52 protein-coding genes and 1 tRNA gene (2 of these 53 cut by a window edge) are annotated in these 57,062 nt (G+C 71.6%); 27 read left to right on the top strand and 26 right to left on the bottom strand.

Going from position 1 to position 57,062, the window contains the following annotated elements:
- The 3 genes in view from GUI43_RS11195 to GUI43_RS11185 are tightly spaced (each overlapping or abutting the next) and all read left to right on the top strand, a layout consistent with a single transcriptional unit that may run on beyond the window.
- On the top strand, positions 1 to 126 hold the final stretch of the coding sequence (locus tag GUI43_RS11195) for a MauE/DoxX family redox-associated membrane protein (RefSeq protein ID WP_112698748.1). The gene continues 399 nt to the left of window position 1, outside the view; only the last 126 of its 525 coding nucleotides appear in the window; the start codon falls outside the window, past its left edge; its stop codon occupies positions 124 to 126.
- Positions 119 to 835, top strand: a complete 717-nt coding sequence (locus GUI43_RS11190; protein ID WP_112698747.1) for a DsbA family protein — start codon at positions 119 to 121, stop codon at positions 833 to 835. The genes GUI43_RS11195 and GUI43_RS11190 overlap by 8 nt, the downstream gene beginning before the upstream one ends.
- A complete protein-coding gene (locus GUI43_RS11185) occupies positions 832 to 1,944 on the top strand; it encodes a hypothetical protein (protein ID WP_112582189.1) in 1,113 nt (370 codons plus the stop codon). Before GUI43_RS11190 ends, GUI43_RS11185 begins: the two co-directional genes overlap by 4 nt.
- On the opposite strand, the gene GUI43_RS11180 is transcribed toward GUI43_RS11185, so the two are convergent.
- The 4 genes from GUI43_RS11180 to GUI43_RS11165 are packed head-to-tail and all read right to left on the bottom strand — an operon-like array spanning position 1,928 to position 4,606.
- Complete coding sequence (locus tag GUI43_RS11180; RefSeq protein ID WP_112582190.1) at positions 1,928 to 2,686, bottom strand: energy-coupling factor ABC transporter ATP-binding protein; 759 nt, start codon at positions 2,684 to 2,686, stop codon at positions 1,928 to 1,930. The two genes, GUI43_RS11185 and GUI43_RS11180, sit on opposite strands and share 17 nt — an antisense overlap.
- Positions 2,683 to 3,453, bottom strand: coding sequence for a cobalt ECF transporter T component CbiQ (gene cbiQ, locus GUI43_RS11175; protein ID WP_112601774.1), 771 nt, complete (start codon positions 3,451 to 3,453; stop codon positions 2,683 to 2,685). Before cbiQ ends, GUI43_RS11180 begins: the two co-directional genes overlap by 4 nt.
- A 14-nt stretch (positions 3,454 to 3,467) precedes the next feature.
- On the bottom strand, positions 3,468 to 3,893 hold the full coding sequence (locus tag GUI43_RS11170; protein WP_112601775.1) for a PDGLE domain-containing protein: 426 nt from the start codon (positions 3,891 to 3,893) through the stop codon (positions 3,468 to 3,470).
- Positions 3,890 to 4,606: an energy-coupling factor ABC transporter permease gene (locus GUI43_RS11165; protein WP_112582195.1), complete on the bottom strand. Its 717-nt coding sequence runs from the start codon at positions 4,604 to 4,606 to the stop codon at positions 3,890 to 3,892. Before GUI43_RS11165 ends, GUI43_RS11170 begins: the two co-directional genes overlap by 4 nt.
- 200 nt (positions 4,607 to 4,806) lie before the next feature.
- On the opposite strand from GUI43_RS11165, the gene bcp reads away from it, so the two are divergent.
- The 4 genes from bcp to GUI43_RS11145 all read left to right on the top strand — a co-directional run bounded on the left by bcp (position 4,807) and on the right by GUI43_RS11145 (position 6,924).
- The gene (gene bcp, locus GUI43_RS11160) at positions 4,807 to 5,283 is read left to right on the top strand and encodes a thioredoxin-dependent thiol peroxidase (RefSeq protein WP_091393498.1); all 477 of its coding nucleotides are present in this window, start codon (positions 4,807 to 4,809) and stop codon (positions 5,281 to 5,283) included.
- A gap of 30 nt (positions 5,284 to 5,313) precedes the next feature.
- Positions 5,314 to 6,237 carry an HNH endonuclease signature motif containing protein gene (locus tag GUI43_RS33835; protein ID WP_211326677.1) on the top strand — a complete coding sequence of 308 codons (924 nt, stop codon included), beginning with the start codon at positions 5,314 to 5,316 and terminating at the stop codon, positions 6,235 to 6,237.
- Positions 6,223 to 6,305, top strand: a tRNA-Leu gene (locus tag GUI43_RS11150). Before GUI43_RS33835 ends, GUI43_RS11150 begins: the two co-directional genes overlap by 15 nt.
- A gap of 91 nt (positions 6,306 to 6,396) precedes the next feature.
- Positions 6,397 to 6,924: a GNAT family N-acetyltransferase gene (locus GUI43_RS11145; RefSeq protein WP_181549213.1), complete on the top strand. Its 528-nt coding sequence runs from the start codon at positions 6,397 to 6,399 to the stop codon at positions 6,922 to 6,924.
- 4 nt (positions 6,925 to 6,928) lie between these two features.
- On the opposite strand, the gene GUI43_RS11140 is transcribed toward GUI43_RS11145, so the two are convergent.
- The 3 genes from GUI43_RS11140 to GUI43_RS11130 form a co-directional block, all read right to left on the bottom strand.
- Positions 6,929 to 7,918: an expansin EXLX1 family cellulose-binding protein gene (locus GUI43_RS11140; RefSeq protein ID WP_244220477.1), complete on the bottom strand. Its 990-nt coding sequence runs from the start codon at positions 7,916 to 7,918 to the stop codon at positions 6,929 to 6,931.
- 111 nt (positions 7,919 to 8,029) lie between these two features.
- Complete coding sequence (locus GUI43_RS11135; protein ID WP_112698745.1) at positions 8,030 to 8,848, bottom strand: MOSC domain-containing protein; 819 nt, start codon at positions 8,846 to 8,848, stop codon at positions 8,030 to 8,032.
- A 4-nt stretch (positions 8,849 to 8,852) separates the two neighbouring features.
- Positions 8,853 to 9,686, bottom strand: coding sequence for an O-methyltransferase (locus tag GUI43_RS11130; RefSeq protein WP_112582203.1), 834 nt, complete (start codon positions 9,684 to 9,686; stop codon positions 8,853 to 8,855).
- A gap of 238 nt (positions 9,687 to 9,924) precedes the next feature.
- On the opposite strand from GUI43_RS11130, the gene GUI43_RS11125 reads away from it, so the two are divergent.
- From GUI43_RS11125 to GUI43_RS11100, 6 genes are all read left to right on the top strand, one after another.
- Positions 9,925 to 10,998 carry an LCP family protein gene (locus GUI43_RS11125; RefSeq protein ID WP_112582204.1) on the top strand — a complete coding sequence of 358 codons (1,074 nt, stop codon included), beginning with the start codon at positions 9,925 to 9,927 and terminating at the stop codon, positions 10,996 to 10,998.
- 87 nt (positions 10,999 to 11,085) lie between these two features.
- Positions 11,086 to 12,720: a sugar transferase gene (locus GUI43_RS11120; protein WP_249037716.1), complete on the top strand. Its 1,635-nt coding sequence runs from the start codon at positions 11,086 to 11,088 to the stop codon at positions 12,718 to 12,720.
- Between the two features lie 90 nt (positions 12,721 to 12,810).
- A complete protein-coding gene (locus GUI43_RS11115; RefSeq protein ID WP_170158710.1) occupies positions 12,811 to 13,776 on the top strand; it encodes a glycosyltransferase family 2 protein in 966 nt (321 codons plus the stop codon).
- Positions 13,776 to 14,843 (top strand): glycosyltransferase, encoded by a 1,068-nt coding sequence (locus tag GUI43_RS11110; RefSeq protein WP_112582209.1) that lies wholly within the window; start codon positions 13,776 to 13,778, stop codon positions 14,841 to 14,843. The genes GUI43_RS11115 and GUI43_RS11110 overlap by 1 nt, the downstream gene beginning before the upstream one ends.
- Before the next feature lie 26 nt (positions 14,844 to 14,869).
- Positions 14,870 to 16,201 carry a lipopolysaccharide biosynthesis protein gene (locus tag GUI43_RS11105; RefSeq protein WP_167457663.1) on the top strand — a complete coding sequence of 444 codons (1,332 nt, stop codon included), beginning with the start codon at positions 14,870 to 14,872 and terminating at the stop codon, positions 16,199 to 16,201.
- Between the two features lies 1 nt (position 16,202).
- Positions 16,203 to 17,546, top strand: a complete 1,344-nt coding sequence (locus tag GUI43_RS11100; RefSeq protein ID WP_170158709.1) for an O-antigen ligase family protein — start codon at positions 16,203 to 16,205, stop codon at positions 17,544 to 17,546.
- A 68-nt stretch (positions 17,547 to 17,614) separates the two neighbouring features.
- On the opposite strand, the gene GUI43_RS11095 is transcribed toward GUI43_RS11100, so the two are convergent.
- Positions 17,615 to 19,792: a sialate O-acetylesterase gene (locus GUI43_RS11095; protein ID WP_146765892.1), complete on the bottom strand. Its 2,178-nt coding sequence runs from the start codon at positions 19,790 to 19,792 to the stop codon at positions 17,615 to 17,617.
- A gap of 141 nt (positions 19,793 to 19,933) precedes the next feature.
- Between GUI43_RS11095 and GUI43_RS11090 the strand changes: the two genes are divergently transcribed.
- Positions 19,934 to 20,962, top strand: a complete 1,029-nt coding sequence (locus GUI43_RS11090; RefSeq protein WP_170158708.1) for an acyltransferase family protein — start codon at positions 19,934 to 19,936, stop codon at positions 20,960 to 20,962.
- Here GUI43_RS11090 and GUI43_RS11085 read toward each other — a convergent pair.
- Positions 20,959 to 22,950 carry a trypsin-like peptidase domain-containing protein gene (locus GUI43_RS11085; protein ID WP_112698740.1) on the bottom strand — a complete coding sequence of 664 codons (1,992 nt, stop codon included), beginning with the start codon at positions 22,948 to 22,950 and terminating at the stop codon, positions 20,959 to 20,961. The genes GUI43_RS11090 and GUI43_RS11085 overlap by 4 nt on opposite strands.
- Before the next feature lie 90 nt (positions 22,951 to 23,040).
- Positions 23,041 to 24,645 (bottom strand): DUF6541 family protein, encoded by a 1,605-nt coding sequence (locus tag GUI43_RS11080; RefSeq protein ID WP_112698739.1) that lies wholly within the window; start codon positions 24,643 to 24,645, stop codon positions 23,041 to 23,043.
- A gap of 130 nt (positions 24,646 to 24,775) precedes the next feature.
- Here GUI43_RS11080 and GUI43_RS11075 point away from each other — a divergent pair, with 130 nt between their 5' ends.
- The 6 genes from GUI43_RS11075 (at position 24,776) to hutH (ending at position 32,785) form a co-directional block, all read left to right on the top strand.
- Complete coding sequence (locus tag GUI43_RS11075) at positions 24,776 to 25,627, top strand: MurR/RpiR family transcriptional regulator (RefSeq protein WP_112582219.1); 852 nt, start codon at positions 24,776 to 24,778, stop codon at positions 25,625 to 25,627.
- A gap of 17 nt (positions 25,628 to 25,644) precedes the next feature.
- Entirely contained in the window at positions 25,645 to 27,303 is a 1,659-nt protein-coding gene (gene hutU, locus GUI43_RS11070; RefSeq protein WP_112698738.1) for a urocanate hydratase, read from the top strand.
- Entirely contained in the window at positions 27,300 to 28,502 is a 1,203-nt protein-coding gene (locus GUI43_RS11065) for an allantoate amidohydrolase (RefSeq protein ID WP_112698737.1), read from the top strand. The genes hutU and GUI43_RS11065 overlap by 4 nt, the downstream gene beginning before the upstream one ends.
- 202 nt (positions 28,503 to 28,704) lie before the next feature.
- On the top strand, positions 28,705 to 30,066 hold the full coding sequence (locus tag GUI43_RS11060) for a formimidoylglutamate deiminase (protein ID WP_112698736.1): 1,362 nt from the start codon (positions 28,705 to 28,707) through the stop codon (positions 30,064 to 30,066).
- Positions 30,063 to 31,250, top strand: a complete 1,188-nt coding sequence (gene hutI / locus GUI43_RS11055; RefSeq protein WP_112698735.1) for an imidazolonepropionase — start codon at positions 30,063 to 30,065, stop codon at positions 31,248 to 31,250. The genes GUI43_RS11060 and hutI overlap by 4 nt, the downstream gene beginning before the upstream one ends.
- A complete protein-coding gene (gene hutH, locus GUI43_RS11050; protein ID WP_112582227.1) occupies positions 31,247 to 32,785 on the top strand; it encodes a histidine ammonia-lyase in 1,539 nt (512 codons plus the stop codon). The genes hutI and hutH overlap by 4 nt, the downstream gene beginning before the upstream one ends.
- A gap of 62 nt (positions 32,786 to 32,847) precedes the next feature.
- Here hutH and rdgB read toward each other — a convergent pair whose 3' ends face one another.
- The 9 genes from rdgB to GUI43_RS11005 all read right to left on the bottom strand — a co-directional run bounded on the left by rdgB (position 32,848) and on the right by GUI43_RS11005 (position 39,769).
- A complete protein-coding gene (gene rdgB / locus GUI43_RS11045) occupies positions 32,848 to 33,465 on the bottom strand; it encodes an RdgB/HAM1 family non-canonical purine NTP pyrophosphatase (RefSeq protein WP_091393561.1) in 618 nt (205 codons plus the stop codon).
- Between the two features lie 49 nt (positions 33,466 to 33,514).
- Entirely contained in the window at positions 33,515 to 34,240 is a 726-nt protein-coding gene (gene rph / locus GUI43_RS11040) for a ribonuclease PH (RefSeq protein WP_091393564.1), read from the bottom strand.
- A gap of 120 nt (positions 34,241 to 34,360) precedes the next feature.
- Entirely contained in the window at positions 34,361 to 35,104 is a 744-nt protein-coding gene (locus GUI43_RS11035; protein WP_030331266.1) for an MBL fold metallo-hydrolase, read from the bottom strand.
- Between the two features lie 223 nt (positions 35,105 to 35,327).
- Complete coding sequence (locus GUI43_RS11030; RefSeq protein ID WP_112582229.1) at positions 35,328 to 36,293, bottom strand: PLP-dependent cysteine synthase family protein; 966 nt, start codon at positions 36,291 to 36,293, stop codon at positions 35,328 to 35,330.
- Positions 36,294 to 36,304: 11 nt separating this feature from the next.
- Complete coding sequence (locus GUI43_RS11025; protein WP_112698734.1) at positions 36,305 to 36,676, bottom strand: MoaD/ThiS family protein; 372 nt, start codon at positions 36,674 to 36,676, stop codon at positions 36,305 to 36,307.
- 65 nt (positions 36,677 to 36,741) lie between these two features.
- A complete protein-coding gene (locus tag GUI43_RS11020) occupies positions 36,742 to 37,230 on the bottom strand; it encodes a M67 family metallopeptidase (RefSeq protein ID WP_030487200.1) in 489 nt (162 codons plus the stop codon).
- A 52-nt stretch (positions 37,231 to 37,282) separates the two neighbouring features.
- Positions 37,283 to 37,783: a DUF2017 domain-containing protein gene (locus GUI43_RS11015; RefSeq protein WP_091393575.1), complete on the bottom strand. Its 501-nt coding sequence runs from the start codon at positions 37,781 to 37,783 to the stop codon at positions 37,283 to 37,285.
- Positions 37,780 to 38,070, bottom strand: a complete 291-nt coding sequence (gene clpS / locus GUI43_RS11010; RefSeq protein ID WP_088946433.1) for an ATP-dependent Clp protease adapter ClpS — start codon at positions 38,068 to 38,070, stop codon at positions 37,780 to 37,782. The genes GUI43_RS11015 and clpS overlap by 4 nt, the downstream gene beginning before the upstream one ends.
- A 148-nt stretch (positions 38,071 to 38,218) precedes the next feature.
- A complete protein-coding gene (locus tag GUI43_RS11005; RefSeq protein WP_112582232.1) occupies positions 38,219 to 39,769 on the bottom strand; it encodes a P-loop NTPase family protein in 1,551 nt (516 codons plus the stop codon).
- Positions 39,770 to 39,964: 195 nt separating this feature from the next.
- Here GUI43_RS11005 and GUI43_RS11000 point away from each other — a divergent pair, with 195 nt between their 5' ends.
- From GUI43_RS11000 to GUI43_RS10985, 4 genes are read left to right on the top strand one after another with little or no spacing between them, the layout of a single operon-like run.
- A complete protein-coding gene (locus GUI43_RS11000; RefSeq protein ID WP_112698733.1) occupies positions 39,965 to 42,643 on the top strand; it encodes a LuxR C-terminal-related transcriptional regulator in 2,679 nt (892 codons plus the stop codon).
- 16 nt (positions 42,644 to 42,659) lie between these two features.
- A complete protein-coding gene (locus GUI43_RS10995; protein ID WP_112582235.1) occupies positions 42,660 to 43,946 on the top strand; it encodes a nicotinate phosphoribosyltransferase in 1,287 nt (428 codons plus the stop codon).
- Positions 43,947 to 43,996: 50 nt separating this feature from the next.
- Positions 43,997 to 44,578, top strand: coding sequence for an isochorismatase family protein (locus GUI43_RS10990; protein WP_112601792.1), 582 nt, complete (start codon positions 43,997 to 43,999; stop codon positions 44,576 to 44,578).
- 40 nt (positions 44,579 to 44,618) lie between these two features.
- Entirely contained in the window at positions 44,619 to 45,866 is a 1,248-nt protein-coding gene (locus GUI43_RS10985) for an MFS transporter (protein WP_112698732.1), read from the top strand.
- 380 nt (positions 45,867 to 46,246) lie between these two features.
- On the opposite strand, the gene ctaD is transcribed toward GUI43_RS10985, so the two are convergent.
- Entirely contained in the window at positions 46,247 to 48,007 is a 1,761-nt protein-coding gene (ctaD, locus tag GUI43_RS10980) for an aa3-type cytochrome oxidase subunit I (protein ID WP_091393593.1), read from the bottom strand.
- Between the two features lie 130 nt (positions 48,008 to 48,137).
- Complete coding sequence (locus tag GUI43_RS10975; protein ID WP_112582240.1) at positions 48,138 to 49,244, bottom strand: FAD-dependent monooxygenase; 1,107 nt, start codon at positions 49,242 to 49,244, stop codon at positions 48,138 to 48,140.
- Between the two features lie 299 nt (positions 49,245 to 49,543).
- Here GUI43_RS10975 and GUI43_RS10970 point away from each other — a divergent pair, with 299 nt between their 5' ends.
- Positions 49,544 to 50,668 (top strand): glycoside hydrolase family 12 protein, encoded by a 1,125-nt coding sequence (locus GUI43_RS10970; protein ID WP_112582241.1) that lies wholly within the window; start codon positions 49,544 to 49,546, stop codon positions 50,666 to 50,668.
- Between the two features lie 162 nt (positions 50,669 to 50,830).
- Here the strand turns inward: GUI43_RS10970 and GUI43_RS10965 are convergent, their stop codons facing one another.
- From GUI43_RS10965 to GUI43_RS10960, 3 genes are all read right to left on the bottom strand, one after another.
- Positions 50,831 to 51,796 carry a golvesin C-terminal-like domain-containing protein gene (locus GUI43_RS10965; RefSeq protein ID WP_112582243.1) on the bottom strand — a complete coding sequence of 322 codons (966 nt, stop codon included), beginning with the start codon at positions 51,794 to 51,796 and terminating at the stop codon, positions 50,831 to 50,833.
- Complete coding sequence (locus GUI43_RS33830) at positions 51,796 to 51,948, bottom strand: hypothetical protein (protein ID WP_170158707.1); 153 nt, start codon at positions 51,946 to 51,948, stop codon at positions 51,796 to 51,798. The genes GUI43_RS10965 and GUI43_RS33830 overlap by 1 nt, the downstream gene beginning before the upstream one ends.
- 126 nt (positions 51,949 to 52,074) lie before the next feature.
- Positions 52,075 to 52,863: an aldo/keto reductase gene (locus GUI43_RS10960; RefSeq protein WP_112601796.1), complete on the bottom strand. Its 789-nt coding sequence runs from the start codon at positions 52,861 to 52,863 to the stop codon at positions 52,075 to 52,077.
- 94 nt (positions 52,864 to 52,957) lie between these two features.
- Between GUI43_RS10960 and GUI43_RS10955 the strand changes: the two genes are divergently transcribed.
- Positions 52,958 to 54,007, top strand: a complete 1,050-nt coding sequence (locus GUI43_RS10955) for a DNA polymerase ligase N-terminal domain-containing protein (protein ID WP_112698731.1) — start codon at positions 52,958 to 52,960, stop codon at positions 54,005 to 54,007.
- A 14-nt stretch (positions 54,008 to 54,021) separates the two neighbouring features.
- Positions 54,022 to 55,212 carry a threonine synthase gene (locus GUI43_RS10950; RefSeq protein ID WP_112698730.1) on the top strand — a complete coding sequence of 397 codons (1,191 nt, stop codon included), beginning with the start codon at positions 54,022 to 54,024 and terminating at the stop codon, positions 55,210 to 55,212.
- 51 nt (positions 55,213 to 55,263) lie between these two features.
- On the opposite strand, the gene GUI43_RS10945 is transcribed toward GUI43_RS10950, so the two are convergent.
- A complete protein-coding gene (locus tag GUI43_RS10945) occupies positions 55,264 to 56,631 on the bottom strand; it encodes a pectate lyase (RefSeq protein WP_112698729.1) in 1,368 nt (455 codons plus the stop codon).
- A 257-nt stretch (positions 56,632 to 56,888) separates the two neighbouring features.
- Positions 56,889 to 57,062: the 3' portion of a glycoside hydrolase family 15 protein gene (locus GUI43_RS10940; protein ID WP_112698728.1), read on the bottom strand. It continues 1,626 nt past the right edge of the window; only the last 174 of its 1,800 coding nucleotides appear in the window; its start codon lies off the right edge, out of view; its stop codon occupies positions 56,889 to 56,891.

Below are 57,062 nucleotides of genomic sequence, written 5' to 3'. Positions count from 1 at the left end.
CCGGAGATCCTCCGGGACCTGGGATTCTTGGTTCTGGCCGTATTTCTGCTGATCTGGCCACGTACGCCGGTATCGGTGGACGGGTGGGTGTCCGGCGAACCCGTTGTGGAGGACGAGGATGAGTAGTCGCAAGGGGCAGCGGGACGCCGCCCGGGTGGTCCGCGAGCAGTTGGCCCGCGAGCGGCGCCGCCGCCGCACGATCTGGGTCTCCGCCGCCGCGGTCGTCGTCCTGATCATCGCCGGCGTCATCGGGTGGGCCGTCTGGTCCAACCAGCGCTCCGACAGCTTCACCACCCCACCCGGCGCCAACGCGGAGGGCACCGGCATCGTCACCGGCGGCGGCCCGGTCACCGTCGACGTCTACGAGGACTTCCTCTGCCCGGCCTGCAAGCAGTTCGAGCAGGCCAGCGGGTCCACGCTCGAACAGTTGGCGGCCGAGAACAAGGCGAAGGTGGTCTACCACCCGGTCGCGTACCTCAACCGTTTCTCCACCACCGACTACTCCACCCGCTCCTCGGCCGCCTCCGGCTGCGCTGCGGCGGGCGGCAAGTACCACGAGTACGCCAAGGCGCTCTTCGCCCAGCAGCCGCCGGAGGGCAGTGCCGGGCTCACCGACGACAAGCTCATCGACATCGGCACCAGCGTGGGCCTCGACCGGGGCTCCTTCGGCAGCTGCGTCAAGGACGGCACGTACAAGAGTTGGACCGAACACGTCACCGAAGACGCCAGCCAGAGCAACGTCACCGGCACGCCGACCGTCAAGGTCAACGGTCAACCCGTCGAGAACCCCACCCCGGACGCTCTCACCGCGGCCGTGGCGGCGGCCGGCAAGTGATCCGTACCCTGCTGGGCCGCGCCAGCCTGATCGCCGCCGCAGCCGGCCTGGTGACAGTGATCAGCGCGGCCCCCGCCGCCGCGCACGGCGCGGACGCACCGGACGGCACCGACTACCGCACCCGGACCACAGGGGTCGCACCGGCGCGGCCAGGGCTTGAGGTACGCGTGATCGAGGCGGGCGCCCGACTGGAGCTGACCAACCGCACCGGTCGCGCCATCGAGGTCATCGGCTACTCCGGCGAGCCGTACCTGCGCGTCGGCCCGGACGGGGTCTTCGAGAACAGCCACTCCCCCGCCACGTACCTGAACCGCACCATCGCCGGGGACACCGCACTCCCGCCCGAGGCGGACCCGGCCGCCGCACCCTCCTGGCAACGGATCGACGACGGCACCACCGCGCGCTGGCACGACCAGCGCGCGCTGTGGCAGGAGTCGGCACCACCGGCTGCGGTACGCGCAGCACCGGATCGCGAGCAACGGGTCCGGGACTGGACGATTCCGCTGCGCGACGGCACCGACCCGGTGGTGATCGGCGGCACGCTGGACTGGGTGCCGCCGCCGGACGCGTACACCTGGTGGGCCGCGACCATCGTGCTGCTGCTCGCGGTGGGCGGGCTCGGCCTGTTCGCCGCCACCGCGCCGGCCGGCGGTCGCGCGCTGTCCGCGCTCGGCGTGTTGCTGATCGTCGGCGGCGTGCTGGCCGTCGGATACCCGGTGGGACGGGAGTTGGACGCGGGCGCCCAGGGCGTGGGCGGGGTGCTGGTCGGACTGCTCTCCGGGCAGATCTGGTCCCTGTTCACCGGCCTCGGCGCGATCGCCGCCGGTTGGTACGCGCTGAGCCGCCGCCCGGCCGCCGACTTCGTGGTCGCGCTGGCCGGGGCCTGCCTGGCGCTCTTCGCCGGAGCGTCGAACGCCGCCGTGTTCGCCCGTGCGATAGCTCCGGTGCCCTGGTCGCCCGCGGCCGCCCGGGTGATGGTGGCGCTCTTCCTGATCACCGGCGCCGGCGCGACAGCCGCCGGCATCCTGCGCCTGCACGCCACCTCCCGCACCACCGCCGCGGCACCGCGGGTCGAGGCCGCCGAGAGTGGGTCTACGGCTGCGGGGTGAACCCGTAGGGAAGCTCCAGGCGGTGTCTTGCCAGCAGGGGAGCGTCGTTGAGCAGCGTGTTGGTGGGGGCGTCGGCGACGATCCGGCCGTTGTCCAGGATTACCGAGCGCTCGCACAGCTCCGCCGCGTACGGCAGGTCGTGCGTGACCATCAGCAGGGTCACCGGCAGGCCGCGCAGGATCTCGGCGAGCTCCCGTCGGGCCGCCGGGTCCAGGTTCGACGACGGCTCGTCGAGCACCAGGATCTCCGGGTGCATGGCGAGCACGGTGGCCACCGCCACCCGGCGGCGCTGCCCGAACGACAGGTGCTGCGGGGCCCGGTCCCGGTGCTCACTCATCCCCACAGCGGCGAGCGCCTCGTCCACCCGGGCGGCCAACTCGGCCCCCCGCAGACCAAGGTTCGCCGGCCCGAACGCCACATCCTCCGCCACCGTGGGCAGGAACAACTGGTCGTCCGGGTCCTGGAAGACGATGCCCACCCGGCGGCGTACCTCGGCCAGGACGGCCCGATCCGGGGTGACCGTCAGCCCGCCGACGCTCACGCTGCCCTCGGTCGGGGTCAGGATGCCGTTGAGGTGCAGCACCAGCGTGGTCTTGCCGGCGCCGTTGGGCCCGAGCAGCGCCACCCGGTCGCCCCGCGGCACGTTCAGGTCGACCCCCTGAAGGGCGACGTGCCCGTCCGGGTACGCGTAACGAACGCCCCGAACGTCCAGCGAGACAGCGGTCTGCACGACACCGATCATGACAGCACGACGGCGGTGGCGGCGATGGAGGCCGCCAACACCGGCACGGTCGCCGCGACCAGCCACTGACCGGCGCTCGCCGCACCCTCGCCCTGCCACACGGCGGGCATCCGCCCGGTGTAGCCCCGGGACAGCATCGCCAGATAGACCCGCTCGCCACGCTCGAAGGCGCGCAGGAACAACGCCCCGATCCCGGCGGCGAAGCCGCGCAGCTGCCACAGGAAGCGCGGGTCGTCGCCCCGGGAGATCCGGGCCACCCGCATCCGCCGCGCCTCGCCGACCAGCACGTCGAGGTAGCGCAGCATGAACGTGGCGATCTGGGTGAGCACCTGCGGGCAGTGCAGCCGGTCCAGCCCCACGATCAGGTCCCGGGTGGTGGTGGTCGCGGCGAGCAGCAGCGAGGCGAGCACCCCCAGGGTGCCCTTGGCCAGGATGTTCCACGCGCCGTGCAGCCCGTCCTCGGACAGCCGCAGGCCCAGCACCTCGACCCGGTCGCCGCTGCCGAGGAACGGCAGGGCGACCGCGAACAGCACGAACGGCAGCTCGATCAACGCCCGGCTGAGCAACCACCGTGGGCCCACCCGGGCCAGCGCCGCCACCGCCGCCACCAGCACGGCGTACGCGCCGAAGGCCCAGAACGCCTCGCGTGGAGTGGCCACCACGGCGAGGGTGAAGACCACCATCGCCACGATCTTGACCTCGGGCGGGAGCCTGTGCACCGGCGAGTCCGACTCGCGGTACAGCACGTGCCCGTGACCGGCCCCCATCCGCGTACCCCCGCTCAGCTGGCCGCGTCGGCGCGTCGCCGGACGTCGCCGGACGTCGCCGAGTCGCCCTCGGTGGGCGTCGCCGCGTCACCGTCGGTCGGCGTGGCGCCTCGACGGCGCAGCAGCCAGAACCCGCCGGCCCCGATCGCGAAGGTGACCAGCACCCCGAGCACCCCGGAGAGGCCGGTGGAGACGAAGCTGTTGCGCACACCCCGTACGCCGTAGTCGGCGAGCGGGCTGTCGGCCAACTCGTGGTCACGGGCCTGCTGGGCCGGGCAGCTCCCCCCGACGATGTTGTCGTCGGCGTCGACGGTGCAGCCCTTGAGCAGGGACGAGTCCAGCCCATCCGGGTGGGAGGAGGCGTAGTTGCTCACCACGCCGGCGAGCAGCAGGGCGACCAGCAGGCCGCCGGCCAGGAAGGCCCAGGAGCGGTTCTTCATCGGACACCTCCGGCGACCGGGACGGCGGGGGCGGCGGGCGCGCGCAGGGATCGCAGCGCGTACACCAGGTCGGGGCGCACCTTCGCGACGGTCAGCACGGTGGTCGCGGTGATCAGACCCTCACCGATGCCGATCAGCAGGTGGACGCCGGCCATCGTGCCGGCCAGGCCACCCAGGTTGTTGCCCAGGTCGGTGGTGCCACCCAGCCAGTACTCCAGGACGAAGCCCTGCGACGCCACCACCACGCTGAGCGTCGCGGCGACGAACGCGGTAACGGCCAGACCGGCCCGCGTGCGGGGCAGCACCCGCAGCAGCAGCGCGATCAGCGCGTACGCCGCGGCGGTGCCGAGCAACGCCATGTTGGTGATGTTGAGGCCGAGCATCGCCACGCCGCCGTCGCCGAAGATCAGTGCCTGTACGACCAGCACCACGGCCACGCAGAGCGCGCCGACCCACGGGCCGACCAGCATGGCGGCGAGCGCGCCACCGAGCAGGTGACCACTGACACCGGCCGTGAAGATCGGGAAGTTGAGCATCTGGACGGCGAAGATGAACGCCGCCACCAGGCCTGCCATCGGGGCCAGCCGGTCGTCCAGGTCGCGCCGGCCGCGCAGAACGCAGGCGGTGAGCGCGGCAAGAGCGAGCGCAGCGAAGATCGCCGCCACGGGACCGTCGATGATCCCGTTCGAGATGTGCATCGCCAGTGTCTCCACGCGACCTCCCACGCGTCAGCGGGCCCGACCGGGCCGGCGTGGGTCAGCCTATTTCCCAACCATCGTTGTTGCCAGACTCTGGCAACAACGCATGGGCTTGATCACTCCAGGTCAGGCCCCGCCGACCCGCGTCGTACCCCCACACGCCGAGGCGTCGCGCCGGCGGCGGCGCTCGCCGGCACGGCGGTAGGGTCGGGGCCATGACCTCGCCCGACCGCCTCTCCCCCGGTGACCCCGCGCCCGAGTTCACCCTCGCCACCGACACCGGCGACCAGCTCTCCCTCGCCGACCTGCGAGGTCGCAAGGTCGTCCTGTACGCCTACCCGGCCGCGATGACCCCCGGCTGCACCAAGCAGGCCTGCGACTTCCGCGACTCGCTCGCCTCACTCCAGGCCGCCGGCTACGAGGTCGTCGGCATCTCCCCCGACAAGCCGGAGAAGCTGGCGAAGTTCCGCGAGCGCGACGCCATCACCTTCCCGCTGGTGTCGGACCCGGACAAGTCGGTGCTGACCGCCTACGGCGCGTACGGCGAGAAGCAGCTCTACGGCAAGACCGTCACCGGCGTGATCCGCTCGACGTTCGTGATCGACGCCGACGGCAAGGTCGAGCGGGCGCTCTACAACGTCAAGGCCACCGGACACGTCGCCAAGCTCCGCCGCGACCTCGGCCTGGACTGACCTGTCGTACCGGATCGCTACGGTCCGTCAGTGGTTCGATACAAATACACGCCCGAAGCGCTGGCCGCCGCTGCCGCCGTCGCCCGCAACATCACCGAGGTGATGCGGCTGCTCGGCGTACGCGTCAGCGGTGGCTCACACGCGCACATCAGCCGGCAACTCAAGCGGTTCGGCATCGACACGTCGCACTTCACGAGGCAGGCCCACAACAAGGGGCGGCGCGGCGAACGGCGCACCACATCCGCCCAGCTTCTGGTTGTGCTGCCCGACGGGTCCCGCCGGACGCCCGGCGTGCGGTTGAAGTGGGCGCTGGGCACACTCGGCGTGCCGGAGGAGTGCGAGGGCTGTGGGATAGGGCCGCTGTGGCGAGGCGTGTCGCTCATCCTGCACGTCGACCACATCAACGGGGACTTCCTCGACAACCGGCCTCCGAACCTGCGGCTCCTCTGCCCGAACTGCCACAGCCAGACCGCTACCTACGCCGGACGAGGAAAACGGGCTTCCGACCTCCCCATTCTCACGACGCCGACCGATGGGGATGGACGCTGCGGCGGGACGACCGGCTCCGATCGCCGACGGGCCACCCGGACGGAACTCGTCGACCTGTTCGGTCGGGTCGACGCACAGCAGGTGACGGCCCTGGAGGCGGCACGGCAGTTGGGCTGGACTCCGGCGTTCCTGCACAAGGCTCGACGAAGGCTCGAGCAGGACGGCGTGTTGAAGCCGCGTCCGAGCCGCAGTTGGCGTTCGATGGCTTATCGCGACGCGGTGATAGAACAGGCACTGGCGCACCCGGATGTCGGACCGAAGCGGCTGTCCAGCGTTCTCCGCAATCTGCCTGGTGGGGGATGCAGAGTTGGTCACGGCACGATCTCGAGCATCCTCAAGGAGGCCGGGCTCAACACCGCCGAAGCCAGACACTCTAAACTCAGGGAGTTGGCGGGAGTGGCGTAATGGCAGCCGCGCAGGTCTTAGGAACCTGTATCCGGAAGGATGTGGGGGTTCGAATCCCCTCTCCCGCACAGGACAACGAAAAACACGTGCTGAACGGCGGTTGTCGGGCGCGTCACTGTCGCGGGTCGCGGCCCTGGTCGTTGGGTCAGGATGGCGGGCGTGAGTCTGCGCTTCGTCCTTGACCCTGACCTGACCCCGCAGCTACGTGCCGAGATCGTCGACCTCTGGGTGGACGTCAGCAACGCCGGCGGGGCGGTCGGTTTCGTGCCACCGGTCACCGCCACCGACGTGCACGTCACCGCCGATCCGACCTTCGCCGGCATCGCGGACGGACCGGACCGGCTGCTGGTCGGCTACTCCGGGGACCGGCTGACGGCGATGCTGATCTTCAGTGACAACCGTTTTCCGCTCACGGCGCACTGGTGTGTGCTGAAGCGGGTGATGGTCCACCCGGACACCCAGGGCGCCGGCTACGGCTCGGCGCTGATGATGGAGGCCGCCCGGCTGGGCAGGGAGTTGGGCCACGAGGCGCTGCACATCACGGTGCGCGACGGGCTGGGGTTGGACAAGTTCTACGGCCGCCTCGGCTACCGGGAGGTCGGCCGGCTGCCGGGCGCGTTGCGGGTGGCACCCGATGACGACCGGGACGAGATTCTGATGTGGCTCGATCTGACGGTGGCCGACTGACCGGTCAGCCCTCGCACCACCGGGCGTTGGCCCGGGCCGAGCTGGTGGTCGGCGCGTCGGTGGCCGGAGCGCTCGTCCTCGCCACCTCGACCGAGCGACGAGTCGGCGTCGGCGTGACGGCGGGTCGGCTGCTCGGCGGTCGGGTCGACGCGGGCGTGCGGCGTGTGGCCGCCCCGGCACCGGGTGCGTACATCCGGACCGTGCTGTTCTGCACCTGGCCCGGTGCCATCCGGATGCCGCCGACGGTGGCCCGGTTGCCGTACACGTCGGTGACCCGGACGTTGAACGGGCCCGGCCCGGCGCCGGAGGCGATCAGCCAGTAGTTGTAGTCCTGCCGGGCGGCCGACTGCCAGGGGTCACTGTCACGCTGCCGGACCTCGACGGACCGCAGCGGGTTGCCGTGGTTGCCGACGCGGACGGCGAACCACCACTGCGACGCGCCCTCCTTGATCCGGAAGGTGAGTGGTCCGGGCAGCGGCGGGTTGACCACCGCGCGGTAGGTGACCGGAACGAGGCCCTGGACCGGGTCGGCGATCCGGGCGAACGCCTCGCGGGACAGGTCGAGGTGGCCGGGCTCGCACTCCGGGCACTGGTCCATGATGAGCACCCGGACGGTGCCCTTGGGGCCGACGACGTCGAGGAATCCGCCGCAGGCGGCACCGGCGGAGTACTCGGCCGGACCGAGCGCGACGTAGAGCCGGTTGGCCGGGGCGGCCGGGTTCGAGCAGTTGCCGCCGGCGCCCTTGGAGTCGTAGAAGGTGGCCTTGCCGGTGTGCGTGGCGTTGCCGGTGGGTGGCGCGGCGGCCAGCGTCCGGCCGGCGGCGCAGGCCGGGGTGGAGCCGGAGCGCAGGGTGAGGGTGAGCCCGAGCGTCGCCGCGAGGACGGTGACGCCGGTGGCGACCAGCCAGGGCTTCGCGCCGGACGACGGCGCGGGCCGGTCCTCTGGAGGATGGTCCAGGTCGATGTTGATGTCGACAGCGCTTCCGTCCGTCACGACGGCGATGCTGCCGGACCCGGTCGGGTACCGACAAGCGGGCTAAGCCAAAGCTAAGACAGCATCGACGGACGGTGACTGTGGCGTGCCGATTGCTGGTCGGCGGCCCGGTCAGGGCGCGACGACGATCGGGGCGTCCACCGCCAGGGGTCCGCCGTCGAGCGGCACCAGGTTCAGTCCGAAGAGGAGTTTCTGCTTGATGTTGCGGTGCCGCCCGAGGGTGCGCAGCGGCTCCTTGGTGCGTACCCCGGTCTCCTGGTCGGTGGTGGTCACCACGCAGCGGTCGCACGGCCCGGCGGCCTGGAACATCCGGTCGCCGATGCGCAGCCGCCGACCGACCCAGTCGTCCTCGGCCCAGGCCGGCGCACCGTCGACGACCAGGTTGGGTCGGAACCGGGTCATCGGCACCGGTTCCTCGCCCGCCTCGGCCAGCCAGTCGTTGAGGGCGTCGAGGGAGGCGGCGTTCGCCAGCAGCACCGGGTAGGCGTCGGCAAAACTGACCTGGTCACCGGTGTCGTGTTCGCGGGTCCCGGCGGCCAGGTGGCGGGTCGGCTGGGCCAGCCAGACCAGTCGGACCGGTCGACCGAGCAGGGCGCCGAGCCAGTCGTCGGCTGCTTGGCCGGCCGGCAGCGCGGGGACCGGGAAGGTGCGGCTGCGGAACGTACGGACCGCTACCGGTTCGCCGCCCGCCGGCTCGGGCACGTCGAGGTCGGGTTGCCCGTCGGCCCGCAGCGACAGACCCCCGGGGCGCACGGAGGCGCGCAGGTCGACAAGCCGGGTCGTCTCCCGCTGGGTGACGCCGACCCCGTCGGCGTCCACGACCATCCAGCGCCGGTCGCCGGCCAGGCCCCACTGGTGCACGAACGCGCCGTCGTGGTCGAGCCGGTGACAACCCTTGATGGGGTACGTGTGAATCGAGGTCAGCCGCACCCGGCTACCATGCCACGCCGATCCCGTCGCCCGGGTACCAGTGGTTGGCCGGGCTCTCCCGGTAGGCGAGGAACCGCCGGCCGGTGCGTTCGGCGTGTTCGGCGAGCACGTTGGTGCTGGTGACGTTGTCGGTGAGCAGGATCGCGCCGGGGGCGAGCTTGGGCTCCACGGCGTCGAACTCACGCTTCTCGTGGGCGCGGCTGTGGTCGCTGTCGTGCAGGAACAGGTCGACCGGGCGGTCCAGCGCGCCGATCGAGGCGATCGAGTCGCCGATCACCAGGTCGACGACCTCCGACCACGGCGCGACCCGGGCGAGGTAGCCCGCCTCGGGGTTGATGTCCAGGGAGGTGACCCGGCCCGGGTGCCCCTCCTGGGCGTTTCGCAGCAGGGCGGACGCCAGGACGACGCTTCCGAGTCCCTTGTCGACACCGGTCTCGACGACGTGGGTGGGGCGGGTGGCACGGACGATGGCGTACCAGCCGATCCGCCGGGCGTAGCGGATCTCCTTGTCGGCGAGGCCGCGCCGGTCGGAGGCGGCGATCGCTGCCAGGAGGTGCTGGCGCAGTCCGTCGTCCGCCTCGATCTCGCCGAGGTACGCCCGTACCTGTTTGACCGGGATGTCGCAGACCACGCTGACGAACCAGGCGAGGTGGTTGCGGCTCAACGAGGTGAGGTCGTACGTGTAGTTGTGGTGCTCGCGGGAGGTCAGCAGCCAGCGCGCCGAGCGGCGCAGCACCTTCGCGTCGTGCCGCGCGACAGTGCGAAGCCTCTTGGGAAAGGCGGCAATCGGGGCGAGTGGGGTACGCGCGACGGCCCGTCGGAGCTTGATTCGATCCACGGGTGCCGTTGTAGCAGGGTTCGGGCGGCAGCGGGAGGGTCATCGCGAAAGCCGATGGCTACGGTGTTCCCGCCCACCGTCGGGGCAGCAGAATAGGGCCTGGGAAGCGCTCCCGGGCCGGCGTTACCGGCAGTCCGTCCGGACGCAGGGCCGGGTTCGCCGCACCGGTCGGCAGGCACACGATGCCCGAAAGGACGAGGGTGCACGACAGGCACCCGCAATCAGTAGCATCGCCGGCATGTCTGGTGCTCAGCGGTACACCGATGCCGACACCGAATTCTTCGATCCACACGCAGCCGATCCGCACGAGGATGTCCCGGCCGGAGGCAAGCGGCGACGTCGTGGCCCTCGCTGGCGTCGTGTCCTTGTCATCTGCCTGGTAGTCGCGGCGATCCTGGGCGGCGGCGGCATGATCGGTGGCGCCCTCTATCTCCGCTCTGTCGAGAAGGACATCGACCGGGTGGATGCATTCGCCGACGTTCCCGAGGAGGGGCGTCCGCAGGCGGTGGCCAACGGCGCTATGAACATCCTGATCCTGGGAAGCGATTCCCGCGACCCGGAGAGCACGGGCGGCTCGCGCACGGACACCATCATCGTCGCGCACATCCCGAAGGACCGGTCCAGCGCGCAACTCGTCTCGATCCCTCGGGACACCTGGGTGAACGTGCCGAAGGCGAAGAACGGGGGGCACGGCGGCCGCGACGCGAAGATCAACGCAGCGTACGCCTGGGGTGGCATTCCGCTGATGGTGCAAACAGTCGAATCGTTCACCACGGTGCGAATCGACCACGTCATGATCGTCGACTTCGCCGGCTTCAAGGAAATCATCGACGCCCTGGACGGCGTCGACATCAACGCGGAGAAGTCGTTCACGTCGATCCACCCGCCGTTCCGCAAGTTCGAGCAAGGAGTGCAGCGGATGGACGGTGAGACGGCCCTGGACTACTCCCGCCAGCGCAAACAGTTCGCCGACGGCGACTTCGCCCGCATCCGTCACCAGCAGCAGGTCATCAAGGCCATCCTCGACAAGGCCGTGTCCGGCGGCATCGTCACCAATCCCGGGCGGCTCAACTCCTTCGTCAAGGCGACCTCGAGCGCCGTGGCGGTGGACGAGAAGATGTCCCTCGTCAGCATGGCGACAGACCTGCGGAGCCTCCGCGGCCGTAATCTCACCTTCGTCACCAGCCCGACGAAGGGCACCGGTCGAGTGGGCAGCGAGAGCGTCGTCTTCGCGAACACCGAGAAGGCAAAGACCTTCTACGATGCCGTGCGCCGGGACTCCGTCGACGAGATTCTCGCCAGCGCCAAGTAACACCTGGGCCGGTGGCTGTTGCCGGCCGCCGCCTTGTCCTGAGTTACGGACCGGCCAGGTCAGCCGGTCCTCACGGGGAGGTCCACAATGTCCAATCAGCCCGCCATGTGGCATCGGCCGGTACCGGCCGATGACCGCGACGGCAACGCCACCGATGCCCAGGGCGACGGTGAGGGGGACGACGAGGGGAGCCGCGGCGGGAGTCGCCCTCCCGCCTACCAGTTCCCCGGTTACCAGCCCGCCGGCTACCAGCCTTCTGGCTACCAGACCCCGGCCGTCCCGTCGCCCGCCGACCGGCGCTCGGCCCCGCCAGCACCGGCACCTGCGCCTGCGCCTGAGAAGCACGAGTCTCGCGCCGGCCTGGACACGACAGCTGTCCTGCCCTACGCCGGTTCGCGCGCCTCGACAAGGACCCGGTGGCTGCGGGCCTGGATGATGACCGCGCCGGTCGACGTCCTGGCACTGCTGACGCCGTTGCTTGTCACTCAGCAGTACTGGCGCGGCACCCTGGCCATGACGGTCCTGACCGTGATCGTCTTCGCCAGCGGCGGCCTCTACCGGGCACGACGGCACGTGAGCTTCCTCGACGAGGTGCCGAGCCTCTGCGGGCGTCTGTTGGCCGCGGCGTCCGCGGTCGCCATCGTCGCGGCGATGCGCCACGAATCCGCCGAGTACGTCTTCGGTTTCACCCGCGGTGTCGCCGCGTCGGCAGGGCTGGTCATCCTCGGGCGGGCTGTCACCCGCGAATTCGCCATCGTCGCTCGCAAGCGCCGGTGGGTCGAGCACAACACCATCATCGTCGGCAGTGGCCCCACCGCCGTGGAACTCGCCCGGCTCCTGCGCCGCTACCCCCAGTACGGCCTGCGCTTCGTGGGTTGTGTCGACACCCCGGACGGCCCGTCGGCGCTGCCGCTGATCGGATCCCTCGACGACCTCGACAGCCTCGTACGGCTGCGCGAGTGCGACGTGGTGATCGTCGCGGACGCGAACTGCTCCGAGACCTCTCTCATGGAGATCCTGGCCCGGCCACGGACGGCAGAGTGCGACCTGTGGGCAGCCACCCCCCTCTGGGGGTCCCGTTCGCACGGCGACCACATCGGCGCGGTCCCGGTCGTCAGCATCGGCGACATCACCCTCTCCGGCCCGCAGTCCGCACTCAAGCGCGCGTCGGACATCGCCTTCGCCTCGGTGGCGCTGCTCCTGCTGAGCCCGGTGCTCCTCATCTGCGCGGTCGCCACGCTCATCGACGGCGGCCCCGGCATCTTCTTCTACCAGGAGCGCATCGGTCGGCACGGCCGACCTTTCAACATCATCAAGTTCCGGTCCATGCGCCCCGTCGACGAGCACGAGTCGCAGACCAACTGGTCCATCGCCAACGACCGGCGGGTCGGGCCGATCGGTCGGATCATGCGAAGGACCTCCCTCGACGAGCTCCCGCAGCTCTGGAACATCCTCCGTGGCGACATGAGCGTGGTCGGTCCCCGGCCCGAGCGGCCCTACTTCGTCGAGAAGTTCTCGGCCGAATACCCCCAGTACGCGATGCGCCACCGCGTCCCGGTCGGGCTCACCGGCTTGGCGCAGGTCAGCGGGTTGCGCGGCGACACCCCGATCTCCGACCGGGCCCGCTTCGACAACTTCTACATCGAGAACTGGTCCCTCTGGCTCGACGTCAAGGTGGTGCTCCGTACGGTGACCGAGGTGTTCCGCGCCGGCGGCCGCTGATCCGCCAACGCACCGGCACACCGCCGGGTACGGCCGTGGCCGTACCCGGCGGCGGCGTGCCGGTCGTACCCCCAACGCATGGAGAACGCAATGCCGAACGTATCCGTCGTGATCCCCACCACGGGCCGCCCCAGCATCGCCGACGCGGTGCTCTCCGCCCGATCCCAGCAGGGCACATCCGTACACATCGTGGTCGTCTGTGACACCCCGGAGGTGCCGCAGACGGTGCGGAACCTGGGGCAGCACATCGACCGGGTGGTCTGCACCGGCGGCGGCCGACGCGGGTCGTACGCCCGCAACCTCGGAGTCACCCACGCCATCCCGGGCAGCCACGTCGCGTTCCTCGACGACGACGACACCTGGCTGCCGACCAAGCTGGCGGCACAGGTGCCCGCGCTCGAGCGGGTCGCGGCGGCCGGGTTCCGCCCCGTCGTGTCATCCCGGATCCTGCAACGCAAGGACGGCGCCGAGCCGCTGCCGACACCGGCCCCCGCCGAGGTGATCCCCGACGGCATGCTGCCGGAGGACTACCTGTTCCGCCGCCGTCACCTCGGCATCGGCCGGCAGTCACTGCCCACGTCGACGCTCCTGACCACGTACGAGTTGGCGACCGAGTGCCGCTGGGACGAGACGCTCCCCCGACACCAGGACTGGGACTGGCTGGTCCGGGTCGCCCGGCTGCCCCGGGTGAAGATCGTCCAGGTGGAGGAGGCGACGGCGATCTACACGGTGGGCAGCCCCGGGTCGATCTCGGCCGGCGCCGACTGGCGTACCTCGTGGCACTGGGCCCAGCGTTGGGAGGGAGTGTGGGCGCCGGGGACCTTCTCGGACTTCATCGCGGCCCAGACCCTCCGCTACGCTCTCCAGGCCCGAGACCGGGAGGGCGTGCGGGAGATGGTGCGGGCGATCCGCCGCAACTCGCCTCCGTCGGCCCGGAACGCGGTGCTGGCGGCGCTTGGGCTGGTGCCCCGATCGACCCTGGAACGGGTCGCCATGCGCAAGTCGAAGGCCACCAGCAGCCCCACTCGACCGCTTGAGACCGAACGGCCACACTGATGCGTCTGCACTTCGTACTGCCGCAGCTCGAGCCGTACTACGGCATGGAGCGCGCCGCAGTCCTGGTGATGCGTGGGCTCGCCCGTCACGGCGTGGAGGTGTCCGCGACCGTTCTGTCCCGGGGAGTTCCGCACGGGCTCGACGATCTCAACGTCGACACCCTGGACCTCGGGTCGCGGCTCACCCGGCTGGTGGAAGCTGTACCCCCGCTGCGCCGCCGGCTGCGGAGCCTCCCCCCGGACGTGGAGGTCGTCGCCAGCGGGTTGTGGGGCAGCGTGCCCGTCGGGGCGGCTCTGGCTGGCTCATCTCGGACCTTCATCGCCTGGGAGCACTCGCTGCTGCCCGAGCGAATGCGGGCCGACCGTCGGGTGCGGATGCTCGCCCGCGCGTCCGGGTTCGGTGCCCTCCGGCCACGGCTCGTCGTGGCGGTGTCCGACGGCGTCGCCCGGACGGTGCGCAATCTGCACTCGGGGTCGCGCGTCGTCACGATCCCCAACCCGGTGCCGACCGCGCCGTTCGTCCCGCCCCGGCCGGTCGCCGACCCGGCACGGGTCCGGCTGGTCACCACGGGCGCGCTCCGCCCGCTGAAGAACCACCTGTGCGCGATCGACGCGCTCGCGGAACTGCCCACCGCCTACCACCTGACGCTTGCCGGAGACGGCGAGGAGCGGACACTGCTGGAGACCCGGGCGCGCGAGCGCGGCCTGGCGGATCGGGTGACCTTCCTCGGCCGGATCCCCGACGTCCGCGGGCTCCTGGCCGACGCCGACCTGCTCGTCCACCCGTCGCTGGCGGAGACCTTCGGTTTCAGCCTCGTGGAGGCCGCCGAAGTGGGACTCCCCGTCGCCGCGATGCCCGTGTCGGCCGTCGACGAGATGGTGCCGGACCTGGTGCCCGGCGTGCTGACGACGGCCCCGACCTCGACCGCCCTCGCCGAGGCGATCAGGCACCTGACGGGTTTCGGCCGGCCCGGGCCCGTCGAGTTCGAGAAGGCCTGGCACGCCCGCTCTGTCGCCTTCGATCCGGCCCGGATCAGCCGACAGTGGGTGGAGGCGGTACGACGATGACCCTCGCCCAAGGAGCAGTCGACCTCGTGGGCGAGCCGGACCGCAGCGCTTCACCACGTCATCGGGCGCCCCGCCGAGGTGACGCCTTTCTGCGCAAGTCCGGCAGATTCTTCGTGGGAACCCTGCTGCGGACCCTCGCCCAGGGAGCACTCTTCGTGCTGCTGGCGCGGGAGATGCCCATCGACACGTACGGCCTCTTCGTCGGCATCACGGCCTTGGTGGCGGTCATCTCGCCGTTCGCGTCGGCCGGAGCACCGAGCCTGATCTTCCAGAGCCATGCCGACGCGCCCGCCGAGTGGGCCCGGCACCTGGCCCGAGGGCTGCTGCTGTCGGTGGTTTTCGGTGCTGGTGCGACAGTGCTGGTCGCTGCGGCGGGCGCGCTGATCTGGGGTGCCCAGGCGAGCCTGATCGACCTCTTCTGTCTGGCCTTCGCCGATCTGGTGGCCTGGCGCCTCATCGAGGCGGTGGCCGCCTCCGTCCAGGCCCGGGGCCGGATCCTGCTCGCCTCCGTCATTCCCGCATTGCTGCAGGTCTCCCGGTTGGTCGGGGTCATCGTGCTGGCCGCGGCAGCCGGCCCGGTCACCCTGCACGCCTGGGCCGTGACCTCGGTGCTGCTGTCGACGGTGGTGTGCGTGGCAGTGGTTCTGGGTGGCCTACGCGGGTCAGGTCGGACTCCGCTGGAAGTCCGGGGATCGTTGGCGCAGGCGCGGACCGGCATGCTGTTCGCAGTGGGTCTGTCCGCTCAGACCGTGTACAACGATCTCGACAAGGTGATGCTCTCCAAGCTGGGGACCACGGAGAGCGCGGCCATCTACGCCGCGGCGTACCGCGTCGTCGACTTCGCGTACACGCCCGCCCGGTCGATGGCGGCGGTCGCGTATCCCAACTTCTTCGAGGCCGGGCGTAACGGCCCTCGAGCCGCACTGCGGCTCACACGCAAGCTGCTGCCGCGCTACCTGGCGTTCAGCGTGCCGGCATCCCTTCTTCTCGTCGCGTTCGCCTGGATGATGCCAGTGGTCTTCGGCCCCGAATACGAGGCCGCCACCCTTGCCCTGCAGGGCCTGAGCGCACTGCTGGTACTGAAGGCGATCCACTACCTCGCCGCCGATACCCTGTCCGGTGCCCGGATGCAGGGACGCCGGACGGTTGCCCAGATTGCGGTCGGCGTGGTAAACGCCGGCCTGAACGTCTGGCTGATTCCGGCGTACGGGTGGCAGGGTGCGGTCGTGTCGAGTCTGGTGTGCGACGCTCTGCTCGCCGTCCTGCTGTGGGGGTGCCTCGTCGCTGCCCTGCGACGCGACCCGCCCCACGAAGCCGATGCTGAGGCGGCATCGGCAGCTGACCGAGAAAGGGTCTGACGTGACCACCATCTTCGGTGTCCTACTGACCGTCGGTGGCATCGCGGTAGCCCTGTGGTTGGTCCGGATCCGGCGGAACGTCGCCGCTGCCTTCGGCGACCGTGCGAGCGCTGCCGCTCTGGTCGGATTCGCCGTGCTCACCAACGCGGCGCCCGCGCTCGTCGGCAGCCACAGCTCGGTGCTCATCGGCGTGCTGCTGGTCGCTCTACTGGCCTGGCTGGTGTTCTCCGGCCGGGCGGTGCTGCGCGGACCTTCCGACGTGTGGCTGCGGATCTCGATCGCGATGGCCGGGGCGCTGCTGGTCTGGTCCGTCGGCGTCGACGCCCTCACCGGGAACGGGTTCTACGGTTCGCGGTTGCCGGCGTACGGGGCCGCCGCGCTCCTGCTGCTCGCCATCTGGTTGATGGCTGCCCGCACCGCGGTGAGCGTCCGGGCGATGGCCTACACCGGGCTGGCGGTCCTGGCGCTTTTGACCATCCCGACCGCCGTGTACGAGCAGTCGTGGCGGATTTGTACCGGCGGGAAGCTGGAAAAGTGCTCGATGGCCGGGGCACTGTTCAAGAGCTTCTACAACTCCGAGAACTACGTGGCGATGCTCGCCTCCTTCACGCTGGTTGCCGCGTTCTGCGCGATGCGCCGCCTCAAGCTGGTGGTGACGACGTCGTTCTGCCTGCTGGTGATCGTCGCCACCGGCTCCCGCACCAGCTACCTGGCCGTCGGGGCGGTCTGCGCCTGGGTGCTGGCGGCACTTCTCGTACAGCGTCTGCGACCGAGCCTGCGGATCCCCTTCGCGATCTGCGTCGCGCTCGTCATCGGCGCACTGACGGCTGCCACGTACCTGACCTGGAGCGCGTCGAAGACCACGCTGAGCAACCGGGGCAACATCTGGGTCGCCGCCCGCGACTACCTCAGCGGTCGGGAGGCCGTCGGCGTCGGCGTCTCGAAGTGGTTCCACCTCCAGGACATCGGAGCGGCACCCACCCACTTCTTCCACTCCGGGTACGTCCTGGTCGTCTTCTCCGGCGGGCTTGTCGCACTGACCCTGTTCGGCCTCTGGATGGCCACCCTGATGCACCGGAGCGTCGAGGACGGGCAGGCGTTCACCGCCAAGGCGCCGCTCGTGCTTCTCATCGTCTACTCGTTCACCGAGGTCGTCTGGAACCCGCTGTCGGTGGACGGGCTGACCTGGATCGTCGTCCTGCTGAGCCTCACCGCGTCGGTGTCCGCGCCACCCGCGCGCACTCCGGCACCGGGACCGGTGGACCTGGTGGACCGACCGGCGCCCCTAGCCGGGCTCCGGCGACTCATCGGCCGGCAGGACAGCCGGGCCGCCGCTTTCAACTGAATCCGCGAAGCGCAAAGCCAGGCCCTGCGGCCCCCGGCGCCCGACCGGGCCGTTGCTGGGCCGGACCACTATCCGCCGGCTATCGGAAGCCCCTGGAAGGCCAGCAGACCGGCCCCGGTGGCGTTCACACACCAGGGCCCGGCATCGCCCCGGTAACTCAGCCTGGCTGCGCCATCGGCCGGGCCGGACAGGCTCAGCACGAGCCGCCCTCCCTCGCGGTATTCGACGCCGGTGACGGTGGCGGTGCTGCCGTCGATGGTGAAGTCGGTGCCCGCGCCGGCCTGCACGGTCAGCGGGTCCGGGTTGCGTAGCAGGACGATCACCTCGGTACGCCGGGCATCGGTGAAGGCTGCCGACCGGGGGTTCGGGGCCGCCACGCCCTCGCTGGGGCCGCGGTGGATGTCCCGGGCCGCCACGGCGAACGCCTGGTCGCCCAACTCGCGGTAGCCCTGTTCCCAGGCGAAGTGGCAACCCTCCCGGCCCGACAGGGCCGTTGTCGACAGCACGGTCACCTTCAGGGTGTCGGCCATCCGTCGCTGGGCCTCACGCAGCGGGCCGCCGGAGGTGTTTCCGCACGGTGAGCTGCCGACCTGGACGACGTAGTACCGGGTGCCACCGTCGACCCGGAAGCCCACCTCCCGACGCCAGTCGGTCAACAGCGCGGTGAACCCGGCGACGTGCCCGGCGGCGTCGTTGTTGTCGGCCTCGCCCTGGTACCAGAACACCGCCCGGACCTCGCCGATGACGTTGGCGGCGGTGAGTCTCTGCCGCAGGCGGCCGTAGTTGGTGCGCAGGTCGCCGGGACTGCGGTCGTTGCGTTGGAAGAACGACACGACCTTGCTGCTCTCCGCGCCGTTGATCACGGCTACCGGCACCTGGTAGGTGTCCATGAGTCGGTGGGCCGCGCGAATCCCCCACTGGCCGACCGAGCCGGGCTGCCGGACCGTACCCGAGACGGCGTAGTTCCAGGTACGGTCCGCGCCGGAGAGGACCCGGTCCCCGGTCGTCGAGCCGAAACTGCGGACGTACGGGGACTCCTCGCCGATCGACGAGCCCTGGTGACTGGCCGCCACTGCGTTGGACTGGCCCTGGATGACGTACACGTCGCCGGACACCACGCCCTCCCACAGGGCGGCCCGCCGGGCGACGCCGTCGCCGAGCACGTGCAACTCGAATCGGTACTCCCGAAGTGCTGCGGTGATCCGCTGCCGGAACGCGAACTCACCGCCGGCCCCGACGGGCACCGTCTCGTCCCAGCCGTCAGCCCCGCTGACGACCTTGAGGCGTACGGCGCGGACCCGCGGGTCGGTCGCCTTGCCGGCCACCGGCACGACCGCGCCGCCGGCCGCGTCCCGGGGGTACAGCTGCCGATCCCGAGGGTGCTGGCTGACGGTGAGCACCGACGCGCGGGCGTAGACAGTCAGGCGACGTTGGGTGTACGTGCCGGCGTTACCGGCGGCCGTCCAGTCGGGCTGACCGGTGACGGCGGTCCCGATGCCCACCGACAGCGGCTGGTCGTCCGAGGTGAAGCCGTTGACAGCGAGAACCGTCTGCGGGGCCGCCGGCGCCGGGCGGGTGGCCGCGACCGCGTGCACCTGGAAGGAGCCATACCCGATCGGGGAGTACACGTCGTCGTCGGCGTCGTATCGGTCGGTAGCGGCACCGGGGATCTGGCCGGAGCTGGCTGGACCGTACTTGTTCGGCCACATCTCCAGATAGCCCGTGAGGCCGGTGCCGGTGGCCAGGCCCGGCGCGTTGGTGGCGACCTCCAGATCGGCGATCCGCTGCCGGACGATCTGACCGGCCCGGGTCGGCAGGCCGAGGCGCCGAGCATCGGCGGTGAACGGCGACATGGCGGTCCACACCCACTGCGTACCGGTCGGACCGGTCAACTCCAGGCAGTAGCCGATCCGGTCGAACCCGCCGGCAACCGCGCCGGCCCGGTCGAACGAGAGAGCCATGGGCCGCTTGGGGTCGTTCCGCTCGGGCAGGTCGAGGGCGCTGACCGGGGTGAAGCCGGCCATACCGTGCGCGTTCGCGGCGCAGGCGGTGCCGTCTATGGGCGCGGCTGGGGGCGGGGCGTCCGCGTCGGCTGCCGACCAGGCCGCGTCCGGCGCACCGGACTTCGACGGCGACCAGCCGAACACGGGGACGGCCGCCAGGAGCAGGACGACCACCCCGAAGCCGATCCAGGCCGGCCGGGGCACCGACTGGAGGCGGGCCCACGGAGGGTGGGGACGAGACACCCGGGAACCTCCACAGTGTGGGCAGCGTGTCGTGCCCAGATTAGGCGATGCGCCGTACCCGTCGACGCCGGCACGACCTCCGGCCGAACCGGTGCCGATCCGGGGCGTAGGTCGGTCCCGCTGTCTGAAATGATGCCCGCCATGGCCGCAACGAGCACGACACCGGTGGCGGGTAACCGCTCCGCCGGTGTCGACCTCCTCCGGATCGTCGGAATCGCCGCGGTGGTCGTGGGCCACGTCTGGAGCGACACAGTGACCCGGGCGTCCATCTACACCTGGCATGTTCCCGTGTTCTTCGTCCTGACCGGCTACTTCTGGTCGCCCGGCCGACCGCTCGGTGGGGAGCTGCGCAAGCGGTGGACGAGCCTGGGCGTGCCCTACGTGGTGTGGTTCCTCATTCTGGTCGCGGCACTGCTCGCCGCGGACGCCGCGACGGGCCAGGTCGCGCCGGGGACTTTCGGTGACGCGCTCTACGGCGGCACGGCTGCGGTACGACCGTTCTCGGCCTTCTGGTTCGTCTCGGTGCTCTTCATCGCGGCGGTCGCGTTCCGGTGGTTGGAGCGGTTCCCCGCCGCGGTCGCCTGGGCGGTCGCGGTGGTCGGCCTGGTCACCGCGTACCTCGCGCCCGGCGTCGTCACCGCCGGCCCACTCGGGCTCTTCCTGGTCCCGGCGTGCCTGGTCTTCGTGCTGGCCGGGCGGCTGCTGCGCCGGATGCGGCCACGCCTCCCGGCCCGTGCCGGTGCGGCGTCACTCTCGATCGGCGTCGGGTTCGTGCTCCTCGGCCTCAACCGGGACCTGGACCTCAAGGCCGGCGACTTCGGCTCCCCGGTGCTGGGGGTGCTGACCGCGATCCTGATCAGCGTCGGCCTCATCCGGCTCGCCGAGGAGCTCGACCTGCGCATCGGCGTACGGGCGTCACGGGTGATCGGTCGACTGGCTGGCTGCGGCATCGCCGTCGTGCTCAGTCACGCGGGCATTCTGTGGGTCCTTCAAACGCCGAGGGCCGGCCGGGTGGTCGACCTGGTCGCCGCTCTCGTGGTCCCGTGGGTGTTCGCGTGGATCGTCATCAGCACCCCGCTGGGCCCGTGGTTGACCGGCACCCGGATCGGCGGTTCCGCGCGGGCCGCCAGCGGCGTGGCGCCTCGGTCGGGTGCCGTCCAGACGCACTAGAAACGGCTGTTGCGCCGCCGCGCCAGGAGCATCGTCACCGCCACCACGATGGCCACAGCGAGCGCGCCTCCGGCCGCGGCGATCACCGGCACGGCCCAGCTCGACCCGCCTGAATCGTCGCCGGAACCCCGGCTGTCGACGGCCGCCTGTCGATACGACTGGGCCAGCAGGTTGGTCGGGGAGTTCCGCGCGGCCTCGTCGAACCGGGCGATGGCTGTCGACTCGTCACCGGCGAAGTACGCGTCGAGGCCGCTGCGGTACTGGTTGTCGGCCTTGCCGAGCGCGTTGGTGACGCCGCCGGCCTGAAGGAGGGCGGTCATGGTGGAGACCGGCACGACGAGGCGGTTCGCCTTGTCGGGCCGCAGCACGTCGTTGTCGAGCATCCCGACGACCCGGCCGCTCGGGTCGATGGCGATCCCGCCCCGCGAATAGAGCCCGAGATCCTCGTTGATCCGGTACGGGTTCAGTGGTGTCGAGGTGTCGACCCCGGTCACGGTCACCGACTTGGACAGCACCGTGTAGGTGGCGGCGCGGAAACTGGTGTCGGTGGTGCCGTAGCCGAGGACGAGCAGTGACGTCTCCGTGCTGATGCTGGCCGACGTGTTCAACTCCGCCGTCGGCAGGTTCTTCTGCTCCAGCTTGACCAGGGCGACGTTCCCCGCCTCGATCGGGAGGGCCCGGACGACGGTGCCGGGAATCGCCGGGCTGTCCGTCACCTCGCCCTTGGCGATGTTGAGTTGCCCGTAGAGCCGGGACTCCGGCTGATCGGCGGCATTCGCGCCGGTGAGGATCGAGGTGTTCAGCCGGCTGCGGGTGTAGGTGCTGGTGTCCTTGGCTTGCAGACTGCCCTCGGCGACGAGCCGGTTGGCCACGGCGTTCAGGGCGCTACCGACCAGGACGTCCGGGGTGGGCTGCACGCATTGGCTGTTGGTGAGGACGTGCCCCTCGTGTTGGACGACCACACCGCTACAGCGCCGGCTGAAGGTCACCGGCGCCTTGTTCAGCAGGGCGCCATCGGCCTTGTTGCGGACGTACCCGGTGAACATGACCTCCACGAAGACCATGGACGGCCCGGCGACGGCCAGTGCCCGCTCCTCGGGGCTGCGCAGGGCGGCCTGCGCCCAGGGCTTGAGGCCGGGGGCGAGCGGGGTCGCGGCGGGGAAGCCGCTGGAGGTGGCGGTCGGCGGGGTCTCCGGCTCGCCGGGCTCATCCGAGCCGAGGGCGTAGATGCCGGCGCCGCCACCGACCACGGCCACCAGGGCCAGCGCGGCCACACCGGCCCAGAGGCCGGTACGCCGCTTGGGCGGCGCCGAGGGCTTGATCCGTCGTACGGGGGCGGCGTACGGGTCGAAGGGGGGCACGTCGGCCGGTGGGCCTGACACGGTGGCCGGAGTCGGGGCGACGTCGTGGCCGGCCGGCCCGGCGGGCGAGGCGGGTGCGCTCGACGCCGGCGCGGCCGAGACGGGATGGGCTGGCGGCTGGTTCGGGATCGCGGCCGACTGCACCGCCCAGGGGGCATGCGGCATGTCGACGACCGGCTGCGGCGCGCCCGACACGGGTTGCGGCACGCCGGAGACGGGCTGCGGCACGCCGGAGACGGGCTGCGGCACGCCGGACACGGGCTGCGGCACACCGGACACCGGCTGGGGAGGGGCGGAGACGGGTCGGGGTGCGGCGGGCACCGGTTGGTACTCCACGCCGAGCGCGCGGAACAGCTTCTCCGGGGCGGGTCCGGCCTCGGCGGCGTACGCCACCCAGGGCGCGGCTGCCGAGAAGTCGGCGTACGTGATCGGGGGCCCGTCGGGCGACTGGGCAAGCGCGTTCGCGACCTCGGCGAACGCCTCCCGCCAACCGGGGGCGGCGGCAACCGTCGCGTCCAGCACGGCCACGCTCACGAACCGGCCCTGCTCGTCGATGGCGGCCCAGGCCTTGCCCACTGGTGAACCGCCCAGCAAGTGGGTGAACCTGTAGGGGCCTTCCGGCTGCATGCCAACTCCTCCGCTCGACCGCCAGGCGCATGGTACCGACCGGTGCCACAGTCAGTCGCCCGGCGGTCACCCGTCAGCTCGTCGCCGCCGTCACCTCTTGCTGATCACGACCACTGGCTCCGGTCCGGACGTGACGCGTTGCACGCGATAGTCGGCGAGCGCGGCCTGCCACACCGGCTCACTCGGGTGGGTGTACGCGCGGACCAGCCAGACCCGGGTGCCGGGCGGCTGTTTCGCGGCCCGGGCCAGAATCTCGTCGAGGGCGTCCTTGATGGACGGCGCATCGGCGGCTTTCGGGAGGATCACATCGGTGCGGGTGGGCATGGTGACGGTCCAACCGACGGTGCCGGTGACCGGCGCGACCAGCATCAGCGGATCCTGGTCGGAGTAGAGCGTGAACCCGAACCAGGCTGGCCCGCTGACCACGACGAGGTCGTGTGGCCCCTTGTGCGCCGCGACGTACCGGGTCGACGATCCGATGTCGGTGATGGCCTGGTGTGCCCGCCAGACCCCGGGTTCGTCGCCGTCCAGGCGGTACCAGCGGTGGTTGACGGCGGCGAAGCTGGCGAGCAGGACGGCGCAGGTCACGGCGGCCACCACGCCCTGTGGTGGCCGGGGTAGCCCGCGGCGGACCAGGACGACGGTCAGGTCGGCCAGACCGACGATGCCGATGCCGACCACCAGGCCCGCCACCACGATCAGGAAGTGGGACGTGCGCGGGTCGAGCAGGGGGTAGATCCCCGCGACGCCCAGCCCGATGGCCGCCACCGGCAGCAGGAGGACGGCGATTGCCGGGGCGGCGTGTCCGCGTCGGAACAGCGTGAGGACGCCGAGCACGAGGAGGACGGCGAGGATCGACACGGGTGCGCCGAGCATCGGCGACAGCGCCTTGATCTGCCGCACGAGGTGTGCGGGCAGTTCGGAGACGCTCGGCAGGAAGGTGTCCCAGTAGTCCCGCATGGCATCGCTGTTGCCCCGGGCGGACACTCCGAAGTAGACGGCAGCGACGAGCGCGCCGGCGACCAAGCCGGCGACGGTCGCCTCGACCGTCCTCGCCCACTCCCGGCGCACGGCGACGGAGAGCAGCAGCCCGCCGAGGACGCAGACCGCGACGATGGCGGTGGTGTGACTCAGCAGCATGCCCAGGCCCACCGCGGCCACCACCACCGCGAGTCGCCGCCGAGACCAGGAGCGTTCCGTCCAGGTGGCCAGGGCGAGCAGGCAGACCGCCACGGCGGCGTCCGCTGTGTACTGCTTCAGGTCGTGGCGGGTCTGTTGGACCGGCAGGAGCAGGACGGTGAGCCCGGTGACGACGCCGACGAGGATGCCCCGAGCGCGCTCGGACGCCAACGAGCGGCCCAGAAGGTAGGCCGCGACAACGGTCAGCAGTTGGAAACCCAGGGGTACGACCCGGAGGTGGTCGATGTCCGGGACCAGTCGGAGCAGGAAACTCCACCCGATCGGGCTCGACGAGGTCGTCACCGGCAGGTCGGCGAGGGGGAAGCGGACCGAGAGCGCTACCCACGCCTCGTCACCCCAGTACTGGGCTGTCAGCCATGACCGGATGTCGTTGACGACGAAGAAGGCCCCGATCAGGGCAATGATCGGGGCCGCCTCACCGACCGTCGCCCGGACGCGCCGGGCGGGCGCCGGCGGGGTGGCGCGAACGGGCGGGGCGTCCTCAACTACGACCACGACGCTCCTTCTCGCTGGCGCGATGCTGCTCGCGCTGGACGCCCGCATGTTACGAGTCGCGACGGCTGAACGGGGGGCGGGGTGACCCGAGGCGGTTGTCTATGAAAGTTTCTATGCATAGAGTCAGCTCATGAATGAAGGAGCTGTCGCGGCACCCGCTGACCGGGTGCTCGACCTGTTCCAAGGGGTGCGACTCACCCCCACCCAGCGCCGAATCGCGCACTGTCTGGTGCAGCACGCCCCCGGCGTGGCGTACCTGTCCGCCGCCGAGGTCGCCGAGCTGGCCGGCGTGAGTCAGCCGTCGGTCACCCGGTTCGCCGTCGCGCTCGGCCACGACGGCTATCCGGCACTGCGCCGCCGGCTGCGGGACCTCACCGGCTCGACTCCGGGCGGATCGACGGACGCCGGCAACGAACTCCAGCAGGCGGTACGCGCGGAGATGGGCAACCTGGACCGACTGGCCGGTCAGCTCGCCGACCGGGACCGGATCGCCGAGACCGGGCGGTTGCTCGCCGAAAGTCGCCCACTGCCGGTGCTCGGCCTGCGCGCCGCCGCGCCGCTGGCCGCGTACTTCGCCTACTTCGCGGCGAAGGTGCACCCGGACGTACGGGTCCTCGACGACGGCGGCAGCCTGCTCACCGACCGCCTGGAGCAGGCTGCCGAGGCCGGGGCGTCCGCCGTCCTGGCCTTCGTGCTGCCCCGCTACCCCCGGGAAACCCTGGACGCGCTGCGCGACGCCCGCCACGCCGGGTTGACAGTGGTGGCGATCACCGACTCCCCGGTCAGCCCGGCCACCGAGCACGCCGACGTGGTGCTCGCCGCAGCGGTCGGCGCGCAGCTCGTCTTCGACCTGCACACCGCCCCGATGACCCTGGCCATGGTGCTGTTGCAGGCGATCTGCGACGCCACACCGGCCGACACCCAGCGCCGACTGGAGGCGTTCGAAGCCTCCGCGGCCCGCCGACAGTTGTTCCTCGGTTGACCGGAGGAGAACCAGAGATGACCCAGCCCATTCGTGCCGCACGGGGCAGCCAGCTCACCACCCGCGGGTGGCAGCAGGAGGGCGCCCTGCGGATGTTGATGAACAACCTCGACCCCGAGGTGGCCGAACGCCCCGACGACCTGGTGGTCTACGGCGGCACCGGCAAGGCGGCGCGGGACTGGCCGTCGTACCACGCGTTGGTCCGCACGCTGACCGACCTGCGCGAGGACGAGACGATGCTGGTGCAGTCGGGCCGCCCGGTCGGTGTCATGCGCACCCACGAGTGGGCGCCCCGGGTGCTGCTGGCCAACTCGAACCTGGTCGGCGACTGGGCGACCTGGCCGGAGTTCCGCCGCCTCGAACAGCTCGGCCTGACCATGTACGGGCAGATGACGGCCGGTTCGTGGATCTACATCGGCACCCAGGGCATCCTGCAGGGCACCTACGAGACGTTCGCGGCGGTGGCCGCCAAGAGGTTCGACAGCACCCTCGCCGGCACGCTGACGCTTACCGCTGGCTGCGGCGGAATGGGCGGCGCGCAGCCACTCGCGGTCACCATGAACGGCGGCGTCTGCCTGATCGTGGACGTGGACCGCACCCGGCTCGACCGTCGGGTGCACGACCGCTACCTGGATGAGGTCGCCGACTCCCTGGACGACGCGATCGCTCGGGTCCGCGCCGCGAAGCGGGAGCGCCGGGCCCTGAGCGTGGGCGTGGTCGGTAACGCCGCCGAGGTCTTCCCGGAGCTGCTGAACCGGGGCGTCGAGATCGACATCGTGACCGACCAGACCAGCGCGCACGACCCACTGGCGTACCTGCCGGTGGGGGTGGAGCTGGCCGAGGCCCGGGACTACGCCGCCGCGAAGCCGGCCGAGTTCACCGACCGGGCCCGCGCGTCGATGGCGAAGCACGTCGAGGCGATGGTCGGCTTCCTCGACGCCGGCGCCGAGGTGTTCGACTACGGCAACTCGATCCGGGGTGAGGCGCAGCTCGGCGGCTACCAGCGCGCCTTCGACTTCCCGGGCTTCGTGCCCGCGTACATCCGGCCGTTGTTCTGTGAGGGCAGGGGCCCGTTCCGGTGGGCGGCGCTCTCCGGCGACCCGGCCGACATCGCCGCCACCGACCGGGCCATCCTCGACCTGTTCCCGGAGAACGAGTCGCTGGCCCGCTGGATCAAGCTGGCCGGTGAGCGGGTCGCCTTCCAGGGCCTGCCGGCCCGGATCTGCTGGCTCGGTCAGGGCGAACGGGACAGGGCTGGCGTGCGGTTCAACGACATGGTCGCCTCCGGCGAACTCTCCGCCCCGGTGGTGATCGGCCGGGACCACCTGGACACCGGCAGCGTGGCGAGCCCGTACCGGGAGACCGAGGGGATGGCCGACGGCTCCGACGCCATCGCCGACTGGCCGCTGCTCAACGCCCTGGTCAACACGGCCAGCGGGGCGTCCTGGGTGTCCATTCACCACGGCGGCGGGGTGGGCATCGGCCGGTCGATCCACGCCGGGCAGGTGTGCGTGGCCGACGGCACCGCCCTCGCCGGTCAGAAAATCGAGCGGGTGCTCACCAACGACCCGGCTATGGGCGTCATCCGGCACGTCGACGCCGGCTACGAGAGCGCCCGCGAGGTCGCCGACCGCACCGGGGTCCGGGTCCCGATGACCGAGGGCGAACCCGCGTGACCGACGACCTTTCCGCCCGGTTCCGGGCCCTGTGGGACGAGATCGCGCCGGTCGGGCGGAACGCCGACAGCGGCGGCTATCTGCGGTACGCGTTGACCGAGCCGGAGCGGGAGCTGCGCGCCTGGTTCCGGGCGCAGGCCGAACGCCGTGCCATGCCGGTCACCGGGGACGGCAACGGCAACCTCTTCGCCCACTGGGGTGACCCGGAGGCGTCCGACGCGGTGCTCACCGGCAGCCACTTCGACTCGGTGCCGCACGGCGGGGCGTACGACGGGCCGCTCGGCATCGTGAGCGCGTTCCTCGCCGTGGACGAGCTGCGCGCCGCGGGCGTCACCCCCGGCCGGCCGCTGGTCCTGGGTGCCTTCGTCGAGGAGGAGGGGGCGCGCTTCGGCGTACCGTGTCTGGGGTCGCGGCTGCTCACCGGGGCGCTGTCGGCCGAACGCGCTGCCGGCCTGCGCGACGCTGCCGGGGTGAGCTTCGCCGAGGCGCTCGGTGACCGGCCGGCGGGCGCCCGGCCGGAGTTGCTGGGCCGGTTCGGCGCCTTCGTGGAGTTGCACGTCGAACAGGGCCGCGCGCTCGTCGACACGGACGCGCCGGTCGCGGTGGCCAGCGCGATCTGGCCGCACGGCCGGTGGCGCTTCGACGTCGTCGGCGAGGGCAACCACGCGGGCACCACCCGGATGGCCGACCGCCGCGACCCGATGCTGACCTACGCGTTCACGGTGCTGGCGGCCAACAAGGAGGCCCGGCTGCGCGGCGCGCACGCCACAGTGGGCCGGGTCGCCGTCGAACCCAACGCCACAAACGCGATCCCCTCCAAGGTGACCGGCTGGCTGGACGCCCGTGCGGCCGACCCGGAGACGCTGACCGGGCTGGTCGACGCGGTCCGCGGCAAGCTCGCCGAGCGGGCCCGCCGCGACGGTACGACGGTGACGGTCACCGAGGAGTCGGCCACCTCGGTGGTCGCCTTCGACGGCGGGCTGGCCAACCGCCTGGCCACACTGCTCGACGCGCCGGTGCTGCCCACCGGCGCGGGGCACGACGCGGGAGTGCTCGCCGCGTACCTGCCCACCGCGATGCTCTTCGTGCGCAACCCGACCGGCGTCTCGCACTCCCCCGCCGAGGCCGCCACCGACGACGACTGCGCGGCCGGGGTCCGGGCGCTGGCCCGGGTGCTGGAGGAGCTGACATGCCGGTGAACGACGTGGCGAGCCGCCCCTCGGACGGCACGGAGCTGCGGCGCCGGTGGGTGCGGAGTCTCCGGCGTGGCGAGGTGCCGCATCTCCTGTTGTCGTCCTTTGGAGCTGATGTCGTAGACGAATCAGCCGAAGCGCCCCAACTGTCGGCGTCACCCCGGCCGCTGATGTCGCAGACGATTCAGCTCCAAAGGAGGCGAGGAGTATGACCACCGCCCGCTGGCTCGCTGAATACGCCTGGCTGCCCGAGCACGCCGAGCCCACGCCCGACGTGCTCATCGAGGTCGAGGACGGCAGGATCGCCGCACTCACACCGCTGGCGGAGACCGGCGGCCCGGCCGCCGGCGTCGAGGTGTTGGGCGACGCCACCCGGGTGCCCGGCCTCACAGTGCCCGGCCTCGCGAACGCGCACTCGCACGCCTTCCACCGGGCGCTGCGCGGGCGCACCCACGGTGGGCGGGGTGACTTCTGGACCTGGCGGGACCAGATGTACGCCGTCGCGGACCGGCTGGACCCGGACACCTACCTCGCTCTGGCCCGGGCCGTCTACGCCGAGATGGCGCTCGCCGGGATCACCTGCGTGGGCGAGTTCCACTACCTGCACCACCGACCGGACGGCGGCGCCTACGACGACCCGAACGCGATGGGCGATGCGCTGGTCGAGGCCGCCGCGCACGCCGGGATCCGGCTCACAGTGCTGGACGCCTGCTACCTGACCTCCGGCGTGGACGGTCGGCCCCTCGCCGGGCCGCAACGCCGCTTCGGCGACGGCGACGCGGGCCGCTGGGCCGAGCGGGCCGCCGCGTTCCAGCCGTCGGACCCGCACGCCCGGGTCGGCGCGGCCGTGCACTCGGTACGGGCCGTCCCGGCCGATCAGTTGCGCACTGTCGCCGACTGGGCCCGGGAGCGGCAGGCGCCGCTGCACGTGCACCTCTCCGAGCAGCCCGCCGAGAACGACGAGTGCCGGGCCGTGCACGGGCGTACGCCCACCGCGCTGCTCGCCGAGCACGGCGTACTCGGGCCGCACACCACCGCCGTCCATGCCACGCACCCCACCAGCGCGGACCTGTCACTGCTCGCCGACAGCCGGACCGGGGTGTGCCTCTGCCCGACCACCGAGCGGGACCTCGCCGACGGCATCGGCCCGGCCCGCCGGATGGCCGACGCGGGCATCCGATTGAGCCTCGGCAGCGACAGCCACGCCGTGATCGACCTGTTCGAGGAGGCCCGGGCGGTCGAGCTGGACGAGCGGCTGCGTACCCGCCGGCGTGGTCACTTCGCGCCGCTCGACCTGCTGAACGCAGCCGGCGTCGCCGGGCACGCCGCGCTGGGCTGGGCCGACGCCGGGAGGATCGCGGTGGGCGCCCGAGCCGACCTGGTGACGGTACGCCTGGACAGCGCCCGCACCGCCGGAGTGCCGCCGGTGGGCGCGTTCTTCGCCGCCAGCGCGGCGGACGTCGAGCAGGTAGTGGTGGACGGCCGGGTGGTGGTGGCCGAGGGCCGACACCTGACAGTGGACGTGCCGGCCGAACTGTCGTCCGCGATCGAGGCGGTGACGCCCGTATGAGCGGCAGCCTGCTGGTCGACAACATCGGGCAGCTGGTCACCAACGGTGCCGGCGAGGGCCCGCTCGGCATCCGCCGCAACGCCGCAGTGCTGGTCGAGGAGGGCCGGGTGGTCTGGGTCGGGCCGTCCGCGTACGCGCCGGCCGCCGACCATCACGTCGACGCCGGCGGTGCCGCCGTGCTGCCCGGTTTCGTGGACAGCCACGCCCACCTGGTCTTCGCCGGAGATCGGGCCGCCGAGTTCGCCGCCCGGATGGCCGGTCAGCCCTACACCGGCGGCGGCATCCGGACCACTGTCGGCGCGACCCGGGCCGCCACCGACGACGAGCTGCGTGCCACAGTGCGCCGGCTGCGCGGGGAGGCGCTGCGCCAGGGCACCACGACCATGGAAATCAAGAGTGGGTACGGCCTGACCGTCGCCGACGAGGCCCGCTCGCTGCGGATCGCCGCCGAGACCAGCACCGAGACCACCTTCCTGGGCGCGCACGTGGTGCCCGCCGAGTACGCCGACCGCCCCGACGACTACGTGGGGTTGGTCTGCGGGCCGATGCTGGCCGCCGCCGCTCCGTACGCCAAGTGGATCGACGTGTTCTGCGAGCGGGGGGCCTTCGACGTGGACCACGCCCGCGCCATCCTGGCCTGCGGTCGGGCCGCCGGGCTGGGCGTACGGCTGCACGCCAACCAGCTCGGCCCCGGCCCCGGGGTGCAGTTGGGCGTGGAGCTGGACGCGGCCAGCGTCGACCACTGCACCCACCTGAGCGACGCCGACGTGGCCGCGCTGGCCGACACAGCCCACAGCGACGGGTCGGGCACCCGCACGGTGGCGACCCTGCTGCCCGGCGCTGAGTTCTCCACCCGCTCGCCGTACCCGGACGCCCGCCGGCTGCTCGACGCCGGTGTCACAGTGGCGCTGGCGACGGACTGCAACCCTGGCTCGTCGTACACCTCGTCGATGCCGTTCTGCGTGGCCCTCGCGGTCCGCGAGATGCGGATGACCCCGGCGGAGGCGGTCTGGGCCGCCACCGCCGGTGGCGCGCGGGCGCTGCGCCGCGACGACATCGGTGTCCTCACCCCCGGCGCGCGGGCCGACCTGGTCGTCCTCGACGCGCCGTCGTACCTGCACCTGGCCTACCGGCCCGGTGTCCCCCTGATCCGCCAGGTAATACGCAACGGAGCACTGCAATGACGCACGTGACCATCCAGCCCACCGGTATCACCGCCGACGACGTGCTCGCGGTGGCCCGCGGCGCCGCCACTGTCGTCCTCGCCCCGGCCACCATCGACGCGATGGCGACCAGCCGGGCCATCGTGGACGGCATCGAGTCGTCGGGCCGTCCCGTCTACGGGGTCTCCACCGGGTTCGGCGCGTTGGCCAACACCTTCATCGCCCCCGAGCGGCGGGCCGAGCTGCAACACGCGCTGATCCGCTCGCACGCCGCCGGGGTGGGCGCCCCGATGCCGCGCGAGGTGGTCCGGGCCATGATGCTGCTGCGGGTCCGGTCCCTCGCCCTGGGCCGATCCGGGGTCCGGCCGCTGGTCGCGGAAGCCCTGGTCGACCTGCTCAACCACGACATCACCCCCTGGGTGCCGGAGCACGGCTCGCTGGGCGCCTCCGGTGACCTGGCGCCGCTGGCGCACTGCGCGCTGGTGCTGCTCGGCGAGGGCTGGGTGCTCGGGCCGGCCGGTGAGCGGCAGGACGCGGCCGACGCGTTGACCGCCGCCGGGCTCAAGCCGATCGAGCTGGCCGCCAAGGAGGGGCTGGCGCTGATCAACGGCACCGACGGCATGCTCGGCATGCTGCTGCTGGCCATCAACGACGCGGCACACCTGTTCGCCATGGCCGACGTGACGGCAGCGCTGGCCATCGAGGCGATGCTCGGCTCGGAGCGGCCGTTCCTGCCCGAGCTGCACGCGATCCGGCCACACCCCGGTCAGGCGGCGTCGGCGGCGAACATCCACCGCCTGTTGCAGGACTCCCGGGTGATGGACTCGCACCGCGACGACCTGGCGCACGCCGTGCAGGACGCGTACTCGATGCGCTGCGCCCCGCAGGTGGCCGGCGCGGCCCGCGACACCCTGGACTTCGTCCGCACCGTCGCCGGCCGGGAGCTGGTGTCAGTGGTGGACAACCCGGTGGTGTTGCCGGACGGCCGGGTCGAGTCGACAGGTAACTTCCACGGCGCGCCGCTCGGCTTCGCCGCGGACTTCCTCGCCATCGCCGCCGCCGAGGTGGGCGCGATCGCCGAACGGCGGGTCGACCGGCTGCTCGACGTCACCCGCTCCCGGGAGCTGCCGGCGTTCCTCTCCCCCGACGCCGGGGTCAACTCCGGGCTGATGATCGCCCAGTACACGGCGGCCGGGATCGTCGCTGAGAACCGTCGACTGGCCGCCCCCGCCTCGGTGGACTCGCTGCCCACCAGCGGAATGCAGGAGGACCACGTCTCGATGGGCTGGGCGGCGGCCAAGAAGCTGCGTACCGTGCTGGACAACCTGACCAGCCTGCTCGCCGTGGAACTGCTGGCCGGCGTACGCGGCCTCCAGCTGCGCGCCCCGCTGGAGCCGTCCCCGGCCGGCCGGGCGGCCGTCGCCGCCCTCGGTGCGGCAGCCGGCGAGCCTGGCCCGGACGTGTTCCTCGCCCCGGTGATGGAGGCGGCCCGTGCCGTCGTCGCCGGGCCGGACTTGCGCGCCGCCATCGAACGGGAGGTTGGCCCGCTGGGCTAGTCTCCGGCGGGTCGCTGTCGTCCGCCGCGGGTCAGGCGGCGGGCGGCAGCACCTCGTGCCCGTCAGGCGGCGGGCGGCAGCACCTTGGCGATCAGTTTGGCCAGCTCGCGCAGCGCCTTGCCCCGGTGACTGATGGCGTCCTTCTCCGCCGGGGTCAGCTCGGCGTTGGTCCGGTCCTGTCCGTCGCCCAGGAAGATCGGGTCGTAGCCGAACCCGCCGTCACCGCGCGGCGCGCGCAGCACCCGCCCGGACTGCCGGCCGTCGACGAGGTGCTCCTTGCCGCCGGGCAGCACCAACGCCACGGTGCAGACGAACGAGGCGGCCCGCTGCTCGTCCGGGACGTCGGCGATCTGGTCCAGCACCAGCTGAAGGTTGGCCCGGTCGTCGCCGTGCTGGCCGGACCAGCGGGCGCTGAACACCCCCGGCATGCCGTTGAGCGCGTCGACCGCGAGCCCGGAGTCGTCGGCGATGGTCGGCAGCCCGCTCTGCCGGCAGCCCTCCCGCGCCTTGATCAGCGCGTTCTCGCCGAAGGTCAGGCCGGTCTCCGGCAGCTCCGCGTACTGCTCGACGTCGTCCAGCCCGAGCAGGGCGATCCGGTGCGCGCCGAGCGCGCCGTCCAGGATCCGCTGTAGCTCGACCAGCTTCTTGCGGTTACGGGTGGCGAGCAGGACCTTGTTCATGCTGAGACACCTTTGTTCGCGACTGCGGGGCTCGCAAGCTTCCTCGCGCTCACGCGAGGGCCTTCCGCTGGGCTTCGGCCAACTCGGCGCAGCCGGCGACGGCCAGGTCGAGCAGGGCGTCGAGCTGGTCGCGGGCGAACACGCCCGCCTCGCCGGTGCCCTGCACCTCGACGAAGTCGCCCGCGCCGGTGCACACCACGTTCATGTCCACCTCGGCGGCGACGTCCTCCTCGTAGCAGAGGTCGAGCCGGGCCTCCCCGGCGATGACCCCCACGCTGACCGCGGCCACCGAGCGGTGCATCACCTTCTCCGGCTTGCCGGCCAACGACTTGCGGGCGGCAAGCCAGCCCACCGCGTCGTGCAAGGCGACGTACGCGCCGGTGATCGCGGCGGTGCGGGTGCCGCCGTCGGCCTGGAGCACGTCGCAGTCGAGCACTATCGAGTTCTCGCCGAGCGCCTTGAGGTCGATGCTGGCCCGCAGACTACGGCCGATCAACCGGGAGATCTCGTGGGTACGGCCACCGACCCGACCCTTGACGCTCTCCCGGTCCGAGCGGGTGTTGGTGGCCCGGGGCAGCATCGCGTACTCGGCGGTCACCCAGCCGAGCCCGGAGCCCTTGCGCCAGCGGGGCACCCCCTCGGTGACGCTCGCCGTGCAGAGCACCCGGGTGCCGCCGAACTCGACGAGCACCGAGCCCTCCGGATGGGTGCTCCAGCCTCGGGTCAGGGTCACCGGTCGAAGTTGAGAGGGCCCTCGCCCGTCAGGTCGCGCCATCCCTGCACCCTATGCGGTGCGGCGATCAACCTCGCTCGGGGTGCCCCGGAGAACGTCCGCGCCGTGCACACCGACGAACCCGGCGACCGCCGCCGGGCCTCGCGAACCGCGCGTGCCGCGTCAGACGTCGTAGCTGGCGCCGGGCCGGACCACCTCGAGCGGCCCGGTGTACGCGGAAGCGGCCGACTCCAACGTGTGCGCCTCGCTGCCCCAGGCGGGCACCAGGTGGGTGAGCAGCAGCCGACCCACCGCGGCCTTGGTCGCCGCCTCGCCAGCCTCCCGACCGGTCAGGTGCAGATCCGGCGGATTGTCCATGCCGTCGAGGTAACTGGCCTCGCAGAGGAACACGTCGGCGTTCTGGGCCAGCCGCAGCAGCGCCTCACAGGGCGCGGTGTCCGACGAGTAACACAGCGAACGGCCGTCGTGCTCCAGCCGCACACCGTACGTCTCGACGGGGTGGTTGACCCGGTCGACGGTGACGGCGAACGGGCCGATCGGGAACGTGCCCGGCTGGAGCGCGTAGAACTGGTACACGTCCTCCACCGAACCGTCGTCGCCGTACGCGGCGCTGAGCCGGTCCGGTGCGCCGGCTGGCGCGTACACCGGCAGCGCCGGGTAGGGGCCGTCCGGGGCGTACCGCCGCACCACCACGTACAGCACGGCGTCGAACATGTGGTCACAGTGCAGGTGGGTCAGCAGGATGGCGTCCGGGGCGTGCAGCCCCGCGTACCGCTGGAGGCTTGACAGCGACCCCGAGCCGAAGTCGACCAGGAGCCGAAAGCCGTCGGCCTCGACGAGGTAGGCCGAGCAGGGCGACTCGGGGCCAGGGAAACTGCCGGCGCTTCCCAGAACGGTCAGTCGCATCGAGTGGTCTCGCTGTCACTATCAGTAGCACCCGCGCCGGCGATGGTCCCGGCCATGATCTCTACCGACGCGTACGCCACGCTGCGCAGCCTACGCTGGCGTACCCGACAGCAAGAATCATCCAACGGAAGTTGTCACGAACGTGACACCCGCTCGCGGTACGCCGGGAAGCGCACGGGCCGTCGACGAATGTCGACGGCCCGTAGTCGGCAGACCAGATCGGTCAGGCCCAGAGCTGCCCGTCCAGGGCGTCCTCGGCATCGGCGAGGGTGCCGCCGTACGCGCCGGTGGACAGGTACTTCCACCCGCCGTCGCAGACCACGAAGGCCACATCGGCCCGCCGGCCGTCGCGCACCGCCTCGTGCGCCACCGCCAACGCGGCGTGCAGGATCGCACCGGTGGAGAACCCGGCGAAGATGCCCTCCACGTCCACGAGCTGGCGGGTACGCAACACCGCGTCCCGGGTGCCGACCGAGAACCGCCGGGAGAGCACCGAAGCGTCGTAGAGCTCCGGAACGTACCCCTCGTCGATGTTGCGCAGGCCGTAGACCAACTCGCCGTAGCGCGGCTCGGCGGCCACGATCTGAATGCCCTCGACCTTTTCCCGCAGGTAACGCCCGGTGCCCATCAGGGTGCCGGTGGTGCCCAGCCCGGCCACGAAGTGCGTGATGCTGGGCAGGTCGTGCAGCAGCTCCGGCCCGGTCGTCTCGTAGTGCGCCCGCGCGTTCGCCTCGTTGCCGTACTGGTAGAGCATCACCCAGTCCGGGTGCTCGACGGCGATCTGCTTCGCCGTGGCGACCGCCTGGTTGGAACCACCCGCCGCCGGCGAGAAGATGATCTCAGCCCCGTACATCCGGAGCAGTTGCACCCGCTCGGTGGAGACGTTCTCCGGCATCACGCAGACCAGCCGGTAGCCGCGCAGCTTCGCCACCATGGCCAAGGAAATGCCGGTGTTGCCACTCGTCGGTTCGAGGATGGTGTCACCCGTGCGGAGCCGGCCAGCCTCCTCCGCCGCCCGGACCATGAACAGCGCCGCGCGGTCCTTGATGCTGCCGGTGGGGTTGCGGTCCTCCAGCTTGGCCCAGAGCCGCACCGGAGGGGCCCCGTCGGGCACCGTCGGGGAGAGCCGGGGCAGGCCGACCAGCGGCGTACCCCCGCAGGCGTCGAGCAGACTGTCGTACCGCGCCATGGCGGCCGACCTCAGCGAGCCGCGACGGCGTCGCGGGCCACCGCGGCGGCGGCACTCTGCGAGCTGATGCTGTGCGAGCTGATCGCCGCTGCGGCGGCGAAGCCGAACGCGCCGCCGGCCACCGCAGGCAGGATGGTGACGCTGTCGCCGTCGGAGAGCTTCGCGTCGAGCGCGCCGAGGAAGCGGACGTCCTCGTCGTTCACGTAGACGTTGACGAAGCGGTGCAGCGTGCCCGCGTCGGTGATCAGCCGGCCGCGCAGACCGCCGTGCCGGGAATCCAGGTCGGTGAGCAGGTCGGCGAGCGTGTCGCCGGTGCCGTCGACGACCTTGGCGCCGCCGGTGTAGCTGCGCAGGATGGTGGGGATGCGAACCTCAATAGCCATGATGTGGAACTCCTCGATCGGGTGTGCCTACGGTGACGGGACGAGACGGCTGCGGCGCTGACAGGTCAGCGGCCGGAACACTCGTAATCGACCGTCGCCGGGCTCTGCCCGAACATGTAGGACTGGACGGCGTGCGGGTCGACACCGGCCTCCACGACACGGACCGGCTCCTCGGTGACCACGCCGTCGACGATCCGGAACGACCGGATCTCCTCCGAGTCGGGCTCACGGGTCGACACGAGCAGGTAGTGCGCCCCCGGCTCACCGGCGAAGGAGACATCCGTCCGCGACGGGTACGCCTCGGTGGCGGTGTGCGAGTGGTAGATGACGACGGGCTCCTCGTCCCGGTCGTCCATCTCCCGCCACACGCGCAGGTGCTCCATCGAGTCGAACTCGTAGAACGTCATCGACCTCGCGGCATTGTCCATCGGGATGTGCCGGGTCGGGGTGTCGCTGCCGACGGGACCGGCGACCACGCCGCACGCCTCGTCAGGGTGATCCCGGCGCGCGTGGGCGACGATCGCGTCAATGATCGACCGGTCGATGCTCAGCACGTGCACCAGCCTAACGCCTGCCGGGCACGGGCCGAAGTGGTGCCGGTCACCCCTAGTCGATCAAGGCGTTGAGCAGCGACTCCTGTAGATATCCGAGATAGGCGTAGACCGAAAGCTGGAACACCCGGCTGGAACCCGGGTCCTCAGCGACCGCGTCGTCCAACTCCTCGCCCAGATCCGTGCCGTCCTTGATCTCCAGGCGGACGCCCATCGCGAGCCGGGCGTCGTTCAGTGCCCGCAACCACGCCTCGGCGGCCTCGGCGTCCAGCCGCACCTCGCCACCGGCGTCGTCCGGCAACGCGGCCAGGATCGCCCCCGCCTGATCGATCTTCGCGGTCTTCAGGTCGCCCTCGGTGTAGCGGCGAAACTCGGCGGTGCCCGGAGCGTCCTGTGGGTAGACCGCCGGAAAGAGCCGACCGACCACCGGGTCGGTGTGGTCGAAGCCATCGGTGAGCAGACCCACCACCTCGGAGGCGACCTTGCGCAGCACCCGCACCTCGTCGACGGCGAAGACTGCGACGTAGTGACCGGCCTGGCGATGGAACATGCTCATGATCTGTCCACCGTCGCCCACAGCCCGTACGCGTGCAGCTGCGACGCGTCGTGCTCCATCCGTTCGCGGGCACCGGTGGAGACCACGGCACGACCCTTGTGGTGCACGTCCAGCATCAGCTGTTCGGCCCTCTCCCGGCTGTAGCCGAAAAGCTTCTGGAAGACCCAGGTCACGTACGTCATCAGATTGACCGGGTCGTCCCACACGATCGTCACCCACTGCCGGTCGGACGCCGGCACCTCGTCAGTGTCCGGCGTCTCGACCGGTGCAACCTGCGGAGCCGCCATGCCCCCCATCGTGCCACCGGTTTCCCGGAACCGAGGAACCGGAACGCCGGCCCGGCGCGGATCACCCACCCCGGGCCCTCCCGACCCGCCCCGGCCGCCATCGGAGGTGGGGTCCGGCCCGGACCCGGACCAACCGGTGGGCGCGCCGTCAGGCGAGCAGAATGCCGTGATCGACTGCATCGGAGAGCACCACGCCCAGCGAGAGGCGGATCACCTCGAACCGTCGGGAGATCTCCCTGGACAACCCCAACTCGACCTCGCGCACCGCCCGCTGGGACCAGGCCCGCGCCGCGCTGTGGTCGCCGTTGCCGGGCGTACGCCACTGCTGCCAGCACCCGCCGGAGAGCGCCACCGCAATGGGCGGGAGCACCTCGTCCCGGGACGCCACTGGATAGCTGGCGGCGGCGTCGATCGCCTCCAGGCCGGTCAACTCGGCCACGCCGGCCGTGCTGGTGATCAACAACACCTTGTCCAGTTCGTGGCCGGGCCGGTGATCGGCCAGGCCGTACTGCACCGCGGCGGCGATCCGGCGGCGCACGCCTTCGGCCGGCGGCGCGCCGAGCACCTGGGACGCGACGTCGGTCATGATGCCGCGCACCGCCTGATCGCACTGCGCGGTGGCCAACAACGACAACGCCGCCATCTCCCGGTCGAGGAGATCCGGTAGGCCGGCACAGCCGACTCCGAACACGATCTCCTGAACGGCCCGAAGGTGGATGTTCGCCAACTCCAGGGCGAGGTGCTGGCGGATCCGCTGAGCACACGAGCGGGTGTGGCGGTCGAGCCGCTCGGACCAGTCACCCGGATCGGCGGCCACGGCGACGCGGCCCTGCTGGCCCGGCAGGACCGGTGGATCGACGCTGGCCCGCTGCAACCCCTCACGCGACGCCCAACCCACCAGCGCCCGCCGCAGGTCGGCGGCGGTGTCGGCGCCGTCGACCGGGAACCACCGCGCGCCGGCCAGCGCCGGCACCGCGGCCAGGAGTGCCGCCCGATGTGCCTCCACCGTCACCGCGACCGCGTCCACCTCGGTCTCCGCGCCCCCGACCGGCGGGACGGACGCCCCCGCGCCCTCCGTAGTCGCCGTGCCGTCGGCCAGCGGAGCCCACCCCGCCGCGCCGGGGGTGACCGCGAAGACGACCTCCACCGAGGTTGGGGCGACTTCGGCGAGCAGGTTCAACTCGGCGGCGGTGAAGGCCTGGTCGGCGGCGATCACGAAGAGCAGCGCGCCGGCTCGGCCCGCCGCTTCGAGCAGCACCCGGGTGCCGGACACGCCGAGGGTGGCGGTGTCCGGAACATCGACCAGGGTGAAGTGCCGCAGCAGCGGCTGGGGCACGCTCAGCTCGACCCGCCGGGGCGGGCGGGCCAACGCCGGACCGGCGGCGTCCCGGTCCGCGCCGTACGAGTGCGGCTGGCGGTAACCGGGCACGAACGCCGCGCGGGTGGGCACCTTGGCGTCGCGCACCACCAACCAGCTGCCCGCCGGCACGGTGAGCATGACCGGGTCGAGCTCGAGCAGGGTGGCGAGCACGGCACGCCGCTCGGCACCGGCCGGACCGACGGCGACCACACCGAGCGGCTCGTCCGGGGCGGCGCCGGACACGCCGACCCGGGTGGGGAGAGGGCCGCAGATGGGTAGGTCGGTTGGGCCGGTCATGTCGTCCGGCGAGTCGACCGAGGGGAGAGGGCCCTGCTTCATCAGGTGCCTCCCGTTGCAGGTGACCGTGGGTCCGGTCGCGAAAATTCCGGTGCGTCAACCCGGATGTTCCGAAGACTACGGGCGGGCTGGCGACCGGGCGGAACACCTCGAATACTCACGGGTAATTGTGCGAATACTCAACTTCGCACCGTGACGGTGCGGGCGCGGACGGATTCCGGTCGATATGCTGCGCGAATGAGTCGATGGGAGTTCGTCGGCCGCACGGGTGAGCTCAACCGCCTGCTGGAGGCGGTGACCGGTGAGGCCGGCCGCGGGCTCTTCTTCAGCGGCAGCGCTGGCATCGGCAAGAGTCGGCTGCTGCGCGAGGGCGTGGGCGCGTTGCCCCCCGACCGGTTCGCGATCTGGTCCATCGCCGCCAGCGCCACCACCGCGGCGCTGCCGTTCGGAGGGCTGGTCCAGGTCCTCCCCGCCGAGCAGCCCCAGGGCCTCTCCCCCGCCGGCATCCTGCGCTGGGCGCTCAACGTGCTGCAACAGCAGGCGGCCGGCCGGCGGATCGTGCTCGCCATCGACGATGCCCACCTGCTCGATCCCCCCTCGGCCGCACTTGTGCACCTGGTCGCCCGCGCCGAGAACGCCACAGTGGTCGGCACCCTGCGCGACGGCGAGCAGATCCCGCTGCCGATCCGCGCACTCTGGACCGACGACCTGGTCGAGCACGTCGAGCTGACCCCGATGCCGCAGGAGGAGACCACCGACCTGCTGGCGGCGATCCTGGGCGGCCCGGTCGACGCCGGCTCCGCCGACCGGCTCGGCCGGCTGTCGGCCGGCAACCCGCTGCTGCTGCGCGAGCTGGTGCACGCCGCCAACGGCAGCGCCGAGTTGAAGCGCACGTACGGGATCTGGAAGTGGACCGGGCGACTGGAACTGGCGCCCAACCTGACCGACCTCATCGACACCCGGGTCGGCAAGCTCACCGACGGCGTCCGCGCAGTGGTCGAGCTGGTCGCGTTCGGCGAACCACTGGGCCTGCACCTCCTGAGGCAGGCCGCCGAGCAGTCGGACGTGGAGACCGCCGAGGAACGCGGGCTGATCACCGTCATTCAGCACGACCGCCGCACCAACGTCCGGCTGGCGCACCCGCTCTACGGCGAGGTGATGCGCCGCCGCTGCCCGGTCAGCCGCACCCGCCGACTTCAGGCACACCTCGCCGAGCTGCTTGAGCAGGTCGGCAAACGCCGACGCGACGACCTGTTGCGGGTGGCCGTCTGGCGACTCGACTCGGGCACCGCACAGGATCCGGCTCTGCTGCTGGACGCAGCGGTACAGGCGTTCACCCGCTACGACGTGCCGCTGGCGACCCGCCTGGCGCGGGCCGCACTGAACGCCGACGGCGGCTACGACGCGGCGGAGCTGCTGGCCACCATCCTGATGTTCGCCGACCGGCCCGACGAGGCGATCGACGTCCTCGACGCGGTCACCCCCGAGCCCGGCGACGAGCGGCGGCTCTGCCGCTGGCTGACCGTACGCGGCATGGTCAGCTACTGGGGGCTGAGCCAGGAGTCCACCGTGGAGGAGATCGCAAGCCGGGTCGAGCAGCTCAGCGACTCCGCCGACCGCTCCCGGGTGCACGCCTTCGAGGCGATCATGCGCCTGCACCGACTGGACACGACCACCGCGGTGCAGCTCAGCCGACGGGTACTGGACCGGCCGGCGGCCGGCGTCGCCGCCCGCGAGCTGGCCCGTTCCACCATCGCGTACGTCCAGGCCGCGCAGGGCGAGCTGACCCGCAGCGGTACGGCGATCGCCCAGGTGCACTCGGCCGCGGCGAACTGGCGCACCGACATGCCGTACCTCCAGTTGGCCCTGGAGCTGGCCCGAGGCACCCGGCTCATGCTCACCGGCGACCTGGCCGGGATCGACGCGATCGTGGCCGACGAGTTCGCCGACCTCGCCGGAGCCGGCGACTTCCGCCTCGGCACCGGCTACCTGGCCATCCTCCAGGCGTACGCGGCCCGGCTGCGCGGGCAGAGCGACGCGGCCCTGCGGACCTCCCTGGGTGCCTGCGCGGTGCTGGCCACGAGTCGGGTCTACGCCGGTCTGGCTCAGGCCGAACGCGCCCAGGCGGCGGCGCTGCGCGGTGACGCCGCGCAGGCGGTTTCGGCGATGGCCGAAGCCGACCGCACCCACTCGCCGGGCATGGCGGTGCTCTACCCGTGGCTGGAGCAGGCCCGGGGCGCGACGCTCGCCGCCTCGGGCGACCTGCCGGGCGCTGTCAAACACCTCGCTGACCTGGTGGACCGGCTGCGCTCGGACGGCTTCGCCGGGCACGAGGTGCATGTCCTGCACGACCTCGTCCGACTCGACCAGGCGGGCATGGCGGTCGGCCCCACCTGCTCCGACGGAGGTCGGCGCACCGTCGCGCAGCGCCTCGCCGAGCTCTCCGAGCGGGTCGACGGGGTGCTCCCGCCGCTGCTGGCCCGACACGCCCGCGCCGCGGTGACCGATTCCCCCACCGATCTGCTCGCGGTCGCCGACGACTATGCCGCCCTGGAGTTGACCGTGTACGCCGCCGAGGCCACCTCCCAGGCCGTCCAGCGGCTGCGCCGGCAGCACTCGGCTGCCGCCAACGACGCCCGGGAGCGCCTCGCCGGGTTGCTCGGGCGTTGTGACCTGATCCGGACGCCGGCGCTCCAGGCGGGCGCGCCCGTGCTCACCGAGCGGGAGTGGCAGGTGGCGCGCCTCGCCGCGCACGGCGCTCCCAGCCGGGCCATCGCCGAACGGCTCTACCTTTCGGCGCGCACTGTGGAGAACCACCTCCAGCGGATCTACGCCAAGCTCGGCGTCACCGGCCGGGCCGAGCTGTGGGCGGCGTTGCGCTCGATCCCGGGCCACGACGGCGGCGACCCGAGCTGAACCTTAGGCTGGGGCGGTGAGCAACCACCGCCCCGCGCTCCTGACCGACCACTACGAGCTGACCATGGTCAGCGCGGCACTGAAGGACGGCACCGCCGACCGCCGGTGTGTCTTCGAGGTGTTCAGCCGCCGGCTGCCCAGCGGCCGCCGGTACGGCGTGGTCGCCGGGACGGCCCGGCTGATCGAGCTGATCCGCGACTTCCGGTTCGACCCCGCCGAGGTCGAGTTCCTGCTGCGGACCGGGGTGGTCGACGAGACGGCGGCGGCGTGGCTCACCGACTACCGCTTCACCGGCGACATCGACGGGTACGCCGAGGGTGAGCTGTTCTTCCCCGGTTCACCGATCCTCACCGTCTCCGGCGGCTTCGCCGAATGTGTGGTGCTGGAGACGCTGGCGCTGTCCGTGCTCAACCACGATTGCGCGGTGGCCGCCGCAGCGGCCCGGATGGTGACCGCGGCGCGGGGCCGGACGCTGATCGAGATGGGGTCGCGTCGGGCACACGAGGAGGCGGCGGTGGCCGCGGCGCGGGCCGCGTACCTGGCCGGGTTCCGGTTCACGTCCAACCTCGCCGCCGGCGCGCGCTACGGCATCCCGACGGCGGGCACGGCGGCGCACGCGTTCACCCTGCTGCACGACGACGAGCGGGCGGCGTTCGCCTCGCAGGTCGCCACGCTGGGCAAGGACACCACCCTGCTGGTCGACACGTACGACATCAGCCAGGGCATCCGCAACGCCATCTCGGTGGCCGGGCCGGACCTGCGGGCGGTACGGATCGACTCCGGCGACCTCGCGGTGATCGCTCAGCAGTCCCGGGAGTTGCTCGACTCGCTGGGCGCCACCGAGACCAAGATCATCGTTTCCGGTGACCTGGACGAGTACGCGATCGCCGCGCTGGCCGCCGAACCGGTGGACATGTACGGCGCCGGCACGGCCGTGGTCACCGGCTCCGGGGCACCGACCGCCGGGCTGGTCTACAAACTGGTCGAGGTCGAGGGACGGCCGGTGGTGAAGCGCTCGGAGCACAAGGCCACCATCGGCGGCCGGAAGGTCGCGGTCCGCCGGCACAAGCCGACCGGCACCGCCACCGAGGAGGTCATCGTCCCGCAGGGCGTTCCCGACCGGCAGCCCAACGACCGCCTGCTCCAGCAGTCGTACGTGGTCGCCGGTGAGTCGGTGCCGCTGCCCACCCTCGACGAGTCACGGGAGCACCTGCGGGAGTGCCTGATCTCCATCCCGTGGGAGGGACTGAAGCTGTCTGTGGGCGATCCGGCAGTGCCGGTCACCGTCGTACCCGCTGCCTGAGTCATCCCCGAGCGCCACCGACCGACCGTGCGGAGAGAGGAAACCCCCCGATGGCCAACGCGCTGATCATCGTGGATGTGCAGAACGACTTCTGCGAGGGCGGCTCGCTGGCCGTCGCCGGCGGCGCAGGGGTGGCCGCCGGCATCTCCCGGTTACTCGCCGCCGAGCCGGACCGGTGGACGCACGTGGTCGCCACCAAGGACTACCACGTCGACCCGGGCCCCCACTTCGGCGATCCGCCGGATTTCGTGGAGTCCTGGCCCCGGCACTGTGTGGTAGGCACCACCGGTTCGGAGTTCCACCCGGAACTGGACACCGCCCGGGTCGAGGCGATCTTCCACAAGGGCGAGCACGCGGCGGCGTACTCCGGTTTCGAGGGGCATGCCGACGACGGCGAGTGCCTGGCCGACTGGCTGCGCCGGCGCGACGTGGACCGGGTCGACGTGGTCGGCATCGCCACGGACCACTGCGTCCGGGCGACCGCGCTGGACGCCGCCCGGGAGGGTTTCGCCACCACCGTGCTGCTGGAGTTGACCGCCGCCGTCGCCCCGGCGACCACCGACGTGGCCCTGCGCGCGATGGAAGGCGCCGGGGTGATCATGCACGGCCAGCCTGTGATCAGGGCCGCATGAGGCGCTAATTGGTTGGCCAACGGGCCGCCGCCGGTCGAGGATGTCGCCGGAGGTACGGACCCACGTGAACATGAAGCCTTACCGGCGGGCGCTCGCTCTGCCCGGCCTGCGGTCGCTGCTGGTGGTCGCCGTCCTCGCCCGCATCCCGCTCACCGCGACCGGGGTGACGCTGACCTTCCACGTGGTGCTCGACCTCGATCGGGGCTACGGGGCTGCCGGCCTGGTGGGTGCGGCGGTCACCGTGGGCGCGGCGATCGGCGGGCCGCTGCTCGGCCGACTCGTGGACCGGCGTGGACTGCGCCCGGTCCTGGTGCTCACCGCCATCGCTGAGGCGATCTTCTGGTCCACCGCGCCGACGCTGGCGTACCCCGTGCTCCTGCCGGCCGCCTTCGTGGCCGGCTCGCTGGCCCTGCCCATCTTCTCCGTGGTCCGTCAGTCGATCGCCGCGCTGGTCCCGGAGGAGCAACGCCGCCCGGCCTACGCACTGGACTCGATGTCGGTGGAGCTGTCCTTCATGATCGGCCCGGCGCTGGCGGTGGCCCTGGTCACCGCGATCTCCGCGCAGACCACCATGTATCTGGTCGGTGGCGGCATCGTCGCCGCCGGGATCGCCCTGTGGGTGGTCAACCCACCGATCCGGGAGGCCACCGAGCCCACCGGCCCCCAACGCCGGGTGCCGCGCCGGGAGTGGCTGACCCCCCGACTGCTCGCCGTCCTGGCACTCAGCGCCGCGGCGACCCTGGTGCTCGGCGGCACCGACGTGGCGGTGGTCGCCGTTCTGCGGGCCAGCGGCGAGGTCGGGTGGACCGGCGCGGTCCTGGCCATCTGGGCGGTCGCCTCGCTGGCCGGCGGTTTCGCGTACGGGGCAGTGCACCGCTCGTTCTCCCCGCTGGTACTGACCGCCGCGCTGGCCCTGTGCACCATTCCGGTGGGGCTGGGCGGTGCGCACTGGTGGCTGCTGTGCCTGGCGCTGATCCCCGCCGGCGCGCTGTGCGCGCCGACCATCGCGGCCGGCTCGGACGCGGTCAGCCGCCTGGTTCCGGCCGAGGTACGCGGTGAGGCGATGGGTCTGCACGGTTCCGCGGTCACCGTCGGCATCGCGGTCGGCGCCCCGCTCGCCGGCGCGGTGATCGACGCCAGCGCGCCACTCTGGGGCTTCGTGGTAACCGGTGCGCTCGGCGCGCTGGTCACCCTGGTGGTGCTCCCGATCGAGCTGCGCCGCCGCCGCATCGCCGAAGCGGCCACCCCGCCGCCCGCCGAGGCCGATCTCACCTCCGCCGCCCACTGACGACCCCGGCGTCAGCGAAGCTGAAGCTCGGCGTCCCCAACCGGTCCCTCGCTGCGCTGTCCAACGCGGCCGTGGAGCGTCGAAACGGCCTGCGTGCTGCTCTGGCGGACCGACGCAGCGCCCACGCTGGTAGGCGATCCACCTCGACCGCCCGACAGACGGCACACATGCTCACGGCAGATATACCTGTGAGGCATATTTATGACTCACAGGTATATCGCTCATCAGCACTACCGTCACCTGGAGATCCGGCCACGCAGGTGCGACGCAGGTGCGACGCGGGCCCGCCGGACCAGACGGAGCCAAGCGGACCCAGATGGCGACGGGCGCCGCTCCCGGTGTCCCGGGGGCGGCGCCCGTCGTACTGCTGAGCTTGAGCGTCAGTGCCGGTCGGCGTCGCTCGCGGTGTCCTCGCGGTAGCTGGCTCCGCCGTCCGACTCGCTGGTGAGCGGCTTGGCGCCACCCTCCGGCGGGCCGGCCAGGCTCTGGCCACCGGCCGCCAACTCCGGGAACTTCGCGTCGAACGCCGGCCGCTCGGAGCGGATCCGGGGCATCCGGTCGAAGTTGCGCAGCGGCGGCGGGCTGCTGGTCGCCCACTCCAGCGAGTTGCCGTGACCCCAGGGGTCGTTCACCTCGACCACCGGGCCGGTCTTGTACGACTTCCAACAGTTGTAGATGAACGGCAGCGTGGAGATACCGGTGATGAACGCGCCGATCGTGGAGATCGTGTTCAGCGTGGTGAAGCCGTCGCTGGGCAGGTAGTCGGCGTACCGACGGGGCATGCCCTCGTTGCCGAGCCAGTGCTGCACCAGGAACGTGGTGTGGAAACCGATCATGGTGAGCCAGAAGTGCACCTTGCCCAGGCGCTCGTCGAGCATCCGGCCGAACATCTTCGGGAACCAGAAGTAGATGCCCGCGAAGACCGCGAACACGATGGTGCCGAAGAGCACGTAGTGGAAGTGCGCCACCACGAAGTACGAGTCCGACACGTGGAAGTCGATCGGCGGGCTGGCCAGCAGCACACCGGTGAGACCACCGAAGAGGAAGGTGACCAGGAAGCCGACCGCCCAGAGCATGGGCGTCTCGAAGCTGATCTGGCCCCGCCACATGGTGCCGATCCAGTTGAAGAACTTCATACCGGTCGGCACGGCGATCAGGTAGCTCAGGAAGCTGAAGAACGGCAGCAGCACCTGGCCGGTGGCGAACATGTGGTGCGCCCAGACGCTCATGGAGAGCGCGGCGATCGCGACGGTCGCGGCGACCAGACCCTTGTAGCCGAAGATCGGCTTGCGGGAGAAGACCGGGATGACCTCGCTGATGATGCCGAAGAACGGCAACGCCACGATGTAGACCTCGGGGTGCCCGAAGAACCAGAACAGGTGCTGCCAGAGCATCGGCCCACCGGTTGCCGGGTCGTACACGTGCGCGCCGAGGATGCGGTCCGCGGCGAGCGCGAAGAGCGCGGCGGCCAGCAGCGGGAAGACCAGGATCACCAGGAGGCTGGTGACCAGGATGTTCCACGTGAAGATCGGCATCCGGAACATGGTCATGCCGGGCGCGCGCAGGGTCAGCACCGTGGTGATCATGTTCACGGCGCCGAGGATGGTGCCCAGGCCGGAGATGGCCAGACCCATGATCCACATGTTGGCGCCGACGCCCGGCGAGTGCTCGACGCTGCTCAGCGGCGCGTACGCGAACCAGCCGAAGTCAGCGGCGCCACCCGGGGTGATGAATCCGGCGGTCGCCATCGTCCCGCCGAACAGGTACAGCCAGTAGGCGAAGCTGTTCAGTCGGGGGAAGGAGACGTCAGGCGCGCCGATCTGGATCGGCACGATGTAGTTCGCGAACGCGAACACGATCGGCGTCGCGAAGAACAGCAACATGATCGTGCCGTGCATCGTGAAGAGCTGGTTGTACTGCTCAGGCGACAGGAACTGCAGCCCGGGTCGGGCCAGCTCAGCACGCATGACCAGGGCCATCAGGCCACCGATCATGAAGAACACGAACGCGGTGACCATGTACATGATCCCGATTTGCTTCGCGTCCGTGGTTCGCAGCAGCCGCGCGATGGCCGACCCCTTGACCGGCTCCCGGACCGGCCAGGGCCGGGTCACGACCGGCTTGGGTGCGACGGTGGTCACGAGTGGCCTCCGGTTCTCGGTTGTCCCGCTCGGCACACGCTGGTTATCGGCGGGCCGTCATCCGCAAGGAGGATAGTCCCCGGCAGGTCGCAGCGCCGCGTGGGGTGGCGTGACACGATCTACTACGGGCCTACAGCGGGCCGAGCAGGAGCCGGTAGTGCTCCCCGAAGATCCGGTCGCCGCGTCCGCGCAGCAGCGGGTCGCGCAGCGCCGGCGGCACGTCCCTGGTCCGGTTGCGGTCCCGGGTCCGGTCCCGCACCCATCGGGTACGCGGACGGCGACGACTTTCGTACGCCACGAGCGCCGCCTCCACGCTGTTGGCGGCGCGCAGCGACTCGGCCAGCACCACGGCGTCCTCCAGGGCCATGGCCGCACCCTGCGACAGGGTCGGCGCGGTGGCGTGCGCCGCGTCGCCGACCAGCAGGACGCGCCCCCGGTACCAGCGGCCCAACTCCACCTCGTCGGTGATCCCGACGTGCACCTCGTCGAGGGCTGCCAGCACCTCGGGTACCGGGCCGCGGTAGTCGGCGAAGAGATCCCGCAGCCGGGCCAGCGGGTCGGCGGGTTCCTCGGTGCCGGCCTCGTCGGCGTAGAGGTGCAGCCGCCCGGCGCCGATCGGCACCATCAGGAACCCGGAGCGCTGGCCGAGCAGTGCGGTCCACTCGGTGACCGGTGGACCGTCGCGCAGGACGGCCCGGTAGACCACCTGCCCGACCGGGCGTGGTGGCCCACCGAGCGCGGCCAGCGCGCGGACCGAGGAGCGTGGCCCGTCGGCGCCGATGACCAGGTCGTACTCCGTGGTGGTGCCGTCGGTGAAGGTGACGCCGACCGCGCCCGGAAGGAGGTCCAGGGTGCGGACCTCGGCGCCGTGCCGGACGGCGCCTCCGGCACCACTGAGCAGCACCCGGTGCAGGTCGGCCCGGGGCAGCGCCCGGCACTCGCCGACGCCGGTCCAGAGTGCGTCGAGGTCGACCTCGCAGAGTTGCGCGCCCGCGGCGTCGAAGAACCGCTGCCGGCGGATCACCTGCCCGATCGGCCGGACCGGGTCGTGCAGGTCGAGCCGGTGCAGCGCGCGGGCGGCGTTGCCGGGCAGGTAGAGACCGGTCTCGGTGGACTCCCCCGGCGGCAACTTGTCGGTGACGTCGGGCCGGAAGCCTGCCAGGCGCAGCGCCCGGGCCACGGCCAGGCCGGCGATGCCCGCGCCGACGACGAGGATGCGTAGGGGGGAGCCACCCATGGTGGTGTACGCCTCCGGAGGGGGAGCGGCACGCGTTGGAGGCAACACGCTACTCGGAGCGATCGACGCACACCAGGCCCAATCGGTCCGCACCCCGCCGCCCGTCGGTGACCCGCGCCGCTTGGCTGGCCGTCCGCCGCCAGCCGTCCGGCGGGACATGGCAATCCTCACAATTCACCAGTTCGACCCGTACGGTTGCGCACCAGTTTCAGACATGTAAATGTGTCGTTGAGCGTGGGAGCGCTCCCGCACTGCCCCACCACATCCGGCGCCCGGCACGCGCCGAGTCAAGGAGTGTCATGAAACGTCAACTTCGGGCCCTGGCCGCCGCCGGGTTGCTGGTCGCCAGTTCCCTGGTGGCAGTAGCCCTCGGCGGCAGCGCCTCCGCCGACACCCAGATCTGCGAACAGTACGGCTCGACAGTCATCCAGGGCCGCTACGTGGTGCAGAACAACCGCTGGGGCACCACCGCCCAGCAGTGCATCAACGCCACCAGCAACGGCTTCGAGATCACCACCCTGAACGGCAGCAGCCCCACCAACGGGGCGCCCACGGCGTACCCGTCGGTGTTCTTCGGTTGTCACTACACCAACTGCTCCCCCGGCACGAACCTGCCGATCCAGGTGAGCCAGATCAGCAGCGCCACCAGCAGCATCTCCTACCGCTACGTCAGCGGCGCCACCTACAACGCGTCGTACGACATCTGGCTGGACCCATCGCCCAAGCGGGACGGGGTGAACCAGATGGAGATCATGATCTGGCTCAACCGGCAGGGCCCGATCCAGCCCATCGGCTCGGTCGTCGGCACCACGAACCTGGCCGGCCGCACCTGGGAGGTCTGGCGGGGCAGCAACGGCTCCAACAACGTCATCTCCTACGTCGCGTCGTCGGCGATCTCCAGCCTGAACTTCAGCGTGCTGGACTTCATCAACGACACCCGCAACCGGGGCGCGATCACCAACTCCTGGTACCTGACCAGCATCCAGGCCGGCTTCGAGCCGTGGCAGGGCGGCGTCGGCCTCGCGGTGACCTCGTTCTCGGCCAACGTCAACGGTGGCGGCAACCCCACCAACCCACCTCCGACGACCCCGCCGCCGGGCGGTGGCGCGGGCTGCGCGGTGAAGTACACGGCGAACTCGTGGAACAACGGCTTCACGGCCGACGTGCAGATCACCAACACCGGGTCCAGCGCGATCAACGGTTGGACGCTCACCTACAGCCTGCCCGGCGGGCAGCAGGTGACCAACGCCTGGAATGCCACTGTGAGCCAGAGCGGGTCGACGGTGACCGCCCGCAACACCGGCCACAACGGGTCGGTCGCACCCGGGGGCACTGCCAGCTTCGGCTACCAGGGGACGCTGAGCGGGTCGTACTCGTCGCCGACCAGCTTCTCGCTCAACGGGGCAACCTGCTCCCGCTCCTGAACTGTCGTGGGGGCGCGACCAAGCGGCCGCGCCCCCACTCAGGAGATCCACTCGGGTTCCTTGAAGTCGGGGCGTCCTCGCACGTGGGACACCCCGACTTCCGGGAAGTCGAGTCGATCAAGCCGGGCCGGGCGCGTCAAGCCGCGGCGGGTGCCGTCAAGGTCAGACGCGGGTGAGGCGTACGGCGTCGGCGACGACCAGGCCGGTGGCGTTGCTCCACCGGCTCACGCCGACCCGGTTGGCGTCACCGGCCGGGAGTGTGAACGTGCCGAGGATTCGCCACTGCCCGCCGGTGGCCCGTTGGTCGACCCGGACGGTCTGGTTGCCGGTGCTGGTGGCGACGATGTACGGGGCGGCGCTGTTGTAGCCCGAGTTCGCCGGCCACCAGGCCTCGACCCGGTAGTTGGCGGTGGCCGGGACGTTGAACCGGTACCACGCGACATCGCTGGCGGCGACCGGGTCCGCGTAGCGGTAGTCGGCGCCGTAGCGCTGACTGGAGTACGACGACACACCCCAGTTGGCGCTGGCGGTGAACCGACCGCTGGTGGTGTTGTCCACGGTGGAGGACCAGGCTGTGCCGCCGCCGGCCATTCTCGCCGCCACGTCGGCGCGCATGACGTTCAGGTCGATGAAGGACGGGTCGATCTTGCCGGTGGTGCTGGTCTCCCGGTGGCCCCGGGCGTAGCTGCTGTCCCGGCCGAGCCGGGTGAGCACGGCGGCGGTGGCGGCGAGCGACGCGTTGTACTGCGCGGCGGTCATCTCCTGGTTGACGCCGTTGTAGTCGATCTCCCACCCGATCATCAGGGTGTTGCCGTCCCCGGCCGGGATCGGTCCGCTGCCGCCGCTGACCCCGGCGTGGTTGCACCGGCCGGCGGAGATGACGTGGAAGACGCCGTTGTAGTCGACGAGCGCCTGGCACAGCGGCCCCGGCAGGTCGGACCGGCCGTTGATGCAGATGCCGAGCGCCGGGTGCGGGTTGCTGGCGCTGGAGGTCGAGGCGGTGTGGTGCCAGAGCACCCCGATCGGGTCGAACGAGCCGGGCCGCATCCGGTTGAGCCAGTCCCCCTCGACCACGACCTGGACCCCGGCGGCGCGCAGCACGTCCACCAGCCAGGGAATCGTCGCCATCAGGCGTCCTGAAGCAGGTCGGCGAGGCACTCGGCCTTCGGCGCGGCGTTCGCGGCGGCGGGTCGGGCGACGACGGTCAGCGCGGCGACCAGCAGGGCGGGGATGCCGAGCACCCCACGGCGGCGCAGACGGATGGACGGGGTTCGGGCCATGGCGATCCTCCAGCGACGGCAGGTACGAACGGATCGACGAACGTGATGACGGGGACGCTATACCGTCATGTGCGTCGATGTCGATACCCTTCATTGCTGGGTCGCCGGCTGAAGGAAACCGCCGATTCAGACCTCGCCGAGCGCGTCGATGTCGCGCATCTCCTCCGCCGTGAGCGAGAAGTGGAAGACGTCGAAGTTGGCGGTGATCCGCTCCGGGGTCACCGACTTCGGGATCACCACGATCTCGTGGTCGATGTGCCACCGCAGCACCACCTGCGCCGGGGAGACGCCGTGCGCGGCGGCGATCCTGGTCAGCACCGGGTCACTGAGATCGCTGGTCTTGAACGGGCTGTACCCCTCCAGCACCACGCCCCGGTCCCGGTGCTCGGCGTGCCGCTGCCGGTCGTACAGCGACGGGCTCCACCGGATCTGGTTGACCGCCGGGTTCTCCTCGGTGGACTGGATCAGCTCGTCGATCTCGGCGGTGCTGTAGTTGCTCACCCCGACCGCGCGGGCGAGGTTCTCGTCCCGGGCGGCGAGCAGCTCGCGCCAGAGCGGGATGCTGTCCCCCGGCGACGACGGCGGCCAGTGGATCAGCCACAGGTCGACGTGCTCGACCCCGAGCGCCTCCAGGCTGGCCTCCAGCGTCGCGCGCTCCCGGCCCACCCGGTCCGGCGGGAGCTTGGTGGTGATGAAGAGATCCTCCCGGCGCAGTCCGCTCTCCCGCACCGCCCGACCGACCTCCCGCTCGTTGCCGTACACGGTGGCGGTGTCGAGGTGCCGGTAACCGGTGTCGAGCGCGGCCAGCACGGCGTCGTAACCGGCCTGGCCGGTGGCCTGCCAGGTGCCGAAGCCGAGCAGGGGCATCCGCACGTCACCGGGGAGCAGGGCGGTGGGCTGGTCGGTGTGGTCCATGAGGTCCGTTCTACCCCGCCGCGCCCCCGACCGCCGAGCGAACCGGACACTCCGGCGTCCAGCGCACCGGTCCGGTTTGCCGGAGAATGCCTGTGTGACCGACCGGCTGGAGGAGTACCGGCGACGGCGGGACGCGGCCCGCACGCCCGAGCCGGTTCCGCCGGAGAGCCCTCCGTCGGCGGGCCCCGACGCCGCCGCCGCCCGCTTCGTCATCCAGCAGCACCACGCCCGCAGCCTGCACTGGGACCTGCGCCTGGAGCGCGATGGGGTGCTCGCGTCCTGGGCGGTGCCACGCGGTCTTCCCCGCGATCCGGGTCGCAACCATCTCGCCGTGCACACCGAGGACCACCCGATGGAGTACCTCGACTTCGCCGGCGAGATCCCCGCCGGCGAGTACGGCGGCGGCCGGATGCTGATCCACGACCGGGGCACCTACCGCTGCGAGAAGTGGCGCGACGACGAGGTGATCGTGACGCTCTCCGGTGAGCGGACCGCCGGCCGCTACGTCCTCTTCGCCACCGGCGGGCGCGACTGGATGGTCCGCCGCACCGACCCCGCGCCGCCGGGCTGGACAGCGATGCCGGATCTGGTCCGACCGATGCACAGCACGCCCGCCGCCGGGCTCCCCCGCGACCGCGCCGCCTGGGGGTACGAGCTGCGCTGGGACGGCGTCCGGGCGATGGCGTACGTCTCCGGCGGGCGGCTGCGGCTGCTCTCCGAGACCGACGAGGAGATCACCGGCGGGTATCCGTGGCTGCGCGCGATGGCCGAGGCGCTCGCGCCCACCGAGGCGGTGCTCGACGGTGTGCTGGTCCGCATCGACGGTGCCGGGCGGGTCCGCCCGGTCCGGCCGGCCACCGGCAGCCGGGTCCCCGCCGGCGCCCAGTACCTGATCGTCGACCTGCTCTGGTTGGAGGGCGTGAGCAGCGTCGACGTGCCGTACGCGCAACGCCGGGAGCTGCTCGATGGGCTGGTCTTGTCCGGTACGCACTGGCAGACTCCGCCGTGGTTCCCGGGCGCGGGCGACGAGGCCCTGCGTGCCGGGCGGGAACAGGGCCTGCCGGGCGTGGTCGCCAAGCGACTGGACTCGGTCTACCAGCCGGGGCGGCGCAGCCGGCACTGGCTGAGCATCGACGCGACGTGACGGCGAGGAGCGACGTGTACCTGACTCACCTGGACTGCCCGCGCTGCGGCAAGGAGTACGCCGCCGACCGGTTACAGAATCTCTGCGAGTGCGGGTCGCCGCTGCTGGCCCGCTACGACCTGCCGGCCGTGGCGAAGGCGGTCACCCCGGAACGCTTTCCGCTGCGCCCGGCCGACCTGTGGCGCTACCGCGAGGTGCTGCCGGTCGCCGACCCTCGGCACGTCACCACGCTGGGTGAGGGCTGGACGCCGCTGTTGCGGACTCCGGCGTACGGCACCGAGATCGGCATCGCGGACCTGATGGTCAAGGACGAGGGGCTGATCCCGACCGGCTCGTTCAAGGCCCGGGGCGCGGCGGTCGGGGTGAGCCGGGCCCGCGAGCTGGGCGTCGAGCGGATCGCGATGCCCACCAACGGCAACGCCGGGTCGGCCTGGGCCACGTACGCCGCGCGGGCCGGAATGGGCGCGACCATCGTCATGCCGCTGGGGGCGCCGAGCATCTGCCGGCGCGAGTGCGTCGCCGCCGGTGCCGACCTGCGCCTGATCGACGGGCTGATCGGCGACGCCGGTCGGCGGGTGGCCGAGCTGATCGCGGAGTCGAACGGGGCGATCTTCGACGCTGGCACGCTGCGCGAGCCCTACCGGCTGGAGGGCAAGAAGACGATGGGGTACGAGATCGTCGAGCAGCTCGGCTGGCAGACGCCGGACGTGATCATCTATCCGACCGGCGGCGGGGTCGGCCTGATCGGCATCCACAAGGCGCTGCACGAGCTGCGCGAGCTGGGCTGGATCGGCGACAAGCTGCCCCGCCTGGTGGCGGTGCAGTCCACCGGCTGCGCGCCGATCGTGCGGGCCTTCGCCGCCGGCGAGAACCGGGCGCAGCCGTGGGAGGACGCGCACACTGTGGCGTTCGGCATCACCGTGCCGGCCCCGCTGGGCGACGAGCTGATCCTGGCGGCGCTGCGGGAGTCCTCCGGCACGGCGGTCGCCGTCGACGACGCGGACATCCTGGCCGATCTGCGGGACTTCGCCGCCCGGGAGGGGTTGCTGCTCTGCCCGGAGGGGGCGGCCTGCCTCACGGCCGCCCGACAACTGCGAGCGGGCGGGTGGATCCGGGCCGGCGAACGGGTGGTGGTGCTCAACACCGGTGCCGGGCTGAAGTATCCGGACACTGTCGACGTCTCCGGCGTACCAGTGATGGGGTGACCTGGCGGCACCCCGCGGACCGGGCGGTCCGCGGGGTGCCGTCGTGCCGGTCTACTGGTACGTGATGTCCGAGGGCGAGTAGAGGCAGTTGACGCCGTCGGCGCCCTCGCCGATCTCGGTCGGCTCGCTGCCCTTCGGCACGCCCTTGTACTTCACGCAGATCGAGGTCTCCCGATCCGGGTCGCCGACGATGGTGATCCGGCTGAACCGGGCGGTGTCTCCCCAGTTGGTGTTGATGCCGGCGATCGCGTCGGTGTTCCGGACGATCACGTTGTCGATCACCACGTGCCGTTGGTACGACGTGGAGCAGTTACCGCAGGCCCGGTAGAGCTTCCCGGCGTTCTCCACCCGGAAGTTCTTGATGTAGACGGTGCCCGAGCCGTTGTGCTGGAAGACCTTGTCGCTGGCGGAGCGGGCCCCGCCGCCGTCGACGGTGTACGTGGTGCCGCCGCGGAAGGTCGCCGCGTCCTCGCCGACGTCCTCCCACCAGACGTTGATCAGGGTGCAGTTGCCCTCGCAGTGCACGCCGTCGCCGGCCGGGGCGCCGATGATCACGTTGCGCAGGGTGGCGCCGGCGGCCAGTTCGAACATCGGGTCCTGGCTCTCGCTCTGCCCGCCGTCACCGATGCCGTAGTAACGCTTGAGCCCACCGTCGAAGGAGCCGGAGACCGGGATCGTGGCGTCCACCTTCTGGCTGCCGGTGGGTGTCGGCCAGCCAGCGGGCGGAGGTGTGGTGGTCGGCGGCGGCGTGGTGGGTGGCGGAGTGGTCGTCGGTGGCGGTGTGGTCGGGGTGCCACCGCCGGACGAGTCGACCAGCACGTCGTCGAAGCCGCCACTGGCGTACGCGGTGACCAGGCCGATCCGGCCCGCACCGGCCAGGCTGTTGCTGCCGGACGCGATCTGGGTGCCGTTGACGAAGCCGCGGATGGTGCTGCCGCTGGTCTCGATGCGCACTGTGTACCAGGTGCCGGTGCCGACCCCGATCGAGGCGGAACCGATCGCCGTGACGGAGCTTCCATTGACCGCTTGGAGCTCGGCCCGACCGGAGCCGAGCAGGGCCAGCCGGTACATCTTGGTGCTGCTGGTGGAGCGGGCGGCGAGCCCGACCAGGGCGCTGGACGAGCCGAAGCTCGTCGGCCTGACCCGGGCCTGCACGGAGTAGTCGGTCCAGCTGGTCTGGCCGGCGAACTGGCGGGCCAGCTCACTGCCGGCGTTGGACTGGTTGAGCACGCCGGAGCCGTCGACGGTCCAGGTGCCGCCCGACTTGGACCAGCCGGAGGTGTTGCCGTCGTTGAAGTCGTCGCTGAAGACGGTGGCCGCGAAGGCCGAGGTCATGCCGGCGGCGAGGGCCGCCGCGGTCACCCCGGCGCCCACCGCAAGCAGGAGTGGTCGGCGGCCGGAGAGTCGTCTTTTCTGCACAGGTGTCCTCCTTGACGCATGTGGTGGTGATCCCTCGGCCGCCGTACCGAGACGTGTTCGCACGGCGTGCTGCGCTGAACGGGATCGGTGTGCGCCCCCGCCGGACGCCCGGATCCGAAGCGGAGTGAAGCGGGATTGAAGCCCTGGGGAAAGGGCTTTCCCACTCCTTCGAGGCTAGGACCGCCCAACCATCAACGTCAATGCCTTGCGCTTGCAGGTCTGTTGCAGGATTCCGGCCGGGACGTAACGCCGACCGATCAGTAGCTCTCCGGCTCGGTGATCCGCCACGCCGCGTTGATCAGCCCGATGTGCGAGAGCGCCTGCGGGGTGTTGCCGAGCTGTGCGCCGGTGGTGAGGTCGATCTGCTCGCTGAACAACCCCACGTCGTTGGCGTGACCGACGACCCGCTCGAAGAGCGCCTCGGCGCGCTG

Source organism: Micromonospora noduli (assembly GCF_003264365.1).
GTDB lineage: Bacteria > Actinomycetota > Actinomycetes > Mycobacteriales > Micromonosporaceae > Micromonospora > Micromonospora noduli.
Note: the sequence above shows the minus strand (reverse complement) of the source record. Positions and strands in the feature narration are given on the sequence as shown.

Excerpts from the sequence above, each read along its gene's own strand:
- GUI43_RS11190 (WP_112698747.1), top strand. The coding sequence starts at position 119 with ATGAGTAGTCGCAAGGGGCAGCGGGACGCCGCCCGGGTGGTCCGCGAG.
- GUI43_RS11180 (WP_112582190.1), bottom strand. The coding sequence starts at position 2,686 with ATGATCGGTGTCGTGCAGACCGCTGTCTCGCTGGACGTTCGGGGCGTT.
- cbiQ (WP_112601774.1), bottom strand. The coding sequence starts at position 3,453 with ATGGGGGCCGGTCACGGGCACGTGCTGTACCGCGAGTCGGACTCGCCG.
- GUI43_RS11170 (WP_112601775.1), bottom strand. The coding sequence starts at position 3,893 with ATGAAGAACCGCTCCTGGGCCTTCCTGGCCGGCGGCCTGCTGGTCGCC.
- bcp (WP_091393498.1), top strand. The coding sequence starts at position 4,807 with ATGACCTCGCCCGACCGCCTCTCCCCCGGTGACCCCGCGCCCGAGTTC.
- GUI43_RS11125 (WP_112582204.1), top strand. The coding sequence starts at position 9,925 with ATGTCTGGTGCTCAGCGGTACACCGATGCCGACACCGAATTCTTCGAT.
- GUI43_RS11120 (WP_249037716.1), top strand. The coding sequence starts at position 11,086 with ATGTCCAATCAGCCCGCCATGTGGCATCGGCCGGTACCGGCCGATGAC.
- GUI43_RS11115 (WP_170158710.1), top strand. The coding sequence starts at position 12,811 with ATGCCGAACGTATCCGTCGTGATCCCCACCACGGGCCGCCCCAGCATC.
- GUI43_RS11110 (WP_112582209.1), top strand. The coding sequence starts at position 13,776 with ATGCGTCTGCACTTCGTACTGCCGCAGCTCGAGCCGTACTACGGCATG.
- GUI43_RS11090 (WP_170158708.1), top strand. The coding sequence starts at position 19,934 with ATGGCCGCAACGAGCACGACACCGGTGGCGGGTAACCGCTCCGCCGGT.
- GUI43_RS11085 (WP_112698740.1), bottom strand. The coding sequence starts at position 22,950 with ATGCAGCCGGAAGGCCCCTACAGGTTCACCCACTTGCTGGGCGGTTCA.
- GUI43_RS11075 (WP_112582219.1), top strand. The coding sequence starts at position 24,776 with ATGAATGAAGGAGCTGTCGCGGCACCCGCTGACCGGGTGCTCGACCTG.
- hutU (WP_112698738.1), top strand. The coding sequence starts at position 25,645 with ATGACCCAGCCCATTCGTGCCGCACGGGGCAGCCAGCTCACCACCCGC.
- GUI43_RS11060 (WP_112698736.1), top strand. The coding sequence starts at position 28,705 with ATGACCACCGCCCGCTGGCTCGCTGAATACGCCTGGCTGCCCGAGCAC.
- hutI (WP_112698735.1), top strand. The coding sequence starts at position 30,063 with ATGAGCGGCAGCCTGCTGGTCGACAACATCGGGCAGCTGGTCACCAAC.
- hutH (WP_112582227.1), top strand. The coding sequence starts at position 31,247 with ATGACGCACGTGACCATCCAGCCCACCGGTATCACCGCCGACGACGTG.
- rdgB (WP_091393561.1), bottom strand. The coding sequence starts at position 33,465 with ATGAACAAGGTCCTGCTCGCCACCCGTAACCGCAAGAAGCTGGTCGAG.
- rph (WP_091393564.1), bottom strand. The coding sequence starts at position 34,240 with ATGGCGCGACCTGACGGGCGAGGGCCCTCTCAACTTCGACCGGTGACC.
- GUI43_RS11035 (WP_030331266.1), bottom strand. The coding sequence starts at position 35,104 with ATGCGACTGACCGTTCTGGGAAGCGCCGGCAGTTTCCCTGGCCCCGAG.
- GUI43_RS11030 (WP_112582229.1), bottom strand. The coding sequence starts at position 36,293 with ATGGCGCGGTACGACAGTCTGCTCGACGCCTGCGGGGGTACGCCGCTG.
- GUI43_RS11025 (WP_112698734.1), bottom strand. The coding sequence starts at position 36,676 with ATGGCTATTGAGGTTCGCATCCCCACCATCCTGCGCAGCTACACCGGC.
- GUI43_RS11015 (WP_091393575.1), bottom strand. The coding sequence starts at position 37,783 with ATGAGCATGTTCCATCGCCAGGCCGGTCACTACGTCGCAGTCTTCGCC.
- clpS (WP_088946433.1), bottom strand. The coding sequence starts at position 38,070 with ATGGCGGCTCCGCAGGTTGCACCGGTCGAGACGCCGGACACTGACGAG.
- GUI43_RS11005 (WP_112582232.1), bottom strand. The coding sequence starts at position 39,769 with ATGAAGCAGGGCCCTCTCCCCTCGGTCGACTCGCCGGACGACATGACC.
- GUI43_RS11000 (WP_112698733.1), top strand. The coding sequence starts at position 39,965 with ATGAGTCGATGGGAGTTCGTCGGCCGCACGGGTGAGCTCAACCGCCTG.
- GUI43_RS10990 (WP_112601792.1), top strand. The coding sequence starts at position 43,997 with ATGGCCAACGCGCTGATCATCGTGGATGTGCAGAACGACTTCTGCGAG.
- GUI43_RS10985 (WP_112698732.1), top strand. The coding sequence starts at position 44,619 with ATGTCGCCGGAGGTACGGACCCACGTGAACATGAAGCCTTACCGGCGG.
- GUI43_RS10975 (WP_112582240.1), bottom strand. The coding sequence starts at position 49,244 with ATGGGTGGCTCCCCCCTACGCATCCTCGTCGTCGGCGCGGGCATCGCC.
- GUI43_RS10970 (WP_112582241.1), top strand. The coding sequence starts at position 49,544 with ATGAAACGTCAACTTCGGGCCCTGGCCGCCGCCGGGTTGCTGGTCGCC.
- GUI43_RS10965 (WP_112582243.1), bottom strand. The coding sequence starts at position 51,796 with ATGGCGACGATTCCCTGGCTGGTGGACGTGCTGCGCGCCGCCGGGGTC.
- GUI43_RS33830 (WP_170158707.1), bottom strand. The coding sequence starts at position 51,948 with ATGGCCCGAACCCCGTCCATCCGTCTGCGCCGCCGTGGGGTGCTCGGC.
- GUI43_RS10960 (WP_112601796.1), bottom strand. The coding sequence starts at position 52,863 with ATGGACCACACCGACCAGCCCACCGCCCTGCTCCCCGGTGACGTGCGG.